The 57671-nt window shown below is 50.5% G+C and carries 52 protein-coding genes and 2 pseudogenes (1 of these 54 running past the window's edge); 24 read left to right on the forward strand and 30 right to left on the reverse strand.

What is annotated here, in order from left to right:
- From H6F86_RS28030 to H6F86_RS28040, 3 genes are all read left to right on the forward strand, one after another.
- Positions 1–590, forward strand: the 3' portion of a protein-coding gene (locus tag H6F86_RS28030; RefSeq protein ID WP_190453675.1) for an NAD-dependent epimerase/dehydratase family protein. 562 nt of this gene lie to the left of the window's left edge; only the last 590 of its 1152 coding nucleotides appear in the window; its start codon lies off the left edge, out of view; it ends in the stop codon at positions 588–590.
- 16 nt (positions 591–606) lie between these two features.
- On the forward strand, positions 607–891 hold the full coding sequence (locus tag H6F86_RS28035; protein ID WP_190453678.1) for a hypothetical protein: 285 nt from the start codon (positions 607–609) through the stop codon (positions 889–891).
- Positions 892–960: 69 nt separating this feature from the next.
- Positions 961–2073 (forward strand): glycosyltransferase family 1 protein, encoded by a 1113-nt coding sequence (locus H6F86_RS28040; RefSeq protein ID WP_190453682.1) that lies wholly within the window; start codon positions 961–963, stop codon positions 2071–2073.
- A gap of 231 nt (positions 2074–2304) precedes the next feature.
- Here H6F86_RS28040 and H6F86_RS28045 read toward each other — a convergent pair whose 3' ends face one another.
- The 4 genes from H6F86_RS28045 to H6F86_RS28060 all read right to left on the reverse strand — a co-directional run bounded on the left by H6F86_RS28045 (position 2305) and on the right by H6F86_RS28060 (position 6441).
- Positions 2305–2544, reverse strand: a complete 240-nt coding sequence (locus H6F86_RS28045) for a hypothetical protein (protein ID WP_190453685.1) — start codon at positions 2542–2544, stop codon at positions 2305–2307.
- A gap of 338 nt (positions 2545–2882) precedes the next feature.
- Positions 2883–3836, reverse strand: coding sequence for an FTR1 family protein (locus H6F86_RS28050; RefSeq protein WP_190453688.1), 954 nt, complete (start codon positions 3834–3836; stop codon positions 2883–2885).
- 222 nt (positions 3837–4058) lie between these two features.
- Positions 4059–5075: a helix-hairpin-helix domain-containing protein gene (locus H6F86_RS28055; protein WP_190453691.1), complete on the reverse strand. Its 1017-nt coding sequence runs from the start codon at positions 5073–5075 to the stop codon at positions 4059–4061.
- Positions 5076–5400: 325 nt separating this feature from the next.
- The gene (locus H6F86_RS28060; protein ID WP_190453694.1) at positions 5401–6441 is read right to left on the reverse strand and encodes a multicopper oxidase domain-containing protein; all 1041 of its coding nucleotides are present in this window, start codon (positions 6439–6441) and stop codon (positions 5401–5403) included.
- A gap of 596 nt (positions 6442–7037) precedes the next feature.
- On the opposite strand from H6F86_RS28060, the gene H6F86_RS28065 reads away from it, so the two are divergent.
- On the forward strand, positions 7038–8753 hold the full coding sequence (locus H6F86_RS28065) for an iron uptake porin (protein WP_190453696.1): 1716 nt from the start codon (positions 7038–7040) through the stop codon (positions 8751–8753).
- A gap of 100 nt (positions 8754–8853) precedes the next feature.
- On the opposite strand, the gene H6F86_RS28070 is transcribed toward H6F86_RS28065, so the two are convergent.
- The gene (locus tag H6F86_RS28070; protein WP_190453699.1) at positions 8854–9345 is read right to left on the reverse strand and encodes a hypothetical protein; all 492 of its coding nucleotides are present in this window, start codon (positions 9343–9345) and stop codon (positions 8854–8856) included.
- A 64-nt stretch (positions 9346–9409) separates the two neighbouring features.
- On the opposite strand from H6F86_RS28070, the gene aroA reads away from it, so the two are divergent.
- On the forward strand, positions 9410–10780 hold the full coding sequence (aroA, locus tag H6F86_RS28075; protein ID WP_190453702.1) for a 3-phosphoshikimate 1-carboxyvinyltransferase: 1371 nt from the start codon (positions 9410–9412) through the stop codon (positions 10778–10780).
- A gap of 27 nt (positions 10781–10807) precedes the next feature.
- Here aroA and H6F86_RS28080 read toward each other — a convergent pair whose 3' ends face one another.
- Entirely contained in the window at positions 10808–11377 is a 570-nt protein-coding gene (locus H6F86_RS28080) for a carboxymuconolactone decarboxylase family protein (protein WP_190453706.1), read from the reverse strand.
- A 368-nt stretch (positions 11378–11745) separates the two neighbouring features.
- Positions 11746–12468 carry a DUF4230 domain-containing protein gene (locus tag H6F86_RS28085; protein ID WP_190454394.1) on the reverse strand — a complete coding sequence of 241 codons (723 nt, stop codon included), beginning with the start codon at positions 12466–12468 and terminating at the stop codon, positions 11746–11748.
- 247 nt (positions 12469–12715) lie between these two features.
- On the opposite strand from H6F86_RS28085, the gene H6F86_RS28090 reads away from it, so the two are divergent.
- The 7 genes from H6F86_RS28090 (at position 12716) to murF (ending at position 20383) form a co-directional block, all read left to right on the forward strand.
- Positions 12716–13141, forward strand: coding sequence for a hypothetical protein (locus tag H6F86_RS28090; RefSeq protein ID WP_190453708.1), 426 nt, complete (start codon positions 12716–12718; stop codon positions 13139–13141).
- 12 nt (positions 13142–13153) lie between these two features.
- Entirely contained in the window at positions 13154–13438 is a 285-nt protein-coding gene (locus H6F86_RS28095) for a DUF2470 domain-containing protein (protein WP_190453711.1), read from the forward strand.
- Between the two features lie 14 nt (positions 13439–13452).
- Positions 13453–15108, forward strand: a complete 1656-nt coding sequence (locus H6F86_RS28100) for an ABC transporter substrate-binding protein (protein WP_190453714.1) — start codon at positions 13453–13455, stop codon at positions 15106–15108.
- 719 nt (positions 15109–15827) lie between these two features.
- Positions 15828–16097 carry a GlsB/YeaQ/YmgE family stress response membrane protein gene (locus H6F86_RS28105; protein WP_190453717.1) on the forward strand — a complete coding sequence of 90 codons (270 nt, stop codon included), beginning with the start codon at positions 15828–15830 and terminating at the stop codon, positions 16095–16097.
- 220 nt (positions 16098–16317) lie between these two features.
- On the forward strand, positions 16318–17796 hold the full coding sequence (locus H6F86_RS28110; RefSeq protein WP_190453720.1) for a DASH family cryptochrome: 1479 nt from the start codon (positions 16318–16320) through the stop codon (positions 17794–17796).
- Between the two features lie 322 nt (positions 17797–18118).
- Positions 18119–18787, forward strand: coding sequence for a DedA family protein (locus H6F86_RS28115; RefSeq protein ID WP_190453723.1), 669 nt, complete (start codon positions 18119–18121; stop codon positions 18785–18787).
- A 147-nt stretch (positions 18788–18934) separates the two neighbouring features.
- Positions 18935–20383: a UDP-N-acetylmuramoyl-tripeptide--D-alanyl-D-alanine ligase gene (murF, locus tag H6F86_RS28120; protein ID WP_190453726.1), complete on the forward strand. Its 1449-nt coding sequence runs from the start codon at positions 18935–18937 to the stop codon at positions 20381–20383.
- A gap of 53 nt (positions 20384–20436) precedes the next feature.
- Here murF and H6F86_RS28125 read toward each other — a convergent pair whose 3' ends face one another.
- Complete coding sequence (locus tag H6F86_RS28125) at positions 20437–22158, reverse strand: hypothetical protein (protein WP_190453732.1); 1722 nt, start codon at positions 22156–22158, stop codon at positions 20437–20439.
- 164 nt (positions 22159–22322) lie between these two features.
- Positions 22323–26705 carry a hypothetical protein gene (locus H6F86_RS28130; protein WP_190453735.1) on the reverse strand — a complete coding sequence of 1461 codons (4383 nt, stop codon included), beginning with the start codon at positions 26703–26705 and terminating at the stop codon, positions 22323–22325.
- Between the two features lie 896 nt (positions 26706–27601).
- On the opposite strand from H6F86_RS28130, the gene H6F86_RS28135 reads away from it, so the two are divergent.
- Positions 27602–28303, forward strand: a complete 702-nt coding sequence (locus tag H6F86_RS28135; protein WP_190453738.1) for a Crp/Fnr family transcriptional regulator — start codon at positions 27602–27604, stop codon at positions 28301–28303.
- A gap of 36 nt (positions 28304–28339) precedes the next feature.
- Here H6F86_RS28135 and H6F86_RS28140 read toward each other — a convergent pair whose 3' ends face one another.
- Positions 28340–28705 carry a metal-sensitive transcriptional regulator gene (locus tag H6F86_RS28140; RefSeq protein ID WP_190453741.1) on the reverse strand — a complete coding sequence of 122 codons (366 nt, stop codon included), beginning with the start codon at positions 28703–28705 and terminating at the stop codon, positions 28340–28342.
- Between the two features lie 144 nt (positions 28706–28849).
- On the opposite strand from H6F86_RS28140, the gene H6F86_RS28145 reads away from it, so the two are divergent.
- On the forward strand, positions 28850–30037 hold the full coding sequence (locus H6F86_RS28145) for an HhoA/HhoB/HtrA family serine endopeptidase (RefSeq protein ID WP_190453745.1): 1188 nt from the start codon (positions 28850–28852) through the stop codon (positions 30035–30037).
- A 102-nt stretch (positions 30038–30139) separates the two neighbouring features.
- Here H6F86_RS28145 and recF read toward each other — a convergent pair whose 3' ends face one another.
- Positions 30140–31354 carry a DNA replication/repair protein RecF gene (gene recF, locus H6F86_RS28150; protein WP_190453748.1) on the reverse strand — a complete coding sequence of 405 codons (1215 nt, stop codon included), beginning with the start codon at positions 31352–31354 and terminating at the stop codon, positions 30140–30142.
- A 101-nt stretch (positions 31355–31455) separates the two neighbouring features.
- Positions 31456–34329 (reverse strand): cation-transporting P-type ATPase, encoded by a 2874-nt coding sequence (locus H6F86_RS28155; RefSeq protein ID WP_190453752.1) that lies wholly within the window; start codon positions 34327–34329, stop codon positions 31456–31458.
- Positions 34330–34464: 135 nt separating this feature from the next.
- Here H6F86_RS28155 and H6F86_RS28160 point away from each other — a divergent pair, with 135 nt between their 5' ends.
- Positions 34465–35610: an ATP-binding protein gene (locus tag H6F86_RS28160; RefSeq protein ID WP_190453755.1), complete on the forward strand. Its 1146-nt coding sequence runs from the start codon at positions 34465–34467 to the stop codon at positions 35608–35610.
- Positions 35611–36380: 770 nt separating this feature from the next.
- On the forward strand, positions 36381–36926 hold the full coding sequence (locus H6F86_RS28165; protein ID WP_190453758.1) for an FHA domain-containing protein: 546 nt from the start codon (positions 36381–36383) through the stop codon (positions 36924–36926).
- A gap of 64 nt (positions 36927–36990) precedes the next feature.
- Here H6F86_RS28165 and H6F86_RS28170 read toward each other — a convergent pair whose 3' ends face one another.
- The 7 genes from H6F86_RS28170 to H6F86_RS33020 form a co-directional block, all read right to left on the reverse strand.
- Entirely contained in the window at positions 36991–39003 is a 2013-nt protein-coding gene (locus H6F86_RS28170; protein ID WP_190453761.1) for a ribonuclease R family protein, read from the reverse strand.
- Between the two features lie 122 nt (positions 39004–39125).
- Complete coding sequence (gene rpsR / locus H6F86_RS28175) at positions 39126–39341, reverse strand: 30S ribosomal protein S18 (RefSeq protein WP_190453764.1); 216 nt, start codon at positions 39339–39341, stop codon at positions 39126–39128.
- A 98-nt stretch (positions 39342–39439) separates the two neighbouring features.
- Positions 39440–39634, reverse strand: coding sequence for a 50S ribosomal protein L33 (gene rpmG / locus H6F86_RS28180; protein ID WP_190453767.1), 195 nt, complete (start codon positions 39632–39634; stop codon positions 39440–39442).
- Between the two features lie 46 nt (positions 39635–39680).
- Entirely contained in the window at positions 39681–40208 is a 528-nt protein-coding gene (locus tag H6F86_RS28185) for an RDD family protein (RefSeq protein WP_190453770.1), read from the reverse strand.
- Positions 40209–40318: 110 nt separating this feature from the next.
- Entirely contained in the window at positions 40319–41143 is an 825-nt protein-coding gene (locus tag H6F86_RS28190; RefSeq protein WP_190453774.1) for a low-complexity tail membrane protein, read from the reverse strand.
- Between the two features lie 331 nt (positions 41144–41474).
- On the reverse strand, positions 41475–41723 hold the full coding sequence (locus tag H6F86_RS28195; protein ID WP_190453777.1) for a hypothetical protein: 249 nt from the start codon (positions 41721–41723) through the stop codon (positions 41475–41477).
- A gap of 284 nt (positions 41724–42007) precedes the next feature.
- On the reverse strand, positions 42008–42136 hold the full coding sequence (locus H6F86_RS33020; RefSeq protein WP_277881722.1) for a hypothetical protein: 129 nt from the start codon (positions 42134–42136) through the stop codon (positions 42008–42010).
- A gap of 136 nt (positions 42137–42272) precedes the next feature.
- Between H6F86_RS33020 and thrC the strand changes: the two genes are divergently transcribed.
- Entirely contained in the window at positions 42273–43310 is a 1038-nt protein-coding gene (thrC, locus tag H6F86_RS28200) for a threonine synthase (protein WP_347241339.1), read from the forward strand.
- A gap of 65 nt (positions 43311–43375) precedes the next feature.
- Here thrC and fabI read toward each other — a convergent pair whose 3' ends face one another.
- Positions 43376–44167 carry an enoyl-ACP reductase FabI gene (gene fabI / locus H6F86_RS28205; protein WP_190453784.1) on the reverse strand — a complete coding sequence of 264 codons (792 nt, stop codon included), beginning with the start codon at positions 44165–44167 and terminating at the stop codon, positions 43376–43378.
- A 375-nt stretch (positions 44168–44542) separates the two neighbouring features.
- Between fabI and ntcA the strand changes: the two genes are divergently transcribed.
- The 6 genes from ntcA (at position 44543) to H6F86_RS28235 (ending at position 50171) form a co-directional block, all read left to right on the forward strand.
- Positions 44543–45214: a global nitrogen regulator NtcA gene (gene ntcA / locus H6F86_RS28210; protein ID WP_190453787.1), complete on the forward strand. Its 672-nt coding sequence runs from the start codon at positions 44543–44545 to the stop codon at positions 45212–45214.
- A gap of 268 nt (positions 45215–45482) precedes the next feature.
- Complete coding sequence (locus H6F86_RS28215) at positions 45483–46889, forward strand: DUF3084 domain-containing protein (protein ID WP_190453790.1); 1407 nt, start codon at positions 45483–45485, stop codon at positions 46887–46889.
- A 53-nt stretch (positions 46890–46942) separates the two neighbouring features.
- Positions 46943–47395 (forward strand): pre-16S rRNA-processing nuclease YqgF, encoded by a 453-nt coding sequence (locus tag H6F86_RS28220; RefSeq protein ID WP_190453794.1) that lies wholly within the window; start codon positions 46943–46945, stop codon positions 47393–47395.
- A gap of 226 nt (positions 47396–47621) precedes the next feature.
- Complete coding sequence (gene hemF / locus H6F86_RS28225) at positions 47622–48668, forward strand: oxygen-dependent coproporphyrinogen oxidase (RefSeq protein WP_190453797.1); 1047 nt, start codon at positions 47622–47624, stop codon at positions 48666–48668.
- Between the two features lie 258 nt (positions 48669–48926).
- A complete protein-coding gene (locus H6F86_RS28230) occupies positions 48927–49307 on the forward strand; it encodes an STAS domain-containing protein (RefSeq protein ID WP_190453800.1) in 381 nt (126 codons plus the stop codon).
- 306 nt (positions 49308–49613) lie between these two features.
- A complete protein-coding gene (locus H6F86_RS28235) occupies positions 49614–50171 on the forward strand; it encodes a GIY-YIG nuclease family protein (RefSeq protein WP_206756120.1) in 558 nt (185 codons plus the stop codon).
- Positions 50172–50438: 267 nt separating this feature from the next.
- Here H6F86_RS28235 and gshB read toward each other — a convergent pair whose 3' ends face one another.
- The 5 genes from gshB to H6F86_RS28260 form a co-directional block, all read right to left on the reverse strand.
- Positions 50439–51437: a glutathione synthase gene (gshB, locus tag H6F86_RS28240; RefSeq protein WP_190453808.1), complete on the reverse strand. Its 999-nt coding sequence runs from the start codon at positions 51435–51437 to the stop codon at positions 50439–50441.
- 111 nt (positions 51438–51548) lie between these two features.
- A complete protein-coding gene (gene grxC / locus H6F86_RS28245) occupies positions 51549–51812 on the reverse strand; it encodes a glutaredoxin 3 (RefSeq protein WP_190453811.1) in 264 nt (87 codons plus the stop codon).
- Between the two features lie 64 nt (positions 51813–51876).
- Positions 51877–52182, reverse strand: a complete 306-nt coding sequence (locus H6F86_RS28250) for a TMEM165/GDT1 family protein (RefSeq protein ID WP_190453815.1) — start codon at positions 52180–52182, stop codon at positions 51877–51879.
- Between the two features lie 73 nt (positions 52183–52255).
- Positions 52256–52765, reverse strand: coding sequence for a TMEM165/GDT1 family protein (locus H6F86_RS28255; RefSeq protein ID WP_347241260.1), 510 nt, complete (start codon positions 52763–52765; stop codon positions 52256–52258).
- A gap of 61 nt (positions 52766–52826) precedes the next feature.
- A complete protein-coding gene (locus H6F86_RS28260; RefSeq protein WP_190453818.1) occupies positions 52827–53201 on the reverse strand; it encodes a YkgJ family cysteine cluster protein in 375 nt (124 codons plus the stop codon).
- A 342-nt stretch (positions 53202–53543) separates the two neighbouring features.
- Here H6F86_RS28260 and H6F86_RS28265 point away from each other — a divergent pair, with 342 nt between their 5' ends.
- Positions 53544–53639 carry a photosystem II reaction center protein Ycf12 gene (locus tag H6F86_RS28265; RefSeq protein WP_190453822.1) on the forward strand — a complete coding sequence of 32 codons (96 nt, stop codon included), beginning with the start codon at positions 53544–53546 and terminating at the stop codon, positions 53637–53639.
- 144 nt (positions 53640–53783) lie between these two features.
- On the opposite strand, the gene H6F86_RS28270 is transcribed toward H6F86_RS28265, so the two are convergent.
- The 5 genes and pseudogenes from H6F86_RS28270 to H6F86_RS28285 all read right to left on the reverse strand — a co-directional run bounded on the left by H6F86_RS28270 (position 53784) and on the right by H6F86_RS28285 (position 57623).
- The gene (locus H6F86_RS28270) at positions 53784–54653 is read right to left on the reverse strand and encodes an alpha/beta hydrolase (RefSeq protein WP_190453825.1); all 870 of its coding nucleotides are present in this window, start codon (positions 54651–54653) and stop codon (positions 53784–53786) included.
- A 156-nt stretch (positions 54654–54809) separates the two neighbouring features.
- Complete coding sequence (locus tag H6F86_RS28275; protein WP_190453828.1) at positions 54810–55484, reverse strand: CIA30 family protein; 675 nt, start codon at positions 55482–55484, stop codon at positions 54810–54812.
- A 180-nt stretch (positions 55485–55664) separates the two neighbouring features.
- Positions 55665–56048 (reverse strand): annotated as a pseudogene (locus H6F86_RS31795) (Clp protease N-terminal domain-containing protein); the annotation flags it as partial.
- A gap of 513 nt (positions 56049–56561) precedes the next feature.
- A pseudogene (locus H6F86_RS31800) lies at positions 56562–57236 on the reverse strand (caspase family protein); the annotation flags it as partial.
- Between the two features lie 9 nt (positions 57237–57245).
- Complete coding sequence (locus tag H6F86_RS28285) at positions 57246–57623, reverse strand: hypothetical protein (protein ID WP_190453834.1); 378 nt, start codon at positions 57621–57623, stop codon at positions 57246–57248.
- Between the last annotated feature and the right edge of the window lie 48 nt (positions 57624–57671).

Below are 57671 nucleotides of genomic sequence, written 5' to 3' on the forward strand. Positions count from 1 at the left end.
ACTCTCACAACATTCACTTTGCTTGCAAAGTCTGGGGCTTACGAGCGACAGATTTGAACCAGGGTGTAGTCTACGGTGTGCTAACCGACGAAACGGGCATGGACGAACTGCTGATTAACCGCCTTGATTACGATGGCGTATTCGGCACAGCACTAAACCGCTTCTGTATTCAAGCAGCCGTTGGGCATCCACTGACGGTCTATGGTAAGGGTGGTCAAACACGAGGCTTTTTAGACATTCGGGATACAGTCCGCTGTGTAGAATTGGCGATCGCCAACCCCGCCAGTCCTGGAGAGTTCCGTGTCTTCAACCAGTTTACAGAACTCTTTAGCGTGGGCGACCTGGCGCAAATGGTAGCAAAAGCGGGTAGCGCGATCGGTCTCAAGGTGGAAGTACAACACACAGAGAACCCACGTATTGAGCGTGAAGAGCACTACTTCAATGCTAAAAACACCAACTTGCTCGATCTAGGATTGCAACCCCATTTCCTTTCGAGTTCCTTGCTCGATTCCTTATTGAATGTCGCCATGAAGTACAAAGATCGGGTAGACGAGTCTCAAATCTTACCAAAGGTAAAATGGCGGCGCTAGGGAACGGTCATTTGCTATGAGCAGTCGCGTGCTCGCACTTCTGGTTTTGGTCGTGCTTCCGGGTGCCATATTTACAGCGGTTAGCACCTATCATCTGTTTCCCGAATGGGTCGTTTTGGACACTAGCTACCAGGACGACCAGACGCTTGCTCAAAGATCGACGGCATCTATGGGCGACTTCAATGTGGCACAGGTCGCCGAAAATCGTCACCGACTGGACTGCTTTGCTGAAGGCGTGGGTGTATTGCTAGGCGGAGTCATCACATCGATCGACATTCATAGTATCTGCATACTGCCCTGACCATAGGAGCTTTAAGCAGACGCGATCGCTGCTACTTGCAAGTTATCCCATTCACTTACTGTTGCACCTATGCGAATCGCCCTGTTCACCGAAACCTTTTTACCCAAAGTGGACGGCATTGTAACGCGACTGCGCTACACCGTGGAATATTTACAGCGGTTGGGCGACCAGGTGCTGGTCATTTCACCCGATGGTGGGCTAACCGAGTACAAGGGCGCGCAGATTCATGGGGTTTCAGGCTTCCCACTGCCGCTTTACCCAGAGTTAAAGCTGGCGCTACCGCGTCCTTCTATTGGTTATGCGGTCGAGCGTTTCAAACCGGATCTGATTCATGTTGTTAACCCAGCAGTTTTAGGGTTAGCAGGGCTGTTTTACAGCAAAACGCTTCGTATTCCACTGCTAGCGTCGTACCACACCCATTTGCCAGAGTACCTCCAGCACTATGGCTTGGGAATGCTAGAGGGTTTGATGTGGGAGTTGCTTAAAGCAGGGCATAACCAAGCGCGGTTAAACCTTTGTACCTCTACTGCTATGCGGCAAGCGTTGACCGAACATGGTATTGAGCGCGTCAATGTCTGGCAGCGTGGCGTGGATACGGAGACATTCCAGCCATACCTGGTAAACCCGGAGATGCGATCGCGCCTGAGTCAGGGGCATCCCGAAAGCCCGCTGCTGCTGTATGTCGGTCGCCTGTCGCCAGAAAAAGAAATCGATCGTATCAAGCCTGTTTTAGAGTCCATTCCCAATGCAAGGCTTGCGCTAGTCGGTGATGGTCCGCATCGGCAGGCGCTAGAACAACATTTTGCAGGCACTGCTACACATTTTGTTGGCTATCTACAAGGACGAGACCTGGCATCTGCCTTTGCCTCATCGGATGCGTTTGTGTTTCCGTCGCGCACTGAAACGCTTGGTTTAGTGTTATTAGAAGCAATGGCAGCGGGTTGTCCAGTCGTCGCAGCTCGTTCTGGCGGCATTCCCGATATTGTGCAGGATGGCGTGAACGGTTACTTGTTTGATCCGCTGGATGAGCAAGGGGCGATCGTTGCTACCCAACGCCTGCTGGCAAACGCTGAAGAGCGTGAAATGCTCCGTCGTAATGCCCGTCGTGAAGCCGAACGCTGGAGTTGGGAAGCCGCAACGCGTCAACTTCGTAATTACTACCAGTCTGTTATTGCGGCTTGAGGACGAGAAAATTTCGATCGGGTTCAGCGATCAACGTTTTCAAAGACGCTTCTGCCACACCCTTAATCACTACTAACCACTAATCAGTAGTAATAGTAAGCGGGTGTTAAACGGGCTAAGTCAGCGGATGACCAGAAATCAGTACGCATTGCTTCATCAAGCCGGTCATGCTGAACGTGAAGGGGCTAACTGATTCTGACGCTGTTGGCACTTGCCCACTGCACAGAACGACTATGGCTGCTGCTCAGACTTACCGATCCCAAGCTGACGTTTGCTTTGCTTGAGTTGCTTCCAGAGTGACTTAATTTCCTGGTAAGACTCCTCCGGCGTAAGTTTGCCACCTGACTCAAGGCAAGAAATATAGCTTACTCGCTGCGAAAACTCTTGCAGGTTGGCGTTGAATACTAGATTTTCGGGCTTGACGACGCCACGGTAACGCGCTTTAGGGTAGAGAAAATCAGATTGGTTCATCTTCAGGCATCCTTGCTTCTAAGCATTAGCATTCCCTGCTGATGGCGTAATGCAGCAGTGTGCGCTTATCTTAACCTGGGCTTAACCAAGATATGGTTAAAGGAATCTGTTTTCTCTCTCAAGACATAGAGAACGTGGTTTCTTTATTAAGCAATGTATAACAGGACACATCACAGTATGAGGCTCTAGCAGCACTCAGCTAATGTCGTGTCAACGACTCTCTCTAGCTGCTTAAGCGTCATCAACTAGACATATTAAGAGCAACGTCTGTTCTAGTAAGCTCTGCCCAAAACAAAGACGATCGCGATCGCTCATCGGGACAATCATTTGTTAGCCGATCATTTGTTAGCCGTCGATTCCACTGAAGTACGTTTCGCAAACGGCATCCATCCCGTCACGCTTTTGAGGTAGATGCTGCCGATGGTGAGAAGGAAGAGAATATAGCCAACAGCCTGCACAACGTAGAGCTTATCTTCATAGCCAAACAGCGTATGCAGAACTATGCCTGGAAACTGCCTCTCAGGCAGTACTTTACTGGTGTTCCATACCATTGGACCCAGAATGCAAGAGGGAAACTTGGCAAAGCGTTCGTAGTAAAAGCAAAATCGTTCAGACTGGCGATCGAGTTGGGCAAGCGTACTGACAGCCGTATCTAAATGCCCTAAAGCAGAGACAACCAACCCTGCCACAATCAGCAGCAGAAAAACGCCCATAACCAGGAAAAACGCACGGAGATTAATCTTCACGCCTAACCGGAACAGGAGTACACCGATCGCAACTGCACACATAAGCCCAGCCAGTGCCCCTAGTGCGGGGGCTAGCCCCTGCTGAAAGTTGGCGGCAACAAACAGAACGGTTTCAAAACCTTCCCGTAAAACAGCGAAAAAGATCAGCCCAAAAATGCCCCATCCGGCTGCTGTGCCACCTGTTAGAGTCGCATTGATCGCGCCTTCAACCTGACATTTAAGCAAACGAGCCTGCTGCGTCATCCAAACCAGCATCCAGCTCAACATGACGATCGCTGCCACGCTAAACACCCCTTCCAGCAAAGGCTCAAAGACGGGTGCATACTTCTGGTTCGACGACCCCAGTGACTGGATTACCCAGCCAAAAAGAACACCGACGAGCGCACTGACTACCAGCCCACCCGCAATGCCACCATAGACCCAGGAATTGAGGTGCGACTGCTTTGCTTTTTTGAGGTAGGCAAGCACAATGCCGACGACGAGAGCAGCTTCTACACCTTCGCGCAGGGTAATGATAAAAGACGGGAAGGCAGAGGTAAAGTCCATAGGGCAGCACTTGAGGGGATGACGGTGGGCAGCAAGGGGCTGGTGGGTTTCACTCGTCCTAACCCCTGTGCTTCATGAAAAGAAACGATAGACCCTTACCAGCTTAAAGCGGTTTTTACAAAAAAATCTCCATGCAGTGGGGGCGAACGGCTGTTCGCCCCTACCCAGACTTGTCCACTGCCAGATCTGCCCACTACCAAATCAGTCTCTGGTCGCAATGACCTAAGAGGCTTTGGCTACTTTGCGAGTGTCTGTCTCAACGGTTTTGATTAATTGCGACACTTGAGTTGGTGTTTTGACCGCAGCCGCAGGTGGAATGGGTGCAGGCCAAACGGTTGTCAGTTCAGCCATGGTTTCCTGAATTGCCTTATGCATGTCAGGGCTTTGTTTCTCAACTTGAGTAGCAATGCCCTTGTAGAGCTCATTGGCATATGCCACAAACCCGCGTGAATCCTGGTATTCGATCGCTTGGGTAATTTTGCCGTTCGCGATCGCGGCACCATACTCAGCATTGGCAGTATCCAACAACCCATTAATCACTTGCATTACAAACGCTGGTGACTGACGCTGCGTGGCAGGTAAGGTGGCGATCGCGTCATCTACAGCCTGCATTGAGGTCTTGAACTCACTGTTGATTTTGGCGGTATCCTTCGCACCAGCTCTCACCAAATCTTGAAACGTAATCAACGTTGTTTTAAATTCCTTCACGTTGCGTTCTGTAAGCTGATCTTCAACATCGGCGTAAATTTCTTCTACAGGATGCCCAATGTGCGGTTCTGCCTGGTCGGGCTTTTGCAGATCCAGTAGTTCTTTAGCAACCAGTAAGTGTCCTTTCATCAAACCCAGCTTGGTCATGTAATCGACATCTTTCGCTTCTCCAGTCAGCACGATGTCTTCGATCGTCACCATGTCTTTAATCTGGTCAAACTGTGCTTGAGTGATGACATTCTTTGACACCAACTCTTCGGGCTTACCATAGGGGCGGCTTGCCTGAATTTTGTTGGACAATGCTGGCACACCAAGCTGCGCTTCAAATTTATCGAGCTCAGACAGAATGGCAGTATTGATATTGATCTTGGGTTTGCCACCATGAGCCATGCCATCCATCGCCATGCTGCTCTGGGCAGGGGACGGGCTAGCGGGTGCAGAAGCCGTATCGGATGGTGGCGTACTGCACGAAATCAGCACCGTCAAACTCATTGAGGCAAACAGCAAAGCAAAGAACTTGAAAAAGGACATACGTTTTCACTTTTTACTTAAGATTGGCAAGAAGACGGCAAAAAATGTTCCGAAGCTGGTTCAGAATCAGGAGGGTAAAGCGGCAGTAAATGATGCAAAAGCACTGCTTTATCTGGGCTGCAGCGAATCAGCGCTGAAGTTCCAAGCTTGAAGCTCACTCATTCTGGGAGATAAGCAGCAGTCTGACATTGTTCTTATTGCAACTAATTACCAGTAATCTTTGTGAGCTATATTTTGATGGCTTGCTGTAATGCTTGTCAACAAAATTCCCTAAATTTCTGAGAATTATTCTTAAGAGTAACTTTAGAGGACGTGCTTGAACTGGTTACATAGCATGGGCTTCAGTCGTGTTAGACGAAGGGTTAGACGCAGTGCGATCGACCACTTCAAACAGACCCATACAGCCTGCTTCAGCAATGTCGTCCTGGTGTGGGTGAAACATAAATTTGCCAGGATAGCGGTAGGCAAACTCCAAAATGTGCCGCTCTGCCGTCCCCATCGTGATGACATCCGTTTCGTCATCGGGTTGCAAATGCCGTCCCGTGCGATACACCTGAAACAAGTTGGCATGTAGATGGAACGTGGCAACCGGGGCAAACTCAATCATATTCAGCACATACAGCCGAATAAGTTGGTCTTTCTGAATGCGAATGGGATGGTTCATATAGTAGTGCGGCATCCCATTAAATGCATAAAGCTCGTTTTTCTGATCGTCATTTACGTCATACCCAGCCATGATCAGCACCATTTCATCGGCTGGGGGACGAGGGGTCGGCGGATCAATAATAAACATTCCGTATAAGCCTTTGCCGATGTGCCGCGTTACAGGAGCAATATGACAGTGATAGAGATGCACACCAAACGGCTCGGCATCAAATTCGTAGATGAACACACCACCGTTGCGGACAGGTTTGATCCCATCCATTTCTGACTTATGTACACCGTGAAAGTGCAGTGAATGGGAGTGCCCAGCGCGATTGTAGAAGATGACGCGAATGCGATCGCCCTCAGTCGCGCGAAATGTAGGTCCGGGCACCCGCCCGTTCAGGTTCCAGGTGATAAAGGAGGTCGCACTGTTCAGCTGTACAGTCGAAGTCTGTGCTTCCACGCGAAACTCGCGCACGGTGCGCCCGTTTTCCGTTGTTACACTACCGTAGTCAAACTGCCGCAGTGTAGTAAGCGGAGTAAACCCTTTTGGCTCAGCGATCACCCGATCGGACATTGGTACATGAACCGGCTGCGATCGTGGTTGCCAGAGCGTTCGCAGCGCGATCGCGCCCCCCACCAACCCAGATCCCGCCAACCCGACCTTCAACACGCTACGCCGACTCCAACGTTCGAGATCAAGAGCATAGCGATCGGGCATAACGAAACCAGCCGTTCCTGACGTGTAGTTGAAATAACAGCTTCTTGAAAATAAATTTCAAAAAGGTTCCGACAAACACAGAGTATAGAGGCTAAAAAAGCTTACTGTCAATTATTGTCATTTAGATCACACAAGTCTCCTCATCCTGGAGCCTCTTCGTAATAGTGAAAGGCGCTTACAATCCCTACTTGGCAATAGGTGATTGTGCAAAGCTGCTGCTATAAGGACTAACCAGATTGTGTTCACCGAACATGAGGGAAAGGCAGTTACAACCGCTAGCGACGCGGTTCTTACTCAGCAGAAGTGTACGCTGCATCCTACGTTCTAATTTTAAAGGCAGCACCATGCCTGCTCAAGAAGGACTAGATCCCTCTGCCTGCTTCTTCCACCAAGGGGGAGGGGGGGATAGTAAGCGGAGGACAGACGCTCTAGTCTATTCTTTGAGCGGCTGCAAACGAATAAGAATGATTATCATTCCTATTTTAGTGCAATAATTGACGAGACAGTAGAGTCCCAGCTAATGGCGATCGTCTTGTGTGCCGTGGCTTACCTGGGAGTAGGGGTTATGTCTTTCAATTGTGTGAGGAAGTGTATTCATGTTCAAACGGTTTGTTCATTCGTTGCTGCTGAGTCCTGCCCTTTTGAGTACGGCGGTCTTGGCTGCTTCAGCGCAAGCGCCCCAGGCAACGCTCAACGTCCCTCAACCAGAGTCTGCAACGGTTGCGTCCACGATCGCAGATCTCACGGTTGCCAGGATCGATCAACCACTTGCAGCACAACCAGACGGGGACGATCGTCTTCAGTCCAGTGACCTGGCAAATGAACTGGCAGATGGTACGACCAACGGTGTCGACGAGCTTGATCAAGTAACATCTGTTTCTCAGCTAACGGATGTAAAGCCAACAGACTGGTCTTTCCAAGCATTGCAATCACTGGTTGAACGGTACGGCTGTATTGTGGGCTATCCCGACAGAACTTATCGAGGCAATCGGGCACTGACTCGCTACGAATTTGCGGCTGGTTTGAATGCGTGCCTCGATCGCGTAAATGAACTCATCGCAGCGGGTACGGCTGATCTGGTGAAAAAAGAAGACCTGGCAATCTTGCAGAAGTTGCAGGAATATTTTGCACCCGAATTAGTGACCTTACGTGGTCGCATAGATGGCTTAGAGGCTCGCACTGCCACCTTAGAAAAGCAGCAGTTTTCCCCTACGACAAAGTTGGGCGGCGAGATAGTTTTTGCCCTGGCAGGTGTGGCAGCAGGCAATATAGTTAACGGCAATGACGTTCAAAAGAATACGATTCTGGGTGATCGCATCCGGTTGGATTTGGACACGAGCTTTAACGGCGAAGACCTGCTGCGCGTCCGGTTACAGGCAGGTAACGTAGCGTCCTTTTCCTCTAATGCAACGTTCACGCCCGAAGGCGATTTGCGCCTTGCAGCCGATTCTGGCAACAGCGTTGAGATTGATGCCCTGCTGTATCAATTTAAGGTAGGCGAAAGAACGACCATAGTGCTTGAAGCGAATGCTGGCGCGATCGACGACTTTACCAATACCGTTAACCCTTTTTTGGATGGTGATGGCGGCAGCGGTGCGCTCTCTCAGTTTGGCACCCGTAACCCAATTTACTATCTGGTCAATGGTGCGGGTATTGGCATTACACATAAGTTCAGTGACAACCTTGAGTTGAGCCTAGGCTATCTAGCAAACGAGCCGGAAATACCGACACCTGGTAGCGGTCTGTTTAATGGTCCCTTTGGCGCGATCGCTCAACTCACATTCACACCTTTTGAGCCGCTGGCGATCGGTCTGACCTACATCCGTGCTTACAACAACAACTTTCAAGCAAATGGCAGTGGTGGCAGCAATAATGCCAATTTCCTCAACGCAAACTTTGTAGACTCTGCCTTCAATAGCGATTCCTTTGGGCTAGAAGCATCGTTCCAACTCAGCCCCAAAATTGTGATTAACGGCTCCGTCGGCTACACAAGCGCCAACGTCTTGAGCGGCACCAGAGGCAGCGTCGATATTTGGAATTGGGCAGTCGGTCTTGCCTTCCCAGATCTCTTCCGCAAAGGTAGCGTGGCAGGCATCATTGTCGGGATGGAGCCAAAAGTGACGCGAGCCAGCACCCAACTCAACTTTTTAGAAGACAGGGATACGTCGTTGCACGTTGAGGGTTTTTATCAGTTTCAACTCACTGATAATATTGCCATTACGCCCGGCATCATCTGGCTAACGGCACCTGACCATAACAGCGCTAACAGCGATATTGTCATCGGTGTCATTCGCACCACCTTTGTCTTTTAACGGGTTTAGCTAGAGAGCCTAGATCCTCGACTTCTTCATACCATCCTGATAAGGCTAAACCTGGTGTTAGGAATCGGGGATTTAGGGCGATCGCTAGCAGTTAGTGACGAATTTCAAGGTTGAGTACGTAGTGTCCAAGCTGCATTTTTGCTGCCCACAGCTCATACTCAACGCGCAAAAACGTGGGCAGAGGGCTACCTTCTAGCGTCAAGCTACGGGTGAAATTTCGCAGCTGGAATTGCCCCATGCGCTGATCGGCTGCATCATGCAACCAGTAACGGCTTGAGCCATAGATACCCTGCCGCCAAAGATGGCGATAGCTAAACTGCCCCTGCCCTTGCATGGTCAACGTAACCTGATACGGCGAAAACTCCAGCCATAATAGGCGGGGTGTCGTTACGGCTGGCAGCGTTGTCACATCTTGATTGCCCACACAAACGTCGCGATCGCTCACGGCTGGCTCAGTCATCAACAGATGAAACTGCTCCTGATCTTTTTGGTAGAGCGTGCCAACTGTTTCTAGCCCCGACCAAACGGGCAGATCAGTTGAGGTAAACAGCAGGCAGACAGGTTTTTGATGATGAGTCTGCATGAATAAGTCGGCGTGAAAGAGGGTACGATCGCTACGCAATGCCGTTACAGTTTATCTGATCCCCATGCCACTGCCGAACGTGATTTCCCTTAATGCTTCTGAGCCTCACCACGCACTTACAATTGCACCACCACCAACTGGACTGGCGCTTAACGGACGGATTCGAGTACCAGGGGATAAGTCCATTTCGCATCGGGCGCTCATGCTGGGCGCGCTGGCAGAAGGGGAAACAACGATCGCCGGACTACTGTTGGGAGAAGATCCGCACAGTACTGCCGCCTGCTTTCGCGCCATGGGAGCCAAGATCTCAGCGCTCAACACAGAACACGTAACGGTGCAAGGCATCGGCTTAGGGCGTTTGCTAGAACCAGAGGACGTACTCAACGCAGGCAACTCTGGCACAACACTTCGGTTGATGCTGGGCGTTTTGGCATCGCAGCCTGCATGCTTTTTCACCGTGACAGGCGACAGTTCACTACGATCGCGCCCCATGTCTCGCGTCGTGCAACCCTTACGGCAAATGGGAGCCGAGCTTTGGGGAAGAAAAGATGCCGCTTTTGCGCCGTTAGCCGTTCAGGGAACAACCCTGCGACCGCTCCATTACCATTCGCCGATCGCCTCTGCCCAGGTCAAATCTTGCTTGCTGCTAGCCGGACTCATGACTGAAGGCGAAACCACTATTACCGAGCCTGCTCTTTCACGCGATCACAGCGAACGAATGCTCAAAGCCTTCGGAGCCAATCTGACGGTCGATCCCGACACCCATAGCGTTACCGTCACCGGACCGACCAAACTCAACGGTCAGGCTGTAGTTGTACCAGGGGATATCAGCTCTGCCGCCTTCTGGCTAGTGGCTGGGGCGATCGTGCCTGGTGCCGATCTAACGATCGAGAATGTCGGCGTTAACCCGACCCGGACTGGTGTGCTGGAAGCTCTGGCGCTCATGGGCGCAGACATTACTCAGGAAAAGCAACGTCTAGTCGCTGGCGAACCCGTTGCCGATTTGCGGGTGCGCTATGCAGGCACTGGCGATCGTCCCCCGCTCCGCGCCTGTACGCTTGCTGGAGACATCATCCCCCGCTTAATTGACGAAATTCCAGTGTTAGCAGTTGCGGCTACATTTGCTGAGGGGACAACAGTGATTCAAGATGCTGCCGAACTGCGCGTTAAAGAAAGCGATCGCATTACGGTCATGGCTAACCAGCTTAACCAGATGGGCGCACGCATTACAGAACAGCCCGACGGCATGGAAATTGTAGGCGGCACACCTTTAACTGGAGCCACCGTCGATAGCTATACTGATCATCGGATTGCCATGAGCCTGGCGATCGCTGCCCTTGCCGCTGCTGGCACCACCACCATTCATCGTGCTGAAGCAGTCGCAGTCTCGTATCCAGATTTTGTCACAACGCTAGAGCAAATTTGTTTGACTTAAAGCCTGCTGTCATGCTCTTGGCTGCTCTTACAGCGACTCTGAGCCAAGGTGTAGCAGATTGGCAACCGTACAGAGTTGTTCAAAGAGCGCGATCGTTGCAATAAGTTCTAACCGCTCACTTTCTTCCAAACCAGTGTCCTCAAGCGCTTGCATGGTTTGGTGATGTAATGTTTGCCATTGTTGCTTCGCTACGTTCCCACAGGCAATACGGTTGGCGATCGCGATTGCAGCATACTGGAGGACAGCGCGTGTCGCATGGCTGAGCCCCGTCACGTCATAGTTGCCCTGCACGATCGCCGCTAAAATCTCTGGCTCGGCAGATTGCTGCGACAGATGGTGCAGTAAAAACACACGGACGTGATCACAGTGAGTTGCAGCCGCTACGACTAGCCCCACCAGTTCTTTCAACACTCTTGGCAAATCACCATGAAGCACAAGGGCATGAAACTGCCCCCAAAGGTGCGCCAGTAGAACTGGCTGTGATTTCAGCAGTCTAAAAACTTGTGGCACTTTACCAGTACCGAACGTCTGCTCAATTTGCTTAAACGTTTGGCAGGACGAAGCAGCGCTTAAGGAAGACTTTACCCGAAGTTGCATGAGTTAGCTCCTGTCGTTGTGAGGTGCTGGCAAGCAAAGTAACCAATTGCTTGTCAATTCACTTCCTCTCGAAGGAAGCAGCTAGTGCAGTAGGGGGCTTAACTGTGTAGCTTCAAAAATTTGAGTGGCAGGTGGAATGGGGCAACTGCTTCTGGGAACATCAGCACGTAGCAGCGGTGCAATGCCTCAGCAATAAAGCAATCACGCAGCTACAGCCTTAAATATCCATCTAAGGTGCCCAAAACGATCGCACTAAATAGCTACAAACGGCTTAATTCCTCAGGACTTAGTTTTTTTAAGTTTTCGTATTAAGAAATAAAAATTGCTTGCACAACGTTTCACATCTCACACAGTTTTTAGTGCGACCATTACTTGCCTACGGGTGCTGCGATAGAGCAACTACCCGATGCAGGTGGCTGTGTCGTCACAACGACGTTTTTGTAGCCAGTGGTGGTCAGCAGTTGCGTTACGACTAGCTTGGCGCGATCGTTAGCTTTTTCTAGCACACCATCAGCGCAAGCGGTTTCAACAATTTTTTGTAGCGCTTCCTGTTGTGCCAGTACCTGTAGCGTGGGTGCGGCATCAGGTCCTAACCCGAACGTGCCACGGTTGTAATCGTAGACGCTAGAACGATTCACATCAATTTTGCGATCGAGCAGTTGCGGCGGGGGCAACTGAATTTGCAGACCGTTTTCTGTCACCTGCACATTGGCAGCCGTCAAACGTTGCAGATCAACGCCCGCTTTCACCTCGCCGTAGGCAATGTAAAGAAGTTTCGTTGTGCCGAGTACAAAGCCGTTAAGGGTTGCATCCTGGCTAGCCGGCACCACTGCCTGCATCGTGAAGACGGCAGTAGTGAGTTCACTCACACCCTTCATCTGCTGAATCACAACGGATTGAACGTCTACTTTGGGTGCAGGCTGGGCTGGGTTAAAAAGATTTTGCACGCTTGCCAGGAGTCGATCGCCAAGTTGCCATCCCCCAAGCCCAACACTCAACGCTGTCACTGCAATTCCCCCTGCTAGCATCCAGCCAACGCTCTGGAGTAAAGAGCCACCCCTATAGCGCTCGTTGCGATCGTCGTAGCTCATAAGGCTCCCAGGCAAACGCCATTTTGGTTCAATTGTACTACTTTTCACAAACCTCGCTGCCAGTTCGGGCAGTTTTCCTGGCTTTCCATTAGCTAGGGTCTTAGCCAAATTATGCTGCAAGTCTTGTCGATCGCGCCAGTGACAGGAGAAACTGACTAAAAAGAGCTTCGCTACCCTAGTGTTATTACTGAGTAACCAGCAAACCAGAGTATCGACGCAAGCACTTACTAAGACAGAGGACTGAACAATGATGCGCTTTCGTTGGCTTGTCAGTTTTGCGATCGCAGCGACACTTGCTGCCAGCCTCAATCAACCTGCCACCGCTCAGACTAGAATTCGTGGTGGGGTGCTTTTGCTAAACCAGGTCAGAGAACTAGCCACACGGTCGACGACGCTTTCGGGCGGCACATTAGCAAATTTGCAAACAGACCCTAACTTCGCAAGCAGTTCGTTCCAAACCATCGTTAACGATGCAGCGACGATTCTTGATGACTATACCGTTGTTAACCGGGGCGGTTATTTCCCTGAAAATCGTGGCATTCCACGCGATCGTCAGTTGACTACAATAGAAGCGGTTTATCGTATTTATAGCCTGCCAGATGGGAATGAACTCTTCCTCTACCGCACGCCCACTCAGAACACGTCTGAATACTTCATCCGCACGAAAAGCTGAGAACCCTTCACTATGTCTGAATCATTTTCACCGCAAATTAGCGATCGCATCTGTCGCCACATGAACGAAGACCATGCTGAGGCTGTGCTGATGTACGCCAAAGTGTTTGGCAAGACGACTACTGCAACCGCTGCCGAGATGGTCGCGATCGACGCGCATGGCATGGATTTGCTGGCGCAAGTGGATGGCACAGCCACACCGACCCGAATTTTGTTTGATCACACCCTGCAAGATGCAGAGGATGCACATCACACCCTAATTGATCTGGTGAAGCAAGCAAGGCAGACAGGCAAATAAGAGGAACGGCACTCATGCGACAAGCGGCATTTTATCGGTGGCGATCGCTCTGGCTAGCCGTGGCGTTTGTTTGTGCGATCGCTTTGACCAATTGCACCAGTAGCAACCAGCAGAAAGCAGTAACGCCAACTGGCTCAACGGGTGCTCCAGGCAACGCACTGATCTATGGCTCTGAAGGGCAACCGATCAATTTGGAGCCAGGCAACATTACTGATGGCAACTCCATCATTGTGCAGGATCAAATTTACGATCGCCTCATTACGTTCAAACCTGGTACTACTGACCTGAAACCGTCTCTAGTGACCGAATGGCGCACAACTGATCCAACAACCTGGACGTTCAAACTGCGGCAAGGCGTAACCTTCCATGACGGCACTGCCTTTGATGCAGACGCTGTGAAATTCAACGTGGAGCGCTGGTGGGATCCGCAACATCCTAATGGCTACCGGAATGCTGGCAAACGCTACGAGATCTGGGCAGGCTTATTTGGCGGGTTTAAGGGTAGCCCTGATTCACTGTTGCAGAATGTCACTGTGCTTGATCCAGCAACCGTCCAGTTCAAGCTAAAACAGCCGTTTGCAGGGTTCCCCAATGCACTTGCCTCTGGTTATTTTGGCATTGCTAGTCCGGCGGCGATTAAAAAAGCAGGTGCCAGCTACGGTACGCCGGGTTCGCTGGCGATCGGCACTGGACCCTTTGTGTTTAAAGAATGGCGCACGGGCGATCGTATCGTGCTGGAGAAGAATCCAAACTACTGGCAAACGGGCTTACCGAAAGCCAATCAGCTAGTCGTGCGTTTTGTGACTGACCCTGCGGCTCGTTTAGCACAACTCCGGGCTGGACAAAGCGACTTCACAGTAGACCTTGCCCCTGACCAGAAAAAAGAGGTGACCAGCGATCCTAATCTGGATGCGGTGATGCGCCCCTCTTTCAATGTTGGCTTTCTAGCGTTGAACCCTAGCTACAAACCGTTGGCAGATGTGCGCGTGCGCCGAGCAATCGCCCTTGCCATCAACCGTCCCGCGATCGTCAAAGCCTTTTGGGGCGATCTGGGTGTACATGATGCCCACTTTACGCCGCCAACACTTAGCTGGTCACAAGACGCAACGCTGGCTGCTTATCCCTTTGATCCACAGCAAGCCAAGCAGTTACTTACTGCCGCTGGCTACCCTAACGGCTTCAACCTGGATCTGTGGTATATGCCTGTTTCGCGCCCATACTACCCAACACCAAAACCGATCGCAGAAGCATTTGCCGCCGACCTTAGCGCTGTGGGTATTCGGGTTTCCTTACAAACCAAAGATTGGGCAGCTTACCAGGCAGATCGTCTGAAGCCACCTGGCTACCAGTCGTTTATGATGGGCTGGACAGGAGACTATGGTGATCCCGACAACTTTCTCTACTATCACTTTGGTCCAGGCGGCACGGCAGATTTAGGTAATTGGAAAGACGATCGCCTCTTCCAACTGCTCAATCAAGCACGAGAAGCAAGCGACAAAGCGACTAGAGCAAAACTGTACAGCCAGGTCGATGCCATACTCCATCGCGAAATTTTACGCCTGCCGATCGTTCACTCCCAGCCCTTGTTAGCAAAACGGAAAGCGATCGACGGGTGGGTACCCAGCCCCCTTGGCTCAGAGACATTTGACACTGTTACCAAGAATCAGTAGGCATGAGGCAGCACTCCAGCCATGACAGGTGAGTCTCAGTTTTGCAACTTGCCCTTATCCTCTGAACCTTCTTGCATCCTGAGGAGAAGTAAATTTAGCTCGAAGTCCTGCTATCGCTCTGATAGCAGGACTTCGAGCCTATGTATGGCAAGAAGGGTAAGGGCTAAGGGTTGCTAAGAGGATGTTTTAAGAGTCTAAATTCTTGTAGCCTTGGCAACTTAAGTCGCAGCTACAGAGACATTAGTGCAGCTGTACCCAACGGGTTATAGACTGCCGCCGCAGGTTGTAAAACCCTTGACTTTCGATAGTCCACGTTGGCAGACTTTGTTGATGTAGTCGCAGTTTTAACCGCCAGACCCTTTTCAATCAACCTTTAAGGCTAGATTTATTGACTTCCGCTGACCGGGAACCCTTATTTCTCTGTAAGAAGCACATGTGGAGCGGGTAAAAGACTCTTCCTTTTGCCAGACAACAACCTCCTACTCGCGATAGTCAGGTTCAAAGGATTACTTTGAGTATCTTATTCACATAACAAAAGGCGACAAGAACAGGGCATCAAGCTATCTCTCAATCTAATCATCCCTATGCAATGCGTTGAGTAAAATGCCTGTTCTGCCGACAACTTGAGAAAAAATTGACATTGTAATGGGATGGCTCAGTAAAAAGGTTTGCTTGGTTCGGTTACGTGCAAACTTACTTTGAAATACTGGAGTTAAAAGATGAACATTATTGCTTGGATCGTCTTGGGTTTAATTGCTGGTGCCATTGCTAAAGCTATTTATCCTGGTGCTCAGGGTGGTGGCATCTTATCGACAATGGTTCTAGGTATTATTGGTGCCTTTATAGGCGGTGCAGTTGTCAGCCTGTTAACAACTGGAACACTATCTCTTGCAGGTGCGAGTCTGGGTATTCCTGGTATTGTGGTTGCAGTGCTGGGTTCTATTATTGCTATCTTCCTGTACTACCAGCTTTCTAGACGCGCTTACTAAAAGGTTGGCTCTAGCTAGCTTTAGGACAGTCCAGAATAAGAGTTGATCAATCAAAAAGCCTCCGCATGTGCGGAGGCTTTTTGATTGATGCTTCAGAGCCGAAACGTAGAGAATTGGTTAATACTGTAAGAGAGTATGCATGATTACTTACATGCATTAGAAGTTGGCAAAGCAACAGCATGTAGAGACAAACAGAAGCAGAGAAAATAGTAGTCAGAGTATGGTTCAGGCAAAGATTCTTATTTGGTATCGTGCGGATTTGCGGCTGCATGACCATGAACCGTTACAGACAGCAGTAGCAGAAATGCAGGCAATGTCTGCACAAATTGTGCCCGTTTACTGCTTCGATCCGCGACAGTTTGGTCAGACGTCGTTTGGTTTTCCTAAGACGGGAGCCTTTCGTGCCCAGTTTTTGCTAGAAAGCGTTGCTGATTTGCGTCGATCGCTACGGGCGATCGGCAGCGATTTGGTAGTACGTCAGGGGTTACCAGAAGTCATCATCCCTCAACTCGTACAGCAATTGGGCATTACGGCGGTGTACTATCATCGCGAGATTACCTCCGAGGAGACAGCAGTTGAGACCACGCTTCAGCAGGCTCTCAACGCTTTAAGTGTCACGTTTACACCGTTTTGGGGGCACACGCTCTACCATCCTGATGATTTGCCCTTTGAGCTTTGCCAGCTCCCAGAATTATTTACCCACTTTCGCAAGCAGGTAGAGAAGCAGTCCACGGTCAACCCAGTGCTGCGCTCGCCGACTCAGTTACCTCCCCTACCAACAGTGGAACCAGGCGATTTGCCTCAACTGGCAGACTTAGGGTTAGCAGCACCCGCTCATGACGATCGTGCCGTTTTGGCATTTAAAGGCGGCGAAACGGCGGGACTGGCACGGTTACAGCACTACATCTGGCAACAGGACTGCCTGAAGGTCTACAAAGAGACACGCAACGGGATGTTGGGAGCAAACTACTCTTCCAAGTTTTCGCCCTGGCTATCCTTAGGCTGTTTATCGCCTCGCTACATCTACGAGCAGGTACAGCAATATGAAACCGAGCGAGTGCAAAACGACTCTACCTACTGGCTCGTGTTTGAGCTACTGTGGCGAGATTATTTTCGCTTTGTCTGCGCCAAGCATGGCGATCGCGTGTTTCGGCGCTCAGGCTTGCAAGGTATTGCGATCGCCTGGAAACAAGACTGGCAGCGCTTTGATCGTTGGCGTAACGGTACAACGGGCTTTCCCCTGATTGATGCCAATATGCAAGAGCTAGCAGCAACGGGCTTTATATCCAATCGTGGTCGGCAGAATGTGGCTAGCTTTCTCACCAAAAACCTGGGCATTGACTGGCGGATGGGTGCAGAATGGTTTGAATCATTGCTGCTTGATTACGACGTGTGCAGCAATTGGGGCAACTGGAACTACACCGCAGGTGTAGGCAACGATGCCCGTGGCTTTCGCTTTTTCAACATTCTTAAACAGTCTAAAGACTACGATCCTAATGGTGAGTATGTAAAACACTGGCTTCCAGCACTCATCAAAGTCCCTAATAGCAAGGTACATGAACCCTGGAAACTGCTGCCTGTGGAACAGCAACGCTTTGGCGTAAGGATTGGTGTCGATTATCCGCAGCCGCTAGTTGATCTGTTTAAGTCTGCAGCCGCTAATGAAACGCTTTACAATGCCGCTGTTAAAGCTGGGTAGCCTCAGTTCCTTCAAGCAGCGATCGATAGACATGAATTTTGCGTTCTTAGCTCAATCAGCTTCATGTTGCGAGCAATGATTTCAAGCACCCCAGGATTTCGTGAACAAGTTCAAGCTAACAAGCTAGTTTTCATGGATTCGCTGCAAGCTCTACAGTGTAAGCTGCAACACTCAATGTTCAGTTAAGTCATTTCCTAGAAATTGAACTGAGGTCAGGCTAAAAAACGAGGCATAAGATCAGTTGAAGATGGCTTCATTGACAGATTTTCAAGAATCGCGTCAAAATTGATACAGAATGACATTCTCTTAGTAGCCACATTGCATGACACTGGACTTTATCTCGATCGAGACGATTCAAGAAATTGCGCAGCAGTATGGCTATTGGGCAGTCTTTTCAGGCATCTTCCTAGAAAGCCTTGGGCTACCGATTCCTGGAGAGACGGTTACCATAGCGGGTGGCTTTTTAGCTGGTAACGATCAGTTGAACTATTGGATTGTGCTAGCAGATGCCTCACTAGGAGCGATCCTCGGTGGAAACGTGGGCTACTGGATTGGCAGACGTGGTGGTTGGCCGCTGCTCTTAAGCATTGGTCGTATATTTCGTATCCGGGAAGAACAGTTAGAATCGCTCAAGCGTCAGTTCGGAGAGAATGCGCCTCGGACGGTCTTTCTGGGTCGCTTTATCGCCCTGTTGCGAACGTTCGCTAGCCCGCTGGCTGGTATTGTGCAGATGCCTTACCTCCAGTTCACTGTTTACAACACGCTGGGGGCAGTTACCTGGGCATCAGTAGTTGTGAGCCTTTCTTACTTTGCAGGTCAATTTGTACCATTAGAGAGCATGGTTGCCTGGGCGGGTCAGTTTGCCTTTGTGATGCTGCTGATTGCGATCGCGTGGATTGCCATTCCGCTCTGGCTAGAATCTCGCAAAGTGAAAGAGGTCGTTGTCAGCAGTGATCCACAGCCAGATGATCAGCCTGCTAGTGGTATGTAGCCTGGACGCTACAGTAAGTGCCTCGTAGAAGCAGGGTAAAAGCACAATCGCTGGCACTGACCTAGCTAAACAAATTTACTGAAAGCTTGCCAAAGGGGTAGGGTTAGCGTTCAATGGCAGCAATCCCTTTTTGCTGACTTTTTTAGTATGTCTTTCCGTGCAACGATCGCTCAACTGAGCGACATCCTGGGTACAACACCAACTAACCCCGCAACTGCTGACTTAACGGCTCTCGCTGCAGGAATCACCACCGATACCCGATTACTTAAAGCCGGTGATGTCTTTCTGGCATTAAGGGGTGAGACGTTTGATGGTCATGCCTTTATTGAGCGGGCTACCGCGAAGGGAGCGATCGCGGCGATCGTGGATCAACGCTGGCATGATGATTCGGCAGCAAATAGTGACACTAGCGCCTTGCCACTGCTGCCTGTAGCAGATACCTTGCAGGCGTACCAGGCGATCGCGCACTGGTGGCGCAACCAGTTCACCATTCCCGTGGTTGCAGTTACAGGCTCCGTCGGCAAAACTACGACGAAAGAATTGATTGCAGCGGTGCTTTCGCAGCAGGGAACGGTTCTTAAAAGTCAGGCAAACTACAACAACGAGATTGGTGTGCCTAAGACTTTACTTGAACTGGGCGCAGAGCATACGTTTGCAGTCATTGAGATGGGAATGCGCGCTCGCGGAGAAATTGCGCTGCTGACCCAGATTGCACGTCCTGATGTTGCTGTCATTACTAACGTCGGGACGGCGCACATTGGTCGGTTGGGGTCTGAACTGGCGATCGCTCAGGCAAAGTGTGAGCTTTTAGCAGAAATGCCCAGCGACAGCATCGCCATTCTTAACCAGGATTTGCCGTTGTTGATGGAAACGGCTGCTACTGTCTGGCACGGCAAAACGCTAACCTATGGTTTAGACGGTGGCGAGCTGCATGGGCAGTTGACCGATCCCCAAACATTAGATGTAGCGGGCTGGGCATTGCCCCTACCCTTGCCCGGTCGCCATAATGCCTTGAACTATTTGGCAGCCCTGGCAGTAGCAAAAACATTAGGTGTTGATTGGGCACCCCTGGCACAAGGGATTGCTGTGACACTACCAGACGGGCGTGCCCAACGTTATGAGTTGCCCAACGATGTGGTGCTTCTAGATGAAACCTACAATGCTGGAGTGGAATCAATGCTGGCATCGCTACAGTTGCTAGCGCAAACGCCAGGAACCCGTCGGCTTGCTGTGCTGGGCACGATGAAGGAACTGGGGGAGCGATCGCCCGAATTCCATCATCGTATTGGTGTTGCGGCAAGAGAGCTTAAGCTCGATCGCCTGTTGATTTTGGCAGACGCAACCGAAGCAAATGCCATCGCAGCAGGGGCAGAGCCACTGTTGTCAGAATGTTTTTCGAGCCACGCCGCAGTCGTTGAACGTTTGCAAACACTGGTGCAACCTGGCGATCGCATCCTCTTTAAAGCCTCCCGTGCCGTTGGGCTTGATCAGGTCGTCAAGCAGTTTCGCGATCAGCACACTCAGCCGCAACATCCGCAGAACCCGCAGCATGAGCTTGATCAGGTCGTCAAGCAGTTTCGCGATCAGCACAAGTAGGCGCTAGATCTAAGAGTTGTTAAACCTCTTTCGTCTGGACACACTCGCAGCCTTTAGCCTCCCGCTCTTACATCAGCACCGAACTCGATCGGCAATGGTTCCGTCAGTTTTTGGTGTGTGTTTGCCAGGAGTGCTGCCAGATAGCGCTGAAGGCGATCACGTCCTTCTGGATTCAACCCGTAAAGCTGATTTCCTTCCCTAAGGAAAAGTGGTGTTAACAGGAGAAACTGATAGTCGGGATTCTGGCGGGACGACGCTGTAAGCAGGCTTGAGTTATCATTCGACGGCACCAGACCGATTGGCAGTTGTCCTTCTAACAAACTAAGGATTGGGCGCTGGCAAAAAGAGGTATTAATACCTTGGTTTTCTAGCAGTTGCAGAATGCGTCCCACAGAGAGTGGTTCATCGGGCAAGATCCGCATCAACTCATGCAGCAGAAAGTAATCACTGTACTGATGGCGCACGTCATCTAACACCTGTGGGTAATGCGGTAAGGTTGCCAAACCACGGGCAATGAGATGACCATCCATACCGTCTGGCTCTAGAGCTTGAATGAGGCGCGTGTTGGGGAGCTTTTGCTTCAGCCAGTGGGCGATCGCGGGGAGCGCTGTCGTACCTCCTGTGCAAATAACCTGCCGCACTGCCTGTACTGCGATACCGCTTTGATTCAGCAATACGTTCAGTTCTCGGTTCAACTGCTGAAGATACGGTGTGGCGACCCGACTGTGCAAGTCTTGCTGGCTCACCGTCCACTGCTGGTTGTTAAGCGTAAAAGTGGCAGAGTCTTGCTGCTGAAGAGCGAGTTTGAGCTGTCTAGCCGCATTCAGCAAACGAGTTCCTAATTCACTGCTGCGGAGCCGCTGCTGTAAGCGATCGCGGGCTTCTTGATCGGGTTCTCCAGGAAGCGGTAGATCCAGGCTTTGCAACGCTAGCTCATCCCAATGACTAGCAGAGGGGTAGAGGATTTGGCAGATGATATCCTGGTCGAGCGCATCACCGGCATAGGCTAGGCTGCGTAAATACAGCGCCTCACGGTTCAGTAAGGTGACATCGGTGGGCACATCAACCAGCAGCAGTTCAGTAGTAGTTGCGCCTGCACTTACAACCAGAGTGCCACCCTGTAACGATACCTCTGCCTTGTTAGAAAGCGGGAAGCCATTGAACTGGCGCTCTGGGGTAATTGGCTGGGGCAGAGTGGCAAGCAGTGCAGCGATCGCATCTTCAATGAAATAAATTTGTTCAGCGCGATCGACTAGCCCTGCTGTCAGCACCGCTTCTCGCACATTGAAGCAGTAAGTATCTGACCATCCGGTTAGGCAACCAACAACAACACTGCTCAGGTTGGCGAGTGCCGCTTGAAACGTTTCTACTGTCAACGTAGGTGCGATAACCCTTAAGCCCGCCGTTTTGCCCTGTAAAGTTTCAAGCAGCGCTACCAGCGCCTTGTGATACCAACGCAGCGCCAGTGTTTGTTGGTCAGACCACTGAAGTACAGGCTCCCAGGTCTGAGTCGGCTCATTCACGTAAGGCGTGGCAGCGTTCAAGTAGGGTTTAATGTTGCTTAACAGCAGACCAGACGGCATTTCTGCTTGGCTTAGGGTGCTGAGTGCTAACTCTAATGCCTGATAACCCAAAGCGTCAGGGGCTTCGGGTGCCTGCTGCAATTGTGAGGCAGACAGATAGGCGATCGCAGGCAGGCTAGCTAGAGGTTGCTCGGAGGTTTCTGTCTCTTGCCAGACGAGAGGATACGTTTGTCCTGTCTGGTAGTGCAACAAGACTGCTGAGAGGGCAGTCGTTCCGACATCAATACCGAGACACCACAGAGCATCTGGTCCAAAGGTAGCAGCAGCAATCGGAGGTTCAGCCGGAGGAACATCGGGTCGCTCGTGCGTTAACTCAGGTGATGCGGCTCGATCCGCTGTCTGCCAGGGCGGATTGACTAACTCATCCCCTTTTTTTTTTCGGGAGTCTCCGTGGTCGATTCTGTTGTGCCAGGTGCCGGTGGCAAGGGTGCCTGCGGATCATCAAACGAACCCATTAGGCTAGCAAATGCCTGCTCCAGTGCTGACGGCTCAGACGTTGCCGCTGGCTGCGAGGTTTGCAGTATAGCGGGCGGGTCGGCAACTGGTTGAGCTTCAGACGTTTCAGACGGCGTTTCAGCAAACAAATCACCCATTTGCTCTAGGGTGAAGGGCGCAGCAGATGATTCCAGGGCTGGCTCTGGCGATGCAGGCGTTTCAATAAACAAATCACCCATTTGCTCCAGAGTAAAGGGCGCAGCAGATGGCTCCGGCGAAACGGCTGGAGTTTCGGTCGATCGCTCATTAAGAAGGGGCTCTTCAGTCGGCACTTCCACAAACAAATCACCGATTTGCTCTAGAGTGAAGGGATCAGTTAAGGCAGGGCTTTCCGTCGGTAAAACGTTTGGAGCTGCGACCGTTGATGCGTCAGTCTCTGGCAGTTCTATAAACAGATCACCCACTTGCTCGAAGGTGAAAGCAGCAACAGGGTCAGCTTGGATCGGGGCTCCGGTTATGGCTTCAGACGGAACTGGCAGACTACCAGCACTTAAAACGGCTGGCGGCACATCAAGCGCTGGTGATTTAGCAGGCACTGGCGGCATATCAGCAAACAGTTCATCTACGCCTTCTAGCGTGAAGGGTAACGGTTGAGCTGCCTCAGGGAGCGTATTTACCACAGGCGTATCGGCAAACAAATCATCCACACCTTCCAACGTGAAAGCTGGTTCTGCGGCTGAAGCCGAGTCAATAGGCAAGGAGCCAGTGCTAGCCCCAGGCGCATCAGCAAACAAATCTTCCTCGCCCTCCAGCGTAAAGGCTTCTAGGGTGAAGGGTAGCTCTGCTGTTGAAGCCGAGTCAGCAGTAAAGGTCTGATCGGCAGTCGGAGCATCCCCAAAGAGGTCGTCCATCCCTTCCAACGTAAAAGACGCTGGCGATTCCATCGCGATCGGTGGCACTGGAGGCAAAATTGGACTAACGGGCGGTGCCACAGGCGTATTGGCGAACAAATCATCCATGCCCTCTAAAACGAAAGTGCCGGGCGGATCAGCAATGCTCGAGAGAGCCTCAGATTCAAGGGAGAAGGTGGCTGGGGGTGTAGCTGACGGTGTAGCAGAAAACTCATTTAGAGCAAAATCGTCCCGCACAACGTCGTTATAAGCCGACTCATCGACTGCAAAATCGTCTAGTAAACCATCGCTCCACTCGCTTACAGTGCTGGTGGCTTCAGTAGAGGGTGGAGCTGGCTCAGACGGCGCTACCGCATCTGAAAAGAGCGAAGAGGTGTTGGCATTAGAATCACTACTGAAAGACAGTGAAGATTCATTAATCACCTCCTCTAAGTTGAAAAGGTCTTCGCTCAGACGACTCAGCGTGTTTTCATCAAGCCATAGTTCTGAATCGAGTGCTTCAACCGGTTCAGCAAGCGACAGTAAATCTTCTTCAGGCGAGGCAGGGGTGTAGCGAGCGTCAGAGAGATAGCCTTCTGCCAAATCAGTAGGCGGAATCTGAGTCGAACTGCCCTCAGAAGACCGTCTAGAGCTAGCTGACGGAGTAACCAGAGGCTGCAGTGGCGCTGAAGCTGTAGAAGCAGCGGTGATCGTAGGTTCCAGAGGCTGTCCTTCAGCAGGCATATCTGAGCCGAACTCTGATTCCCCAAATAAGTCATCAAGGGAGCTAATCTCGTCCTCGCTTACATTTTCCAGCCTGGTAATATCCTCGCTTACCTTGTCTTGTTGATTAGGTGGTGTAAGAACCAACGGCGGAGCAACATTTGGATTAGCCTCTGCTGCCAATGGCTGGTTTTCACTAAAGAAGTCTGCCAATGTATCGGTTGAAAGGGACGACGGCGCATCGGATTGGAGAGAGGCGCGAGCATCTACCGCAAGATCCCAGCCGCTTAATAGATCATCATCAGTAGCAGGAGCCGTCGCAGGTTCAGATAACACGTCTGCACTACCCTCTGCTGCCATTGGCTGGCTCTCACCAAAGAAGTCTGCCAACGTATCGGTTGAAAGGGACGATGGCGCATCAGATTGAAGGGGGGCGCGAGCATCTACCGCATCGTCTACCGTAAGATCCCAGCCACTCAATAGATCATCAGTAGCGAGCGAATTATCGGTAGCGGGAGCGGTCGTAGATTCAGACAAAACGTCTGAGCTAGACGCTGCTGCCAATGGTTCACTCTCGCCAAAAAAGTCTGCCAACGTATCGGTTGAAAGGGACGGCGACGCATCGGATTGGAAGGGGGCACGATCGTCTACCACGAGATCCCAGCCGCTCAGTAGATCATCAGTAGCGGGTGGATTATCGGTAACGGGAGTGGTCGCAGGTTCAGACAAAGCGCTCTCAGCATCAGCGAAATCCCAGCCGTTCACTAGTTCGTCTTCTAGCAACGCTACCGGAATCTCTGGCTCCGCTGCTGGTGTATCCAAAGGTGCTACTGGCAACCAGCCTAACGTCGGATCAGACGCCGTAGAAGCAGATGGCACAGAGGGGACAGTGGGTTCAGCTAGAGTGTCAGCCGGAGCCTGGGCTTCAGCCGGAAGTGTAGAAATGGGTGAAACGTCTGATGGCTGAGCATCAAAGGGCTGAGTATCCGGCAGCGCGATCGCGGGTTCCAGCTCGATGGTAAATTCAGCAACTGGTTCAGCCGTTTGTTGAGACGAAACTTCAGTGGCACTGGAAGCAACTGAGCCGGATGCCTCTTCCGTTGATGCTGCGATCGCGTTAGTACCAAACAAACTCTCGTAGAACTCATCCAGTTCATCCCTGGCATCATCAGGAATGCTGACGGTTGAGGCATCTTCCGCTGAAGCCGTTGGGCTATTTAGCATCCGATCGATCTGAGCATCGGCATCAGCAACAGAGGACGGCTGCTCTTGGAGTTCAGAACTTAGCTGCTCCAGCAGTTTAAGCGCCGCATCAATATCAGCCGTGTCTTCCACAGTTGGCGCATTACTAGAAAGCGTCTCTGGAGCGGCAGGCACTACTGGTGACAAAAGGGGTTGGGGTGGCAGGTTGGTGCCGAGCAAATTTGCATCCAACTCCAGTAAAGCATTCACATCCTGAGCCGCTAACTGGCTAAGGTCAAAGCCTTCTAGATTTAAGGCAGCAAGCTCCACGTCAACGTCTGAAGCAACGTCAGACGGAGCACTAGCACCGCTGGCAGAACGCAGCCAAGAGTCGATCGCCGAATCCACCGATGGCACGGACACACTGGTAGACGAGACAGTGCTGACATCACCAAAGCTATCAGAGATTTCTGTACCAGGGAACGGTAGCGCAAAGGGCTGCAATGCCGCATCAGCATCAGGTTGACCAAACAGAGCCGGATTCACTGCTGGCGTAGGCGATTGCTGCTTTGATGAGGGGATGCTTGGCGATCGTCCAAGTGCCTGATCCGCCGCAGGCTGTAAGTAAGACGACGTTTCACGCCCAAGCTGCTGTGCCAGATGGCTGATCAGCGCCGAAAACATCACTTCGCCCTGCTGTCCCATGCTGTGCATTTTATCCAGTCCCTGAGACAGCGACTCCTGATATGCCTGCACATTGCGCTGGAGCGATTCAAACACAATGCTCAACGTCGAGTCGAGTCGGATCAACAGCTCATCGGATGAGGCTTGCGACACCTGTATATTGCCCAACCCTTGCGACGGCGCATCAGAAGTGGAGATGACCGAGGGTGCTGCCCCTGCTAAAGCCAGATTATTGGCGTAAGGCAAAGCCTGCTGGTTACTACTACCTAGTGTCTGCGCGACCTGCTGTGGCAAGGTTTCTTGCAGCCGACTCATCAACGCCTGCAAAAACTCTGCAATCAACTGCTGCTGCCCAGGCAACTGCCCTGCATAGCCTTGACGCTGTGCTTCAAGCTGGCGGATTTCCTGTGTCAACGCTTCTCGCTGCTGGCGCAAAACCTCCAAATCTTCCTGGAGCGGCTGCATCAGGTTAGAGCGCAAAGAACCCATTTCCTGAACGATCGCCTGTAACATCTGCTGGGCGTTCGCTTCATTCTGCCCATATGCCTGCTGCGCCGACTGAGACTCTGTCGGAGAATAGGACGGTGGCGCTTGGTAGTAAATGTCATGCGCCAGCAAATCTGGTCTGGCTTCTGCTTGTCCAAAGCCTTCACCCGCAAACTGTCGCCGCTGAAACGCTACAAGATAATTACGCACACGCTCAAGTACCTGGCGCTGTTGCGTGATTTCTCCAGAGACAACCCACGGAAGACGAGGCGTTGTCTTTTGGAGGACACCGTCAATATCGGTAATCAGCGCTTGAATTTGATCCTTCTGAGAAGTCACAATGTAACCCCTGACGAGTACTAAGCAGAAGCAGCCCAGAAAATGACTACCACATCTAATATAGTGAAGCTTCCTAAAACAGCTTCACTGAGCTTTGACAAAGCTTATAAGAATGCGGTTTGAGCAGTTGTATCGATCGCCCTGAAAACCAGACTGAGGAGCGGTTAGCGCATTACCTTGTCTAAGTTAAGGTCTCAGAGACAGCCTTAACGTTTAGCAACTTGAGAATAAACAGCTTGAGAAGACATAGCAGTAATAAGGACTAACTGCTTTCTTCTTGATGATTCTCAGTTTCAGCAAGGAGGCTATGCCGCCTTCATCGAAAAGCAGTTTGTGCTAACACGTTACCTCCTTTCCAAGAAATGGCGATCGCTAACGAACACCACATCTGGACAAAGTAAAGTGTACGTCAGGAAATTGTAAAGAGTGACAAATTCCCCAAAATCCTAGCCCTAGAACTTAAACCAAAGCAGTGGATAGTAGGTATCCAACAGCAGACCGGCAACCTGATACTTTCGACGGCGAAGAGGCAATGCAGCCACAATCACTAGGCAATCATAACTAAGTCAGAAGTGCTTTAGGGTATTATGACTATGGTTTCTGTGCATCTAGTCTCAGTATATCTGCCCTTCAAGGGTATGTTCTGGTCACTTTCCTGCTTTCTAGCAACATGAAATTAAGGCACGAATCTAGCAGCTAAGAGCCTACCTGCTAGGGGTTTGATAAAGACACTTGGTCATTTTAGAGCTTGATAGTTGGTAAGAAGAGAACGTTGAAGCACGAAAGTTTAGTGTTTACAGCAAGCAGCCAGCTACTTCGTTTCCAAGATTATCAACCAGATTTTCACCCTTGCACTATCATTTACCCTGAATCGAGCATTATGACGTGGCAGCCACATGGAAGATCGGTACAGTCCTAGAGATACGCACGCCAATATATCGATTCGTTCGGCTCCTTTTTTTGAAGGGCTACCGGAAGCTGCCGTTGACAAAGCCACTGCACACGTTGTCATGCGGAGCCATCCAGCTAATCAGGTCATTCTGCTGGAGAATGACTGGGGTAGCTCGGTATACTTTATCCTGAATGGCTGGGTGAAGATTCGCACTTACAACCTTGATGGCAAAGAAATAACGCTTAATATCTTGGGCAAAGGCGAGTTGTTTGGTGAAATGGCACCCCTAGACGAAGTGCCACGATCGACCGATGTGATCACCCTCGCACAAACTGTTATTGGCAATATGCCCGCGCAAGATTTTGTCAACCTACTGCATACAGAGCCGCAATCTGGCATTCGGCTAGCACAACTCATGGCGCGTCGCCTGCGTCAGGTCAATCGTCGGTTGCGGTTACGTGAATCTGATAGCACCTCACGAGTGGCAGACATTCTTTTGTTTCTGGCAGATGGTCAGGGCAAGAAAGTTTCAACGGGCACTGAAATCCCCAATCTGCCCCACCGTGAACTGAGTAGCCTCAGCGGTCTAGCACGGGAGACAGTGACACGTGTGTTGAGCAAGCTAGAGAAGAAGGGACTGATCATGCGCGATCGCGACACCCTCACCATTCCCGACCCGCACGCTCTGGAACGATTGATGATTTAGTGTCTTAACACCTATCTAAGGCGTCCGTCGGCATTGCTAAAGCAAAAAGCGATCGAGGGCCGCCTTTAATTCTTCAATCTCCGTTTCGATGTTGCCTTCTTTGGCAGCTCGACCGATACACTCCGTCAAGTGTTCGTCCAGAATGATGCGAGCAACACGATCGATCGCTCCACGTACAGCCGCCACCTGCACCAGCACATCAGGACAAGGACGGCTTTCCTGTACCATCATTTTGATGCCTCGAATATGCCCTTCAATGCGAGACAAGCGATTGACAACACGCTTGAGCGATTCATCACTATGCACATGAGGGTGAGTAGAAGCGTCATGCTCATGGCTGTGGAGGTGGGGTTCTTCCAAGCGATTGCTTTCTCGGTTCTGGGGGCGTTCAGAAGTTGCCATTGAAGTTGGCTTATCCACTATATGTACTCCTGATTCTAGCCCAGGTTAAAGCTTGGTCCGTATGATAGCTACAGTTTAGAGTTTAGCCTGTCAAAATAGGTGAAGAAACAAAACAGCTACATTTGATACCTGTAGGTCGGTGCTATGAGATTCTCAACTTCCCGCTTGTTACGCCCATTTTTTGTGGATGTTCTGGTGATCATACTCATGGTTGCTTTGGCGCTGCCCATCTTGCCAGCTCAGGCAAGTACCTTGTCGCCATCCGTCGCCGCGATTAAACCAGAACAGATACCAGAAGCCGCTGGCAAGGGTAGCTTTGTAGCAAAGGCAGTGAACCTGGTAGGACCAGCCGTCGTCCGTATTGATACAGAGCGAACGGTGACTCGCCGCAGCAGCCCCGACCCCATGCTAGAAGACCCCTTCTTTCGTCGCTTTTTTGGTGAAGATGGCTTCCCCCAAGCGCCTCGTGAAGAACATCTGCGGGGACAAGGATCGGGCTTCATTATTGACCGTAGCGGGGTTATTTTAACCAATTCCCATGTGGTGAATGGTGCTGACAAAGTAACAGTCACACTAAAAGATGGACGAATCTTTGAAGGCAAGGTGCGCGGTGCCGATGCCGTCACAGATCTGGCAGTTGTAAAAATCGACGGTGGCAGTCTACCTGTTGCCTCGCTCGGCAATTCTGACCAGATTCAAGTAGGCGATTGGGCGATCGCTGTTGGCAATCCCTTAGGTTTAGACAACACCGTCACGCTGGGCATTGTCAGCACGCTTAAGCGCTCAAGCGCTCAAGTTGGGATTCCTGATAAGCGCCTAGACTTTATTCAAACAGACGCTGCGATTAATCCTGGGAACTCCGGTGGTCCCTTAGTCAACGATCAGGGTGAAGTGATTGGCATCAACACTGCCATCCGAGCCGATGCAATGGGTATTGGTTTTGCTATCCCCATTAACAAAGCGAAGGCAATTAAAGACCAACTGGCAAAGGGTGAGCGCATTATCCACCCCTACCTGGGTGTGCAAATGACCCTGCTGACCCCGGAACTTGCCAGACAGAACAACAGTGATCCCAATTCTGCCTTTGTAGTGCCAGAGGTCAACGGCGTTATCGTCGTGCGGGTGTTGCCCAATACACCTGCCGCTAAAGCAGGGTTACGGCGTGGGGATGTGATCACTCAGATTGACGAGCAGGCAATCACGACAGCAGAACAGCTACAGACGATCGTGGAAAACAGCCGCTTGGGTCAAACGTTACAGGTTAAAGTGCTGCGCGGTGACATCACCAAACAGTTGCCTGTACAAACGGCTGAGTTGAAAGATGCAGCCTAGCTCTTAACGTTCAGCGTTCAGCTATCAGCTTTGAATCCTACGCTGATAGCTGGCGGCTGAGACAAGGCATTGGACATTGAAAAATTAGCGAACAGCTAATGCCTAAATCCTTTCTGCTAATTGCCCCTGCTTGACCGAAAAAATCTGTGAAGAATACAGCCATTGTGCGTCAAAAGAACCGAGGTGCGTCGTTGTAATCAGTGTCTGGTAACGATCTTGAATCGTTTCGAGAAGCTGGTTTTGGCGGCTGAGGTCAAGTTCTGCTAGCACATCGTCAAGCAGCAGCAGGGGCGGTTCGCCAATGACTTCTTCAATCAGCTTGAGCTCAGCAAGTTTCAGCGCCAGCACTAAAGTACGCTGTTGTCCTTGAGAACCGTATTGCCGTGCTGAGGTTTCGTTGATGGTGAAGGCAACTTCATCGCGGTGGGGTCCGACTAGCGTCGTGTTTTGGTACTGCTCGGCGATCGCCCGTTCTTGAATTTTTGCCAGAAATGCCTGCTGAATTAAGGCTGGCTCATCTTGCTCTAACGCCACGTTGGGCGCATAGTTAATGGTCAACTCTTCTGTACTACCGCTGATTTCACGATGCCAGCGCTGTGCCAGTGGAGCCAGTCGCTGCAAAACCCTGGCACGCCGCCGAATTACTCGCGTACCAGTTGCGGCAAGCTGAGCATCCCAAAGGGCAAGTTCGTCTTGGGGAGGTTGGTTGTCAGGTGCTGGGGATGGGTTACTAGGTTGAATCTCGAGTGCCAGGTTTGAGTCAAATTGCTGTTCTGGTTGTCCTGCTTGCTGACCATTAAACGTTGAGCGCTGCTTGCTTTTCAGCAACGCATTGCGCTGTCGCAGCACCTGATTGTACTGCTGCAAGATGTGAGCATAAACAGGTTCTAGCTGAATTAACAGACCATCCAGCCAGTTGCGTCGCTGTTCCGGACCACCACGAACCAGATCGAGATCCAGGCTCGAAAACTGAACCATGTTCACAATGCCCAGAAAATCAAGTTGCCGTCGTACCGTTTCGCTATTAATGGCAACAGTACGACGGCTGTTAAGGCGCAGGGTAAACGCGAGGTCGATCGAGCCAACATCTCGTTCTAGCTGTGCCGCGACTTGAGCACTCGATTTGCCTGTGTAGATGAGGTCGCGATCGCGAGACGTCCGGTGCGATCGCAACGTTGAGAGTAACTCCACCGACTCCAGCAAGTTAGATTTGCCCTGGGCGTTATTGCCTAAAAGGATAGTTTTAGGCGCATCAAACTCTACTGTCTGATCCAGGTAATTGCGAAACTGGCGAAGGTGAAGCCTTTTGAGGTACATGGGTAGAGTAATGAGTTACGAATTAAGAGTTTTGAGTTAAAGATGCAATTCAAAACTCTCTAGCGTAGCGGCGCAAAGCGCTACTCAAAACTCAAAATTTGCTACTTCTTCGTCTTGGCATACCACCGAAACACGAGCTTCTCTAACTCCACCCACACAAACATCAGTACGCTGACACCCAGGCAAACACCGAGTTCAAAACCACTTAAGTAATGTGTGTTGAAGAAGCTACGTAGAAAGGGGACATAGACCAATGCTAGCTGCAACAGTGAAGTTACAACCACCGCTCCTAACAAAAAGGGATTAGTCAACGGATTGAGTTCAATCGTCAGGCGCGTATTCGAACGAATTGCCAGAGCATGACCCATTTGGGCAATACAGAGTGTGGTAAAAACCATCGTTTTCCAGCGATCGCCACTCGGATCTTCAGCCGTAGGATTGGCGTGTGTATAGCCATAAGCCCATGACATCAGCGCGATCGCCAGGATAGCCAACACAATCCCAATCCGAATCATGTAAGCGCCTAGCCCACGCGCAAAAATGCTCTCGCCCGGATCGTGGGGTGGACGCCTCATCACATCAGGCTCTGCCGGTTCGACTGCCAATGCCAGCGCCGGTAAACCATCTGTCACTAGATTCATCCAGAGGATCTGCAAGGGCGATAGCGGTACACCACCGAGACCAAGAAGCGGTGCGGCTGCGATCGTGAGCAGTTCACCAATGTTGCTACCTAGAATGTATTTGATGAAGCGGCGAATGTTGGTGTAGACGACGCGCCCCTCTTCGGTGGCCGCGACGATCGTGGCAAAGTTGTCATCCAGCAGCACCATATCGCTGGCATCTTTGCTCACATCCGTACCGGTAATGCCCATCGCAATACCAATATCGGCTTGCTTAAGAGCTGGCGCATCGTTTACGCCATCACCTGTCATGGCTACGACGTGCCCCTTGCGTTGCAGCACTTGCACAATCCGCAGCTTATGCTCAGGGGCGACACGGGCATAGACGCTCACATCTTCCACCTCATTCGCCAACTCTTCCAGACTAAGATGCTCTAATTGGTTGCCAGTAAGGGCACGATCGCCTGGTTTAGCAATACCTAGATCTTCTGCTACAGCTTGTGCCGTCAGTTGGTGATCACCAGTAATCATGACAGGGCGAATCCCTGCAGAGCGACAACGAGCAACGGCATCACGCACTTCTGGACGGGGAGCGTCCAGCATGGCTACCAGTCCCAGCCAAACCAATTCACGCTCTGAGACTTCATCAGACCCCTCAGGCGGAATGGCAGTTAACGGCTTGCAGGCAAAACCCAAAACACGCAGCCCACGCCCTGCCATCTGGTTATTCTGTTCCAGAACTTTGCGGCGCTGCTCCTCGGCGATCGGCTGTGCCGCATCACCCACCTGAATCTGTGTACAACGCTCTAGAATCAGCTCAGGAGAGCCTTTTGTGAACATGATGTAGTGTGAGCCGTCGCCAGTGAGGGTAGGATCAGTGTCCAACACTTCGACGATCGCGCTCATACGTTTGCGCTCAGAAGAAAAGGGAAACTCAGCGACGCGTGGCAGTTTGCTCGCCCATTGATCTTTTTCAAACCCTGCCTTGCCTGCTAAGGTCAGCAATGCCCCTTCAGTAGGGTCGCCCAAAATAATCCATGAGCCTTTCTCTTCCTGCAAAACAGCATCGTTACAGACTGTGCAGGCAGTCAGCAGATTCAATAGTTCTGGTTGCTCTTGCGGATCAACTGTGGCAGCGTTGGTTTCAACGGGCGCGAACGCACCAGTAGGGCTGTAGCCATCCCCGGTGACGCTGAGAGAGGTGCTGCTGGTGTGGAGCAGCTGCACGACCATTTTATTTTGCGTCAGCGTCCCTGTTTTATCAGAACAGATGGTGGTGACCGAGCCAAGGGTTTCAACGGCAGGCAGCTTACGAATCAGCGCTTGTCGTTTGACCATCCGCTGCGTTCCCAACGCTAGCGTGACTGTAATAACGGCTGGCAAACCTTCGGGAACGATCGCTACTGCCATACTGAGCGATACTTCCAGATACTCTTTGCCGACGTCACTCAGCGCCACTTCCAGCAAGTTCTTTCCACTTTGCCAGGTGGCATAACCAATGCCGCCAAGGACTACAAGGGCAACTAAAAGCAACGCACCCGTTACCAGTACTTTGCTGAGGAGTGCCATGCGCTTTTGTAACGGTGTGGCTTCCGCCTCTACAGACTGCAACATGGTGGCGATACGCCCTAACTCAGTCTGCATACCTGTGCCAGTAACAATGGCTGTTGCTCGACCCTGTAGTACTTCCGTGCCCTGGTACACCAGATTGATGCGATCGCCCAGCGGCGTTTCTGCTGGCAATTCCGTCTCGACGCGCTTACTGACTGCTTGCGCCTCACCCGTTAACGCCGACTCCCGAATTTGCAAGTTGGAAGCTTCTATCAAGCGACCATCGGCTGCCACTTGTACGCCCGCCTCCAAGAGCATGACATCGCCAGGAACCAACTCTTTCGAGTCTACTTCGATCGTCTTGCCATTCCGAATCACCCGCACCCTTGACGATGCCAGTTTCTTCAAAGCTGCCAGGTCTTTTTCTGCCTTGCTCTCCTGAAAGTAGCCCAGCAATCCATTTAAGATGACGATCGCAATAATGGCGATCGTGTCCTTGAAGGGAATTTCGCCCGGACTAAGCTTACCGGCTCGCCAATCAAAGAAATCTAGCACTCCAGAAATCAGTGCCACTGCAATCAGCAGCAGCAGCATGATGTTGGTGAATTGGTCTAATAAGATCTCCCAAGTGCTACGTCCACCCGCTTCAATCAGTTCATTGGTGCCGTATTGCTCCAATTGGGCGGTCACTTGCTGAGAAGTCAAGCCAGACTGGCGATCGGTTTGAAATTGTTCTAAAGTCTGCCGCACACCAAGAGTATGCCAGGTTAATGCGGGGCCGGGTGAAGAGGATTTAACAGTCATAGTGAATGGCAGAGAATGCTATAACACCTACAGCACTTGATCATAGTGCCTAAAGCAAATTATCGGCACTATTAAATAGTGTGAAGCGATCATACACCACCTAAACCCTTTCTCACGCCCCCTTTTTTCTTCACAATGGTTGTGAATCCGTTTACGCCAAAAATGCTCCTTGGCAGACAAAGGGAGTTGCAACAGGTCAGTCAAATTTTGGCTACAGATGGTGATTTGCTGCTTGCAGGAGTACCAGGCAGCGGTCGGCAGACGCTGCTGCGTCATGCAGCCCAAATCGTTGGAGCTAGAGTAATTGAGATTGACTGTTTGCGTGCGACCGATAGTAATCGGTTTCTTCAACTGCTAGCCGAAGGTGTTGCCGTAGCATTCCAGGCAGCAGCCGATCAAGAACTGCTGCAACAGTGGAGCCAAAAGCAACCCATTATTTTAGAGACACTCTCTAGTGGGCAAGCACGGCTTGTTTGGCATTCTGCGCCCAAGGATGAATGGCTACTGTTTCAAAGTCTGCTGGCACTGCCACAAGCAATGGCAGAAGGGCTTGGCTGCCGCGTGGTGCTTGTTTTTCTCAACTTTGCCCATATTCGTTCCTGGGATCGGTCAGGCAAGTGGCAGCGCTACTTACGGCAAGAAATTCAGCAGCAGACACAGGTGAGTTACGCCCTCATAGCTACTGTGGCAGAGAGCTGGGTGCAAGACAGCAACGTACAGGTTGTCTTCCTGGGTCCCCTTGAGGATGCAGCCTTGCGCCCTTGGATTGTGGCAGCAATGGCAACCGAAGGGCTACAGTTTGAACCTGAAAGTGAGGCACTGGAACTGTTTTTGACCGTTGTTCAGGGGCATGTGGGAGACGCGATCGCCCTTGCACGTCGTCTTTGGCTCGATCACAATATGTTTGAGAATGGGCGCACTTCAGCAGCGGCTTCTAGCACTGACCAGCCAGCCTCAAAACAGCTCAAAGCACACACAGTTTATCCTCATCATGTTTACCGCAGCACGCTAGCACTGGTGGAAGACTTATCCTTGACCTTTGAATCACTCATTTTGCTGCTACCGCCTAGTCAGGTACGGGTGCTTGAGAGTTTAGCGCTTGATCCCACAGACAGCCCACACTCACGGGAGTATATTCAGAAACACAAGCTGTCGAGAGGTGGTGGACTTCAGGGTGCTTTAGCTAGCCTGGAACAAAAAGGTCTCGTTTACGGACCAGATTACGGTTATCGCATCACGATGCCGTTACTTGCCTTTTGGCTTAAACATCATCTTTCCTAAAGGCATAGACTGTAGCGCTACTAAAAACTGAAACGCCGTGTACGACTTTCTCAAAAAGCCTGTAACGCCACCTCGCGGCACCAGAAACCAGCACTCCACTGCGTTGATATTACAGCGCGAGTGTTCTAATTCTGCAATGGTACGAGTGTCCTCTTCAACCCACTTCTAAGGATTTGTGAGGTATGAGTGCGGGAAGTGCTATCACTGACACTCCAAGCATCTAGAGCGTTTTTCACAACCGCTTGTCATCAGAGCTTTATAAAGCGTTCGACTTTAACCTACGTAAAGAAAAATTAACATCACCTTCAAGAAGATCTGTAAACCTACGTAGCTATGTAAAGCATCTGATAAGTTGTTTTAGTTCACGGTTGTCATCAGCTTCGACTGTGTTGTTTAGTCTACATAGCAACATGCATCCCCCCTAAGGGTGATACCACTGGAAGCCCAGCAGCTACAACCGTTTATCAATCAGGATTCAGGGGCAATACTAACCGAAATTGAGGAGGCAGCATCAACTGTAGAGCACAGCCAACGACCCAGGATAGCAGTGCTATAGGCTACATCGTTTACGCACAGCATTCCGCAACTAAATAGTTTGTAACTAAATAGATAAGTAAGCATCTAGTCTCAGAACCTTCGTGTTGCCTGTGTTTCCCCTGAGCGCTGACTGCTGCTGTAATGATTACTCTGCCGTAATCAGTGCTTCAAGTAGTAGACGGCTCAGGCTTTGACTATTTTCGCAAAGAAGTTGTTTAATCCAGAAAGGAATTATGTTGAATCTGAAGCCCTCTAGTGACTCTGATCGACGCACTCTTAATTTTTTGGAGAAAAATCCGTCTCTCTCCCAATGCTTGCTCGACGACTGTGGTCCAAATCTTAGTCAAGTCGCAACCATTATTGAACCTGTTCTAAATGCTTCTAGCCGTTGTGAAGTTAGTTCTTTCTATATTCAGGCGGTCAGTACGGGTCGTACCGCTTTTTTAACTACTAATCTACCGGACGATCGTGCAACCCAGGTAACATCAGTCGGTGCAAGCTGGTTGATTGGTCGCAACAGTACATGTGCTATTTCCATTAAAAGCTCATCCATTTCTCGCTGCCATGCGGTGATTGGGCATTGTCCCGATCGCGGCTTTTACATTATGGACGTAGGCAGTAGCAATGGTACATTCCTCAACGGTCGACGCTTGCCTGCGTTAGAACAACGGCTTCTAAACGATGGCGATTTAGTGGAGTTGAGCTATACCCGCTTTGAGTTCTTTATCTCTGGGGTTGGGGTACATAAACCGATTTGCCAGGAGACACAGGTGGGATAGATACAGGCAGTTGTTATCGAGAGGCAGTAGGGTAAGGGCTAAAAAGCCACCGACGGCCTCTCTTCTAACTTTTTGCCTGGGCTTCTTGATACATCATTTCTTGAAAATGAATAATGTCCTGACGAGGATCAGCGTGGCTAACCTTAAGCTCAAGGCGATCGCCCGGAGTGACAGGTCGGGTAAAACGCATCGGTAGCTCCATACCCAGATCTTCTAGCAGCACCAGCCCAAGATTTTCATGTTCCCTTAGCCAACGCAGCATGAGGGCATCCCAAATTTCATCCGCATTGCGCCGTAGAAACTCAAGCCCCCAATAGCGGTTGGTCTGACGTTCCACGAGAACGGCTTCGTAGGCAGCAGAACTAATGCTAAGGATTAGCTCCTTTACAGCTTCGGCTGAGAAGGGAAGGGGGGCACCACGAAGATGCGCCTTAATCTGAAAATGCGATAGCAGATCGCTATAGCGTCGGATGGGTGACGTAACTTGAGTATACGTATCTAATCCTAAGCTGGCATGTCGAGCTGGAGTAATACTTAGTTCACTACGGGGCATACATCGCCGAATCGCGCACGAGCGCACCGGACCCGATGGCAGTTGCAGCAACTCTTCTTCAGACGGTAATTCTGGCTGTGGTTGGTTGCGGAAAGGGATGGGCAAGTTATGTGCCTGACCATAACGAGCAGCAACCTCACCAGCGAGAATCATCATCTCGGCTACCAACTGGCGTGCCATCGAATCGTTCAATACCTGAATCGTAATTTCGTCGTTATAGACTTTAATGGACGACTCTGGCATATGAATGCTGATCGCACCTTGTGACTGCCGCCAGGCTTGGCGGCGTTTTGCCCACCGTGCGATCGCCTCTAATTCTGACTCCGCTTGTACACCAAGCTCCAGCATTTCATCCACATCATCATAGGTAAGGCGATACGTTGCCTTAATGAGACTGGCATAAATGCTATAGTCCTGCACTGCGCCTTCTGAACTCAAAATAACGCTAAAACTTAGCGCGCAGCAAACCTGCCCCTGCACCAAGCTCATCGGTCCAGTGGCTAGCTCTGCCGGAAACATTGAAATCATGCCGGTCGGCAGGTACAGCGTTGTGATGCGGCGACGGGCTTCTAAATCTAGTTCATCACCAGGTAGCAGCCAGCGAGTTGGGTCGGCAATGTGAATCCACAACCGCTGCACACCATCTTCGAGATATTCCAGACTGAGACCATCATCGATCTCAAGTGTGCTTTCATCATCAATGGTATAGACCTTGAGATGAGTTAAATCCAGACGATCGGCGTTGAGGTCAGGCGGCGGAGAGGTCAAACAATGATGTGCCACATCCAATACCCTGGGAGGAAAATGAACTGGAATCTGGCTACGCCGCAACGCCAAGTTCTCGTGGGCACTCCACAGCCCCATCTCGACCAGTAATTGAAACGCAGCCTGAGATGTCTCAGATCGCTTCAAGTGTAACAAGGTTTCCAAAGCGGGTGCGCGGTGGGTCGCTTCTTCACCAAACGTAGCAAAGCGCTCAAGGGCATCAAGACGAGGGCGATCGCTAGGCTGCCATTCGACAGGCTTTCCTGCTAAAGACTCTTCTACCCGTGCTAAAAAGCTCTGCCATTCCTGCTGCCGTTGCGCCTCCATTTCTAACTGATGCTTCAGCTCTGACACCTGAGCTTGAGGGCGAGGCTCATAGCGATCTCCTTTCAGCTTGAAGTAGAGCTTATCTTCACTCAGCAAACAATGGGCAGCATAGCTCAGAGGTGGTGCTTGATCCGAGAAGAGCAACAGTGCCATCTTCGCAGGATCAGCGGCTTCACCGTCTTCAGCCAGAAGTTCCCAGGCAATTTCCAGGTTAGACGGGTCTAGATAAGGCTGAATTGCCTTTAAGAAAGGAGTAATATCTGTTGGCTTATAGGTCCCCCCTACTTCGTAAGTGATTTGGCGGGGGTGAAGCGTGTGTGACTGACCGCGATCGTCAGTTGCAATCCAGTGTTTTTTGCCTTCTGGACGCTCTACAACAGCAAGGCGACGCTCACTGCCAAGCCGAAATTCAACAAGGGTGCCCTTCTCCATCAAAGTATGGGGGTATACGGTTAAAACTGGGTACAGGATGCAGGCGAAGAGAATGAGACAAAATCTTCAAGCCGCCGAAGCTAAACCTTAAAAGACCTGAACCCTATACCCTATGCTTTAACCTACCCTTCCTGGTTCACGAAGGGCAATAAGGCGATAATGCGGGCACGCTTAATAGACTGTGTAAGCGCACGCTGCTGTTTAGCAGTCAAACCCGTGATCCGGCGTGGCAAAATCTTACCGCGCTCGGTAATAAATTTGCGAAGCAGATCAACGTCTTTGTAATCAATGGGATCTTCGGGCTTAACGGGCGAAACCCGGCGACGGAAGTAAGTCATGGTAGTTGATCGGTAGTCAGTGGTCAGTAAATTACAGGGTTAGTAAGGGTCAGCGTCATAATAATTCGGACTGCCGACTAGACGCTATTGATAGCGACTTACTTGATCTCTTTGTGAACCTTATGTCCATTGCAATGAGGACAGAACTTGTTTAGCTCAATCCGTGCAGTGGTATTGCGACGATTTTTGGTAGATGTGTAGCGGGAGACCCCCGGCGATCGCTTGTCGGGGTTGGTGCGACACTCGGTACATTCCAGCGTAATTACAATGCGAACACCTTTACCCTTAGCCATAATCCTACAAATCAGTGAAGAGGGACGAAATATACACAAACATCCATTATTTCACACGATCGCTCACTTGAGCAAACATCTTTTTAAGCTTGATGTCGAGTGAGTAGCCCCGGCTGGTCTGAATCACTACAGTGCGGGCAATGCGATCGTGCCATGCCTGCCGAAAGTCGTTATCCAGGAATGCCAAACCACAATCCACCAGCAACGGGATCGGCGCGATCAAAATTAAGCCATTGGTGGGGCTGAGATTCACAATACTAAGCAACAGTAACAGGCTACCGCCGCCCGTCAGTGCTTCTCGTTTAGTTAGCTCAACCAAACCTGGCAAAGCCCGATACTTCGGGTCAAGCACTTTCATGTCTAGCGCCCACCGTCCTAAACTTTGCCCCTGGTTTTTGACAACAAGAATGACTCGTAGCCCATACCAGCTCAAGATAAAGAGAGGAATAACAGCGCTGGCTCCACCCAGAATACTTAATAGAGATGCTGTGCCAAAGTCGATCGCAAACGCTGCCAGCCGGCGATCGTTTGGCACCCTGGGGAAGCGTAGGGGCGACCCTAAATCATTACTCATAGCAAAGCCAAAGGGTACTCACTCTATTGTAGGCGTGAAGTTTTAGCCTCTAGCAAGAGCCAAGGAGAACAGCAATCCCCAAAGAGATTGCCAGTATCAACATCTACTGACTAAGAGTCCATTTGTTCTGATGCAAGCTTATCTGCATTGCTGCCTGTTGCCTCATCGCTGGCAACGGATGGCACAACATCACTGTCAGTTGCCAATGCTGTGATCGCAGGGGTTTCTGCCTCTACCCACAAATCGCTAGCAAGGGGATCAGTACCAGGTGACGCTTGCGAAGGGGGAGGCGTAGCTTGAGTAGCGGTTAATGGCACCGTTTCGACCACTGCTGGATTCACCTCGGAGCGAAGAGGCGGCAAAAACCGATTGACCCGTAAACCCACCAGTGTAAAACTACGTCGGATTGACTCCAACGGATAAGGGGGCGTAGCAGCAAATGCTGATTCAGTAGTCAACATGACGCTAGCGACGCTGATAGGCACCTGCATGAAGAGATTGCTACCAAGAAAGGCACCTGCAGCCAGCAGTAGCCCGAAGAAACGCCATCTGGGCAAAAATGCAACAACAGGTGCGGCGATCGGAGCAATAGCGTAGATCTTCCACAACAGAAAAACTAAGAAGACTGGCGTCACTGCCGCCAACACACGATTGCGCTGCGATTTAAACAGAACTAACAGCCGCCGTTGGTCATCGGTGAGTTGCTCTGGCTTCACTGCCACTGCCATCACACTAAAAATGTAGAACGGACGCTGCCATTGCATCCACAAGATAGGAGCAACACCCGCTACGGCTACCAGCAAAATCTCTAGCCATACTGGTAGAAGCGGATCGCCGGTCGCAAACCCGACCAAACAGATCTCTAGAAAAAGAGGAAGTGCTGCTAACCCCGCAAGGTGTATCCAAAGGTAAGGGTCAAACCAGAAAAAGCGCATAAGCAACGTCAACCGATGAAGCCATGCCAAGTATAAAGCCTGACGCAACCTAAGCTTTGGAAATGAAAGCCTGGACGTACTAGCAAAGCGCTGTTTACCTAGAGCCGTTAATTCGGTAACGAGTCTGGTCATGAGACGATCGCGCGGCAACTTAAAAGAATTAACGGTGCGATCGCCGATTGCGTTGCTAATTCATAGTGTTATTTGCTTCAGCGATTGCTAGAGAATGGGGCGATCGCCGAAACACGCTATCCCCTTCTAGCCCGCCTTGTTTACAGCTCACTTTAGGGATAGGTTGCTCCTGAAAATATCTTTTACTGCACCAAGCAAACTACTGTGCTGAGGATGCTGCACGTTTCTGCTTAAGTGCCTGTAGCTGCTGTAAAAGCAAATCGGCTTCTGCTTGAAGATGAAGAAACTCAACTTGCTGGTCCAACTGGTACTGAGACTTCATTGCTTCGATCAAGCGTGAACGATGCTGATCGACAACGGCTGCTTCAGCCTTCTGTGCTTGAAGTTGCTCTGCTTCGGAGGCAGACACACGTATTGAACTGTTGCTGGTTAGAATTTGGCTAGTCATTTGTACTTACTCACACCGCAGGTATAATCTTAACCCAAACTTTACAAAATTTTAGCAATGCCCTCCGCAAACTGTAATCACAGGAGTCAGTTTTGAAACTGGCAAAATTACGGAAACAAAATGTTAGCAGAGACGACACCAATTGCAACCCTGGGTTTTTTGGAAGACGCCTAAGCTTACTGCTGGGCACATCTTTGACATTTGACAATTGCCTGGCAATCAAAAACCATTGCAGAAGCACTAGTGCCGCCCCGCCTGAAAGGAAGATGTCGTAACCACGATCGCTAGCGATCGTGGTAAAAGGAGCGTTCGGGGTAAACTGAGATTGACGTCACTTTCGACTGACCAAACCATACTCGATCAACGTAACGTCGATCGCCATAGGTAGGGTTAACAGCCGCAAGGATTGTCATCTGCAAACCCGCTTAGTTCGATCGCGTAAAGCCTGTGACCACTGTTTTGCCTGCTGACTCCCATCGCTCTCCCGCACAGCCATCTGCTCACTCTGGACCTGTTGCTCAAGCAGCAAAAGCAGGCTGGCACGGGTTAATCGAAGCATATCGCCCCTATCTGCCTGTTACTGACCAAACGCCCGTAGTGACACTGCATGAAGGCAATACACCGTTGATCCCTGCGCCTGCGATCGCGGCTCAAATTGGCAGGCAAGTAAAGGTTCTTGTAAAGTACGACGGTCTAAACCCCACCGGGAGCTTCAAAGACCGGGGCATGACAATGGCGATCTCTAAAGCAAAAGAGGCAGGCGCGCAAGCGGTAATTTGTGCCAGCACAGGCAATACCTCTGCTGCTGCTGCTGCTTACGCTCGTCGCGGTGGCATGAAAGCGTTCGTTTTGATCCCTGAGGGCTACGTAGCGCTAGGAAAATTGGCGCAGGCGTTACTCTATGGTGCAGAGGTATTAGCAATTAAGGGCAATTTTGACCAGGCATTGAGTATTGTGAGAACGATGTCTGAGCACTATCCCGTTACGTTGGTCAATTCGGTAAACCCTTATCGCTTAGAAGGGCAAAAAACTGCCGCTTTTGAAATTGTGGATGCGTTGGGAGACGCACCAGACTGGCTCTGTATCCCAGTTGGCAATGCAGGTAACATCACTGCTTACTGGATGGGTTTTTGCCAGTATCACCAGGCACAGCGCTGCGCCAAGTTACCTCGCATGATGGGGTTCCAAGCTGCTGGAGCTGCGCCCTTTGTCACTGGGCAGCCTGTTGAACAACCAGACACTCTTGCTACTGCCATTCGGATTGGGCATCCAGCGAACTGGGATCGGGCGATCGCGGTACAGCACGCGAGCCAGGGCAGTTTTGCTGCCGTTACTGACGCTGAAATTTTAGACGCTTATCGCCTACTAGCATCTGAGGAAGGTATTTTTTGTGAACCTGCTAGCGCGGCTTCGGTGGCTGGGCTGCTAAAGGTCAAAGAGCAAGTTCCCACTGGCGCTACAGTCGTCTGCGTTCTTACAGGCAATGGACTCAAAGATCCTGATACTGCCATCAAGCACAGCCAAAACCAGCTTCGTCTGGGCATTGAGCCAGTGTTGGATACAGTAGCGCGGGCAATGGGGTTTTAGAAAGAAGGCTGAAGGCTGAAGGATAAGGGCTAAATTTCAGTCTCCAGCCCTTATCCTTTGCTCGCCTAGCCCTTTGCTTCCGACATTCCCATCACTTCATAACCAGCATCAACATAAAGAATCTGCCCGGTAATGCCGCTTGACAAGTCGCTACAAAGGAATGTGGCAGCGTTGCCGACCTCAATCTGTGTAACCGTCCGGCGCAGGGGTGCTACTTGCTCAACATGGTGAATCATATCGAGAATGCCACCCACGGCTGAGGAGGCAAGGGTGCGAATAGGTCCGGCTGAAATGGCATTGACACGAATGTTATGAACGCCAAGGTCAGCAGCAAGATAGCGCACGTTCATTTCTAACGCGGCTTTGGCAATGCCCATCACGTTGTAATTTGGGATGACCCGCACGCCGCCCAGGTAAGTCAACGTGACGATGCTGCCGCCCTCTGTCATCAATGGTTTTGCTGCTGCACAGAGCTTGACTAATGAGTAAGCGCTAATATCTAACGCTGTAGCAAAGCCGTCACGAGACGTATCCACAAAATGTCCAGTTAAGTCTTCCTTATTGGCAAAGGCAAGGCAGTGAATGAGGATATCGAGTTTGCCCCATTGCTCTTTGACAGTGGCAAATGTTTCTTCGACTTGAGCATCATTCTGAACGTTGCAAGGTACAAAGAGGCTGGGCTGCAATGGTTCTACCAGCTCAGCCACTTTCTTTTCAAAGCGTCCTTTGTCATCGGGTAAGTAGGTAATGCCAATGTTTGCGCCTGCTTTGTGGAGCTGTTGGGCAATGCCCCAGGCGATCGAGCGATTGTTGGCTATGCCAGTTACAAGGGCATTTTTTCCGGTCAGGTCTAGCATGGCGATCTATCTTCAACAGCAACTTCGAGTGCTTCAAGAATACTCAAAGATGGAGCATCAAGGGTAGTGAGCCGCTGAACGGTCGTCGATCGCTGAAATTTGTTGAGTTATTTTGTTCTTGTTAGGGTAATTTGAAGCGATCGCTGCTTTTGCGTTCACACTGGGGTAGGGAGTCCGCTAAGTGGCTGTCAGGCGCTTAATGTGACTATCTACAGAAGAATGTGTAACATCAGGCACAAAAAAGCCGACTGGAGTGAGTTTAAGTGTTCTAAGTTACAAACTCTTGATCGTCTCAATTTGTCTTCTGTCGTGTGGGCTGGACGGCATAGGCTGAACAGTGTGAGCGGGTAATGTGGGAGCACCAGGTAAGGGGATATGGTAGTGACGCAAGATAGACCGCTGGCATCAGTATTTCGACAAATGGGTGGTGGTGCTTTTCCACCCGTTGTTGAGACATTTGAACGGGGTAAGACTATTTTCTTTCCAGGCGACCCGGCAGAGCGTGTGTATTTTCTGGTGCGCGGTGCGGTCAAGCTTTCTAGAGTGTACGAAGCGGGTGAGGAAATCACGGTCGCGTTGCTACGAGAAAATAGCGTGTTTGGTGTGCTGTCGCTCATCACGGGGCATAAGTCCGATCGCTTTTATCATGCTGTTGCGTTTACACCTGTAGAACTGCTTTCAGTTCCGATCGAGCAGGTCGAGAAAGCGCTAAAGGATAACCCTGAGCTATCCATGATTTTGCTCCGTGGTCTCTCATCGCGCATCCTGCAAACGGAGATGATGATTGAAACGCTGGCACATCGAGATATGGGGTCTCGCTTGGTGAGCTTTTTGCTGATTCTGTGCCGCGATTTTGGTATGCCAACAAACGATGGCATTACGATCGACCTCAAATTGTCCCATCAGGCGATTGCAGAGGCGATCGGTTCAACCCGCGTAACAGTGACTCGTTTACTCGGAGATCTGCGACAAGACAAAATGATTTCAATCCACAAGAAGAAAATTACGGTGCATAACCCAGTGACGCTGAGTCAGCAATTTACTTAGTTCTTAGCAGAGAGAGTCAGCCTGTCAGAAGCGATCGACTTGCAGGGAAAGACCAGCACGGGAGGACTGATAGGTATTTGTTTAAGCCTTGTAACCCTCATTGCTTTACCTCATGATCCCCTTCCTCCTCACTTCTTGCTCCTCACATCTTTCACAGTTACGAATTTCACAACGCGCTACAGAATTTAACGAGTTAAGGTACGCTGTATGTGAATTCGTCCCAACAGCTTCATAGTGCTGTAGAAGTGGGGCTTGTGGGAGTATAAGTGTGTCCGGCGGCGAAATTCTGATTGTGGCAGTGCTGATACTTGGTGCGGTAATTGCCACATTGGGCGATCGCATCGGTACTCGTGTGGGCAAAGCTCGCCTTAGTTTATTCAAGCTGCGTCCTCGAAAGACTGCCACGCTTGTCACTATCATGACGGGTATTCTCATTTCAGCTTCTACGCTAGGGGTTTTGATTGCTGCCAGCAACCAACTGCGAACCGGTCTTTTTGAGCTCGGCACTATTCAACGCCGTTTGCGAAATACTCGCACTGAGCTAGAGCAAGCTAGAAGCCAGAAAGGGCAAGTTGAGAGCGAACTAACAAAATCGCGTACCGATCGCGAAGCGGCAAAGAAGCAACTGACCACGGCAAAGAAGCAACTGACCGAGACCAATCAATCACTAAAAGGGGCAATCACTGAGCGATCGCGTGCCCAGGCAGAAACAGCCAAAACGCAGGCTGCACTTAGCAGCACCCAAAGTCGGCTGACGATCGTCTCACAACAGGCACTCCGACTGCGGTCAGAGATTAGCCAATTGCAGGCACAGCGCGATCAGGTCATTGGTCAACGTGAACAAGAAGTGCGAGCAAGAGACCAGATCATTCAACAGCGTGAAGCCCGCCTCAAAGACCTTGAACAGCAGCAAGAAGCGTTAGTTCAAGATGTTCAACGGTTGCGGTTAACAGCAGAGGGCTTGCGCATCGGCAATGTTGCGATTCAGCGTGGTCAAGTGCTTGCGTCTGTCGCTATTCGGACAACAAACTCAGCGACCGCCAAACAAGCAGTTGATCAAATCTTACGAGAGGCAAACCAGGCAGCGCTTCGCTCCGTGCGACCAGGAGCCTCCGAACAAGTAGTGCAAATTACAAATGCCGAGGTTAAACAACTAATTGAACAAATTGATGATGGACAAGATTACATTGTTCGCATCTACTCAAGCGCAAACTACCTGGTAGGCGAAAAGTTGATTCAGGTTTTTGCCGATGCCGTGCGTAATCGGGTTGTTTTTTTAGCTGGGGACGTTGTGGCTGGCACCTCACTTAATCCAGCAGCAACACCAGATGTTGAGCTTCAACAGCGAATCAACCAGCTCCTTGCCAGTGCTAATTTCCGTGCTCGCAACCTCGGAATTTTAGCTGATTCGGTGCAAATCGGGCGCATTCAAGATGTCATTACCTTTGTTGAACAGTTAAAGCAGTACAAACAAACAGTTGAGTTAAAGGCGGTTGCCGCAGACGTAATCTATACGGCTGGACCACTTAATCTTGAGTTAGTTGCCGTTCAAAACGGGCGAGTGATACTCCGCACGAAAAACCTAACACCGACAACTGATACACCGACAACTGATACACCGACGACTGGTACATCAACGACTGATACACCAACAACTGATAGGCAAAAACCCTAACGCCTAGTGCTGCAATGCTCTGCTTTGATGTTCTTCTGTCGTTCCACAATGCCATGCACTCTAGCTCCTCTGCGCCAACTGAACCACCTGCGTCTGACCAACCCGTGATCTTGGGCTTTGATCCAGGGCGACGCAAGTGTGGTCTAGCTGTGCTTGGGGTCGATCGCACATTGCGCTACCATCAAGTCGTTGAAGCAGAGGCTGCGATCAACACTATTCAAGCACTGCGTCGACAATTTCCGATTTCACTGCTGATTATGGGCGACCAAACCACTGCCAAAGACTGGAAGCAAAAACTCGGTCAGGCTTTCACCGATCCACTTCGCATCATCATGGTGGATGAACGACACAGCAGCCTGGAAGCACGCGATCGTTACTGGCAAATGTACCCAGCTCAGGGGCTAACCAGTCTCATTCCCCAATCGTTTCGTACCATCCCGCGCCCAATCGACGACATCGTTGCCATTTTGTTAATAGAACGATACTTAGAGCGCTTAGTGAACTAAGTGAGGAAGGCAAAAGGCAAAAGGCAGAGGGCAAAAGGCAAAAGGCAGGGGGCAGAATGAATTCAAAAACCTCTTTGCTTTCCCTTCCATTCTTCACTCTTTGCCCTTCCACCGCTTCACCCTTCTCCCGCTTTCCTTCACACTAATTCACACATCTTCAACTGTCTTGGTTACAGGTACAATTCACGGTACGCTAAGAAAGCATTTAGAGCGATCGAAATTGACTATGACTGCTTTTTCCACCTCTGAGTCGGCGACCTCGACCACGCTTCCACCCTCCGATTCGCGCGAGCGCGTCAGCCAGTTTCTCCGCAGCTTGCAAGATCAGATTTGTCAGGGTTTAGCACAAGTTGATGGCAATGGAACGTTTCAGGAAGATAGCTGGGTACGCGAAGATGGCGGTGGTGGTCGATCGCGCGTGATGCGAGAAGGCGACGTTTTTGAGCAGGGTGGCGTCAATTTTTCGGAAGTATGGGGCAAAGATCTGCCGCCCTCGATCGTCATGCAGCGCCCAGAAGCTAGAGGCTATGAGTTTTATGCCACGGGCACGTCGATGGTCTTACATCCACGCAATCCCTACATCCCCACAGTTCACCTCAACTATCGCTACTTTGAAGCTGGTCCTGTTTGGTGGTTTGGAGGGGGGATTGATCTCACACCCTACTATCCCTTTGCGGAAGACGTGGTTCACTTCCACCAAACGCTGAAGCAAGCGTGCGATCGCCACCATCCAGAGTATTACCCTACATTCAAGCTCTGGTGCGACGAATACTTCTACTTGAAGCATCGTCAGGAGACACGCGGCGTTGGCGGTATTTTCTTTGACTACCAAGATACGCAGGGCATTCTCTACCCGGTTGCTTACCCCGGTTCTCAAAGCGATACGGCAGCAGCTCGCCATAGCCAGTCTGTTGGTACAGTCCATAACCGCAACTGGGACGATCTCTTTGGTTTTATCCAAAGCTGCGGTACAGCCTTTTTGCCTGCTTATTTGCCAATTGTTGAACGGCGGCGTTCACACGAATATGGCGAACGTGAACGCAATTTTCAACTTTATCGGCGTGGACGCTACGTCGAATTTAACCTCGTGTACGATCGGGGCACCATCTTTGGCTTGCAGACTAACGGACGCACTGAGTCGATTCTGATGTCGCTGCCCCCGCTTGTACGTTGGGAATATGGCTATACCCCAGAACCTAATACTCCAGAAGCCGCCCTCTACGAAACCTTCTTGAAACCACAAGATTGGGTCAACTGGACATTACCATCCTAAGAAGTCTAGGATAAACTACTGGTAGGATATTTTTTGCACCCATATTGCAAGCTGTCTGACGGCCACACTTAACTCGTTTACGCCTGTAATGTGTGTCAGGTCCTGCTTAAAGGGCGATGTTATTGCCTTTCTCTAGGGAACAATTGCTTAAAGGGGCTATGTAGCTTGATACAGACCTTGATCGTCGAGACACAGCGCAAAGCTTCGGTTAAAATCACCAACATAACTACCGTTCTTAGGAGAGGGTAAGTGTTCCCTATGGAGCAAAAATCAATTCACATGGAGCAAAAAACCCATACGACCCAAGACGGGACGATTGTCATCGTTTTAACGCCTACGGGGCGGCTTGACATTACAACGGCATGGCAGTTTCGGTTAAAGCTACAGGAATCTATTTCTAAGCTCAGCCACCATGTAGTCGTCAATTTGGGTCAGGTTAACTTTATTGATAGCTCTGGATTAACATCGCTTGTTGCTGGAATGCGCGATGCCGACAAAGTACGTGGCAGCTTCCGCATTTGCAACGTTCATCCTGAAGCAAAGTTAGTGTTTGAAGTAACGATGATGGACTCGGTGTTTGAGATTTTTGAAACTGAGCAAGAGGCACTAGAAGGCGTACCAAGAGGCATTGCGAGTTAGGTTAACTTGTTTCGCTGGGAATCATACAGCCGCAGACTGCTTTAATTTGGGCAGTCTGTTTTCGTTTGCGTACTGTTGAGCAGAGCGATCGTAGCAATGGCATTGCAGAGCTCTCTTTGGGAAGTAGGCATACTCTAACGAAAAAGGAGCTTTTCAAATTTTCCTTGTGTAGCGAAGGCTCCTACTTTGACGTAAATTTGGCGCTTTGCATGCCTTTTTTTCACTAGTAGCGTACCCTTAACAAGAAGAACGCTATAGGTAGCAGTTGATTTGACAAAGTATCGTGAGCAGCTTTCACTTTTTTCTGTGTCCGAACAAAAGACGTTGGGCTACGCTACCCAGCCAGCAGAAGGGCTAAGAATTAGCGCTGAAGCCTTGCAGACATGGAAACAGCGGCTTTTTCACTATCAGCAGCAGGTGACGATCGCGCCACCATTACAGCAAGGCACGTTATTTGACACGCCTGCTCCGAAGGCAGACCCAGACAGTCTTGATCCGTTTAGCTTGCCGCAGCAGAATACAGAATTCTGGCGCTGGAAAGCGAGCGATCATGGTGTAGCAGCGCTTTACTTTGTCATTGACTACACCCTACCAATTCTGCTCTACGTTGGCGAGACGGTGAAGTCTGGACAGCGATGGAAAGGCGAACATGATTGCAAGCGTTACCTGCTGAACTATCGGCAGGTTCATTACCAAAATCAGCTCGAAACCTTGCTAGGTATTGCGTTTTGGTCGCTTGCACCAACGCAGACCCGTGATCGCCAACGCTTAGAGTCTGCACTGATTTCTAAGTGGCGATCGCCATTCAATAAGGAAAACTGGGCTTTTTGGGGCACTCCGTTTACGGGCACAGGCATTAGTTAGCGCCAAACACAGGAGCACTTGGTAGCAAAAGACACAAAAGCCTTACGTGTTTCTAGCCTCCCTTTATAGCGACTTTACCTAATTGTCTCTTCCGCTCGTTACCGTAGAAACAGGTTGGGTCACTTAGACACCAACACCAAGAGACAAGCGAGATGGACAGCAACAGGGGGCTTGTTGCTGTCCATCTTGTTTTGAGAGGTGATTCGTTTTGGGGCTTAAAGAATACATCAACAGTGATCGCGCAAATTTCGGCTGCCTAAGCAGCATTTACGCCAGCGTTTTTGCGACCGCTTTATTACTAGCCTGTTGAGTGCGGACAACCCACTCGATAACCTGTTGCCCCAAGCGAATGTCGTCCAGACGATCGATCTCGCGGATACCTGTAGGGCTAGTGACATTCACTTCGGTCAGGTAGCCGCCAATAATATCAATGCCAACAAACGCCAGACCATCACGTTGCAGCGTGGGCGCAAGCTGAGCGCAGATTTTAAGCTCTCTTTCGGTGATGGTGGTTTGAGCTACTCTGCCGCCTACTGCCATATTGCCCCGAAATTCGTTGCCAGTGGGAATCCGGTTTACAGCACCGATCGGTTCACCATCCAGCAAAATAATGCGTTTGTCGCCATCTTTTGCTTCTGGCAAATAGGTTTGCACCATCACAGGGACTTGCCCCTGATTAGTACTAATTTCAACCAGTGAATTAATGTTGCGATCGCCCGCTTCCAAGATGAGAATGCCTTCTCCTGCCTTGCCACCCAGGGGCTTCAAAACTGCTACGCCTTTGCGCTCCACAAACTGCCGGATCACCTGCTTATCCTGGCTCACAATTGTTTCTGGAATCGCATCAGCAAATTGCAGCGCGTACATTTTTTCGTTGGCGGCTCGAATGCCTGCGGGAGAGTTGACCACCAACGTTTTAGCAGGATCGATATAGTCCAAAATATATGTAGCGTAAAGGTAAGGCACCGTCACAGGCGGATCAGTCCGCATAAAAACGGCAGCCATTGCCTCTAATGGTAAGAGGGCGCGATCGCTCACCTTGAACCAGGGGTTAGCCGCACTCCACAGACCCTCAACAAGTGTTACAGGTGTAAGGTCAACACGCTCTAACGGTGCCAAGGCTTTGCCGTCCACAACACTCAGTTGCGCTGCCTGCGTGATCCAGACTTCGTGCCCAAGTACCTGTGCGGCTTCCATTAAGGCAACGCTGGTATCGTGCCCAGGGTCAAGTCGCTGGATCGGGTCGATGATGAATGCAAATTTCACAGGGTTTAACCTTTGTCAGTGGTCAATGGTCAGATTGGCAGCATTAGTCGAGCCATGGTTAGTAGGCGGACTGTAGGTTGGAAACGGTAAACAGTTTAGCTAGCTTGCCGTTTAGCTAGCTTGTAGGAGTGGATCGAGCTTGCCCTGTGCATTCAGCGCTGTCATGTCATCACACCCACCGATGTGTTGATTATTAATAAAGATCTGCGGTACAGAACGTCGACCGTTGGCGCGTTGAGACATCTTACTTCTCGCTGGTTCATCGCCGTCAATGCAATATTCGGTGTACTTGACACCTTTGCGATCGAGCAGTGCTTTTGCCCGAATGCAGAAGGGACAAGTACTCCAGGTATAAATTTCGACATTAGCAGCCATAGTCTTAACTCCAGCGTTCAGTCTTCATTTTAGGGCGTGAAGATGAAAAACGTAGAGACTAAGCTTATTCGGGAACACGTTCTAACGTTTCAGAAGCATCTGACTTGGGCAACAGGAGCCGAATTGCCATCACCGCAAACCCTAGGGCCGCCGTAAGCTTGACCAGACGCGCTGGTAGAAAGTAAGCAGTACCTTCGCCAACGAAGACACCCAGCAGACTTGCCAATAAAAGAGCAGCAGCCGTACCAAAAAAGATGGTGCGAGGCGCTTTTGAGTTGCCGCTGAGGGCGATCGCTGCTAGTTGGCTTTTGTCGCCCAACTCCGACAGAAAAACCGTGATAAAGCTGATGCCTAAAAGATGCCAATCCATAGAAAGTTTTGAGTTCTAAGTTTTGAGTTCTAAGTTTTAAGTTTTGAGTTTCAATCCATGTCGCAATCCTTCCCTACATTCTCATAACATCCAGAAAGAGCCAGAGGGAGAGGAATGCCAACATGATGCCAGCAGCGGTATCGAGCGTTTTGGGCGAGACGCGGGATGATAGCCATTGACCAACGAGAACACCAAGCAGGCTTGTTGTCACCAACGCAGCAGCAGCGCCTGTAAACACAATCCACGGCGCATGAGACTCAGCAGACATCAGGAGCGTCGCCACCTGAGTTTTGTCGCCCAACTCAGCCAAAAAGATCGTGATAAAGGTAGTGCCAAACACTTTCCATTGAGAGTTGGCACCGTCTTTAGCGATCGACGAGGGTGCAGTCACTGCAGAAGGGGCAACAGTCGGCGCGATCGTGCTGTCAATCAGTTGATGATGGGTCGTGCCTTCAGTCTTTGGCAACGGTTCTGGTTCGATCAATACTGGTTCCGTCAAGAGATAAGCTTTGCCAAACGGTTTAACCAGATGAGTCGTTTCTAGCAAAGGAGTGATGTCAACAGCAGACGATGAAACTTCCACGGCAACTCTAAAAAGAAAAGGAATTGGCTTTCATTTTCTTTTCATTATCTTCAACTTATTGCTAAAGGTCAATGTTGCTAATGGGTCCGATGCCAACCTCACGCTCGAAGCGAAGCTGCTCCAGACTGCGATCGCCATAGACACCTTCAATCTGCTCTTGGCAGCACGCGATCGCAAAGTCGTTCAGTTCAGTTGGTTCCACCCCAAACAGATCTTGAAAAACGTCTGGTTCGACGCGACAAAAGCGGGGGCGATCGTCGTAAACGCTGCATTCGCGGGTGGCTTTGTCAAAGTGCACACACCAGCCATCATCGCCAACCATGCTCAGGTAAAGCGCCAGTTCTGTGGATAAAAGGTAGTCTTCTAAATCGGGTCGATCGGTTGGGTCTAGGTGGCAACAGGCACCACACTGCTTTACACAGCGCCAAGTTGGCATGAGAGTGAGGGGTAAGGGGAGAAGAGTAAGGAGGGCTTGTGTACCTAAAGATGGCTAAAAATAAGGTTTTGCGTCCCTCCATTTATGTTAGAACGTTTCGAGGTTGGCACGTTTTGAGTGCGGAGTTAAGGCTGACGGTTTGCAACTCAATTTATCCATATAGCCCTTCGTCGAGCTTAACGGGTCAAGCGCCTGAGAGTGCACCGATTCAAGCTTGATTGCTATTTTAACTTTTGTTAACTTTCTTAGAACTGGCATAAGCAGCCAGATAAGATTTGGTTGTTGCGGAAAAGTTACGTCCGCGCATCAAGTTTATTTTAGTGACTGATAGGGAGTAAGGACATGGAATCGATCATTCAGCTTGCGATGTTAGCCGCGGTCGTTATCGCTGGTCCTGTTGTGATTTTTCTGCTGGCAGCTAGTGGTGGCGACCTCTAGAGCAACAGCTTTCTTTCTGCAAGTACCTGCTTTTTGACTGCACACGTTGTAAATGAGCCGTGTCAGTTGCTTTAACGCTGTACTTGCCTGAACGTTTTTCGGATATGAGAGAGTAGTGACTAGCCCGATTCACGTCGGGCTTTTTTATTGAGAGTTTTTTGGGTTTGGTGCAGCCTGATCAAGTGTCTGGATAAAGGTTCGTAGTGCCTGAGTGTAACGCTCTCCGGCAACTTGCTCAACATCGTTATGGTCTGCACCGTCCACGACGAGGAATGTCTTAGGTTGATTGGCACGATCGAAGAGTGCTTGCCCATGCTGAAGCGGAATTGTGCGATCGCGAGTGCCGTGAATGAAGAGCACAGGACAAGGAACAGCACCAATTTTGTTGATATTGGGAAACTTGTCGAAGGGAAAAAGAGGGATGTGGGTAAGCACCCGAAATGTAGATTTGAAGCCGCTTTCAACCACCAACCCAGCCACAGCCTGACGGGTCGCCAAATCAATGCTAGGACCGCTACCAACCGATCGCCCATAGACAATGATGCGGTTGGGTGGCTGCTTTAGCGTTGTCGTGAGGTAGTGGTAGGCAGCGTCAATATCTTGATAAGCAGCCTGTTCGGAAGCACTACCCTGGCTGGTGCCATAGCCCCGGTAGTCATAGGCAAAAACATTCACACCGATCGCCTGGATCTGCGTCAGACGGGGACGAATATCTCCCAGATCTTCGGCATTACCGTGGCTGTAAAGGATAGTGTAGGTTGCCTTGGGGTGAGGTAGATAGACAGCAGAAATCTGTATATTGGGAGCGCTAGTAAGCTTGAGCGTTGTCCGATCGTCCTGATAGCTCGAAGGCTGCGGTTGAAAGATCTGGTGATCGGCAAAAAAGAAGGCGTAAGCACCGAGCGCCAGGTAAATGAAAAGGACTGAGCGCACCACTCGCCCTACAGAAAACTTACCCAGCAAGAGCACTCTGAGACGGTCACGCGGGCGGGTTCGATCGGTATCAAGTGCCAATATTGTGCTCCTATTTAATCCCAGTGCCGTTAATTTGCTGAGCTAAGTCAGCCCTAGTTTAAGTGGATTAACATTAACGGATTGGAATAAGAGCCTACAGAAACGTTCTGACTTCTGGCTCTTTTTCATGCCTGGAATGGATGCAGTGCCTTGAGGCTATTTGTAAACCTCGATCGCCTCGACACGCAAGCAAAACGCGCCAGGTGTAAAGTGCAGATTCAATGCTCCGTCATATTCAAACTTGCTCAACATCAGTTGCAAGGAGCGAATCTGAGCCGAGTTAAGCGATCGCGCCGTGGGCTGAGTTTTAGCCCGAAATACTGGCACCATCTGCACGAAGGGAATTTGAATCGTCACCCACTCTTGGGCGATCGTGTCAAACGAATAGGCGTAGGCAAGGCTATCCCAGCTATCTTCGTCACGCAGTAGTAGCTTGTAGCGTTGTCCATCACCTTTAACCCGCAGTGCCACACCTGTATAAGCAGCCAAGTTTAGCGGTGGCTCAAAATTACGAGTACGAGCGGAGGCAAAGCCGCCAGAATTAGCGGTCGAGACAATGCCGCTAAAGCTCGCTGCCCCTTCGTTTAGCTGAAAGGAACTGTTACTCACCCCACCCATGACAACATCATCAAGGGCACCCCACGTTTGGTTAAGGGCAGCATTGGATTGGCGAAAGTCAAACAACACATCGGCTTGGGGTTGCAGATTGGGAGGCGGAGTCGAGCCAAACACCATTTTTTGGAACCAGCTAACAACAGGAATTGTTTCGAAGTAAGTGAGGGTTTGCCAAAAGCGTCCGGCATCCCACATTTGGCGATCGCGCTGAGACATTTTAATCAATCACGCAAATGGTGACAGAATGCTTACCACTCTACTATGACCGATCGTCTGTCCGTGTCCTCAGTCTCTGGGGTAGCGCGATCGCTCCTTCTTACAAGTACGATCGCCCTTGCATAATTGGCTCAAGGGCGATCGATTTTCATGAGCTTACCTGCCTGCTCCTTTTATCGTCTGTAGAACTAAACTTCTTAACTTTTGTAGATTCACACCTAAGTTCTCTAGAACTCGCCCTGCAACCCCATCACCATTCTGAATAACCCCTAAAAGTAGATGTTCTGTATCAACTAAGTTATGACCAAGTTGACGACTTTCTTCTAGAGATTGCTTTATTATTTGCTCTGCTTTCGGTGTAAATGGTGTTTCGTTTGCAACCAAGCCAGAACCTCGTCCGATGATCGTTTCAACCTCAGCCCGGACATCTTTGAGGCTGTTGGCACCTGACGACTTAAGTACCTCTGCGGCAATGCCAGTACCTACTCCGATTAAACCTAAGAGGATTTGCTCAGAACCTACAAAATTGTGCCCCAAGCGACGTGACTCTTCCTGAGCTAGCATTATCACTTTAATTGCTCTAGCTGTGAACCGCTCAAAAGTAAAATTTTTATCAGTTTCTCCTTCGATATCATTTGATTTTTCAGGTTTAGTTGTCTCTGGTATTGATACTGACTTGGTTAAAAAAGAATCAAGTACTTGTTCTTGAATCGCACTTACGTCTTCATCACGCAGACTCAACAATTGCTGAAACCGCTGAAGTCCACGACGGTCGCCCTGGCTTAAGGGATATCGCTTGGCGATAGCGCCTTCAAACACTGTACGGTAGCGATCAACCTTGGCTCGACGCTGATGGTAGGGTTCCAGTTCTTCGGCTTCGATCATGGCAGCATCGTCTGTCAAGAGAGACAGACTACGCTGTAGTTCATCTAGATAATGGCGATTGATAAAGGAAAAGTCACCATTATCCTCTTCTGCCAGCAGTTTGACCTGTTTGCGATACTTTAGATGCGGGTCATGCTTGGGTGACTTTGCCAGCAGAATCTTGTCGCCGTCCTTCACCTGATAGAACTCTGGTGTCATTGCTGGAGCCGCTTCTTTCACCTTGCTGCTGGCGTAGGTGTGAAGTTCTTCGATCGCAATAAACCCGTCATCGTCGTGATCGGCTCCGCCCGTCCTGATGCCTTCGACCAAGTAGTGGGTATACACCGACAGGTCTAAACTTTCACGCGTCTCGGCATAGCGAGTTGAGGCAGTAAGAATCGCCGTGCCTTTACCGCCCAAAAATTGTTCTGGGTTGACGCTGCCGCTATCTTTGACGGTGACACCTCTTGCAAACGCACTACTGAAACAACTGTCGAGAATGATCACCTTACGCTGAGAGCGGCTTTGTGCCATCCAATCGCGCACTGATCGAGCTTCTAGAGCCGTACTAGAAACCAATTTGCCCTGCTCCATGCGGATAAATCGATTAGTGAAGTAAAACTCGTTGCCGTCATCAACCCCATGCCCAGAGAAGTAAAGCAGCACCAAATCGTCTCGCTGGCGGTTCGCAAACAAGTGATAGATCGCATCTGCCATCGTCTGTCGATCGGGATTTTGCAGCACGGTTACAGCGGCATCAGCAAACTCGCCCATCTCTGGGTTAGTCAGCACTTGCTGCATGGCAATCACATCGTTCACCGCTGAGGGCAAACCGTTTAACCCCGGTTCATACTCACTAACCCCAATCAGCAGCGCGACCTTTGCCATTTCTATTTCCTAGCCTGCGACAAATTTCTGGGCTGCGTCGATCGCCGCTCCCAATTCTTCTCGACTATTAGCTTTAACCTTCAGCTTCTTGCCATTTGCCTCGACTTCCAGTTCGATCACCTTACCACCCAGCCGATCGCCCAAAAATGCGCCTAGTTTCTTAAAGTTGGCAACGCTGACCTCAGCCATCAGTAGCCCGACCAGCATCCCGCCAATCGCTTTATTACCCTCTGGTGGATTAGGGTCAAGCACGCGATCGACCGTTTCAATTTCATCCAGGTCTCGCATTTGAGCTAACAGGTTTTGGGCTTGCGCTTCTAGTTCCTCGTTGTCTAGCTCTGGGTCGTTAAAGGCGATCGTAAGCGTAACGGTTGGTTCACCTGCCATGTGTATGCCTCAGAGATTAATCGCTGTACACACGATAATTGACTCAAC

This window comes from Phormidium sp. FACHB-592 (genome assembly GCF_014695795.1).
In the GTDB taxonomy this organism is placed as follows: Bacteria; Cyanobacteriota; Cyanobacteriia; order Leptolyngbyales; family Leptolyngbyaceae; genus Stenomitos.

Excerpts from the sequence above, each read along its gene's own strand:
- H6F86_RS28035 (WP_190453678.1), top strand. The coding sequence starts at position 607 with ATGAGCAGTCGCGTGCTCGCACTTCTGGTTTTGGTCGTGCTTCCGGGT.
- H6F86_RS28040 (WP_190453682.1), top strand. The coding sequence starts at position 961 with ATGCGAATCGCCCTGTTCACCGAAACCTTTTTACCCAAAGTGGACGGC.
- H6F86_RS28045 (WP_190453685.1), bottom strand. The coding sequence starts at position 2,544 with ATGAACCAATCTGATTTTCTCTACCCTAAAGCGCGTTACCGTGGCGTC.
- H6F86_RS28050 (WP_190453688.1), bottom strand. The coding sequence starts at position 3,836 with ATGGACTTTACCTCTGCCTTCCCGTCTTTTATCATTACCCTGCGCGAA.
- H6F86_RS28055 (WP_190453691.1), bottom strand. The coding sequence starts at position 5,075 with ATGTCCTTTTTCAAGTTCTTTGCTTTGCTGTTTGCCTCAATGAGTTTG.
- H6F86_RS28060 (WP_190453694.1), bottom strand. The coding sequence starts at position 6,441 with ATGCCCGATCGCTATGCTCTTGATCTCGAACGTTGGAGTCGGCGTAGC.
- H6F86_RS28065 (WP_190453696.1), top strand. The coding sequence starts at position 7,038 with ATGTTCAAACGGTTTGTTCATTCGTTGCTGCTGAGTCCTGCCCTTTTG.
- H6F86_RS28070 (WP_190453699.1), bottom strand. The coding sequence starts at position 9,345 with ATGCAGACTCATCATCAAAAACCTGTCTGCCTGCTGTTTACCTCAACT.
- aroA (WP_190453702.1), top strand. The coding sequence starts at position 9,410 with ATGCCACTGCCGAACGTGATTTCCCTTAATGCTTCTGAGCCTCACCAC.
- H6F86_RS28080 (WP_190453706.1), bottom strand. The coding sequence starts at position 11,377 with ATGCAACTTCGGGTAAAGTCTTCCTTAAGCGCTGCTTCGTCCTGCCAA.
- H6F86_RS28085 (WP_190454394.1), bottom strand. The coding sequence starts at position 12,468 with ATGAGCTACGACGATCGCAACGAGCGCTATAGGGGTGGCTCTTTACTC.
- H6F86_RS28090 (WP_190453708.1), top strand. The coding sequence starts at position 12,716 with ATGATGCGCTTTCGTTGGCTTGTCAGTTTTGCGATCGCAGCGACACTT.
- H6F86_RS28095 (WP_190453711.1), top strand. The coding sequence starts at position 13,154 with ATGTCTGAATCATTTTCACCGCAAATTAGCGATCGCATCTGTCGCCAC.
- H6F86_RS28100 (WP_190453714.1), top strand. The coding sequence starts at position 13,453 with ATGCGACAAGCGGCATTTTATCGGTGGCGATCGCTCTGGCTAGCCGTG.
- H6F86_RS28105 (WP_190453717.1), top strand. The coding sequence starts at position 15,828 with ATGAACATTATTGCTTGGATCGTCTTGGGTTTAATTGCTGGTGCCATT.
- H6F86_RS28110 (WP_190453720.1), top strand. The coding sequence starts at position 16,318 with ATGGTTCAGGCAAAGATTCTTATTTGGTATCGTGCGGATTTGCGGCTG.
- H6F86_RS28115 (WP_190453723.1), top strand. The coding sequence starts at position 18,119 with ATGACACTGGACTTTATCTCGATCGAGACGATTCAAGAAATTGCGCAG.
- murF (WP_190453726.1), top strand. The coding sequence starts at position 18,935 with ATGTCTTTCCGTGCAACGATCGCTCAACTGAGCGACATCCTGGGTACA.
- H6F86_RS28135 (WP_190453738.1), top strand. The coding sequence starts at position 27,602 with ATGGAAGATCGGTACAGTCCTAGAGATACGCACGCCAATATATCGATT.
- H6F86_RS28140 (WP_190453741.1), bottom strand. The coding sequence starts at position 28,705 with ATGGCAACTTCTGAACGCCCCCAGAACCGAGAAAGCAATCGCTTGGAA.
- H6F86_RS28145 (WP_190453745.1), top strand. The coding sequence starts at position 28,850 with ATGAGATTCTCAACTTCCCGCTTGTTACGCCCATTTTTTGTGGATGTT.
- recF (WP_190453748.1), bottom strand. The coding sequence starts at position 31,354 with ATGTACCTCAAAAGGCTTCACCTTCGCCAGTTTCGCAATTACCTGGAT.
- H6F86_RS28155 (WP_190453752.1), bottom strand. The coding sequence starts at position 34,329 with ATGACTGTTAAATCCTCTTCACCCGGCCCCGCATTAACCTGGCATACT.
- H6F86_RS28160 (WP_190453755.1), top strand. The coding sequence starts at position 34,465 with ATGGTTGTGAATCCGTTTACGCCAAAAATGCTCCTTGGCAGACAAAGG.
- H6F86_RS28165 (WP_190453758.1), top strand. The coding sequence starts at position 36,381 with ATGTTGAATCTGAAGCCCTCTAGTGACTCTGATCGACGCACTCTTAAT.
- H6F86_RS28170 (WP_190453761.1), bottom strand. The coding sequence starts at position 39,003 with ATGGAGAAGGGCACCCTTGTTGAATTTCGGCTTGGCAGTGAGCGTCGC.
- rpsR (WP_190453764.1), bottom strand. The coding sequence starts at position 39,341 with ATGACTTACTTCCGTCGCCGGGTTTCGCCCGTTAAGCCCGAAGATCCC.
- rpmG (WP_190453767.1), bottom strand. The coding sequence starts at position 39,634 with ATGGCTAAGGGTAAAGGTGTTCGCATTGTAATTACGCTGGAATGTACC.
- H6F86_RS28185 (WP_190453770.1), bottom strand. The coding sequence starts at position 40,208 with ATGAGTAATGATTTAGGGTCGCCCCTACGCTTCCCCAGGGTGCCAAAC.
- H6F86_RS28190 (WP_190453774.1), bottom strand. The coding sequence starts at position 41,143 with ATGCGCTTTTTCTGGTTTGACCCTTACCTTTGGATACACCTTGCGGGG.
- H6F86_RS28195 (WP_190453777.1), bottom strand. The coding sequence starts at position 41,723 with ATGACTAGCCAAATTCTAACCAGCAACAGTTCAATACGTGTGTCTGCC.
- H6F86_RS33020 (WP_277881722.1), bottom strand. The coding sequence starts at position 42,136 with ATGACAATCCTTGCGGCTGTTAACCCTACCTATGGCGATCGACGTTAC.
- fabI (WP_190453784.1), bottom strand. The coding sequence starts at position 44,167 with ATGCTAGACCTGACCGGAAAAAATGCCCTTGTAACTGGCATAGCCAAC.
- ntcA (WP_190453787.1), top strand. The coding sequence starts at position 44,543 with ATGGTAGTGACGCAAGATAGACCGCTGGCATCAGTATTTCGACAAATG.
- H6F86_RS28220 (WP_190453794.1), top strand. The coding sequence starts at position 46,943 with ATGCACTCTAGCTCCTCTGCGCCAACTGAACCACCTGCGTCTGACCAA.
- hemF (WP_190453797.1), top strand. The coding sequence starts at position 47,622 with ATGACTGCTTTTTCCACCTCTGAGTCGGCGACCTCGACCACGCTTCCA.
- H6F86_RS28230 (WP_190453800.1), top strand. The coding sequence starts at position 48,927 with ATGGAGCAAAAATCAATTCACATGGAGCAAAAAACCCATACGACCCAA.
- grxC (WP_190453811.1), bottom strand. The coding sequence starts at position 51,812 with ATGGCTGCTAATGTCGAAATTTATACCTGGAGTACTTGTCCCTTCTGC.
- H6F86_RS28250 (WP_190453815.1), bottom strand. The coding sequence starts at position 52,182 with ATGGATTGGCATCTTTTAGGCATCAGCTTTATCACGGTTTTTCTGTCG.
- H6F86_RS28260 (WP_190453818.1), bottom strand. The coding sequence starts at position 53,201 with ATGCCAACTTGGCGCTGTGTAAAGCAGTGTGGTGCCTGTTGCCACCTA.
- H6F86_RS28265 (WP_190453822.1), top strand. The coding sequence starts at position 53,544 with ATGGAATCGATCATTCAGCTTGCGATGTTAGCCGCGGTCGTTATCGCT.
- H6F86_RS28275 (WP_190453828.1), bottom strand. The coding sequence starts at position 55,484 with ATGTCTCAGCGCGATCGCCAAATGTGGGATGCCGGACGCTTTTGGCAA.
- H6F86_RS28285 (WP_190453834.1), bottom strand. The coding sequence starts at position 57,623 with ATGGCAGGTGAACCAACCGTTACGCTTACGATCGCCTTTAACGACCCA.